The following is a 57,671-nucleotide window of genomic DNA, read 5'->3' on the forward strand; positions in this document are numbered from 1 at the left end:
GCTGCTGCCACTAACACGAGAGCGATAATAACACTAATTGAAATATAATTATCAAAAGGCAAGGGTATTCGATAAGTAGCGACAAATAGATAGAAGGGATTAGTAATCATAATAGTATCAATACTAATTACATAGCATAATCCCCTAGCTAAAAACATACCTGCAAGAGTTACAATAAAAGGCTGTATCGTAAAAAAATGAATAAAACTACCTTGCACAAGACCAAAGAGAAATCCCATAAGCAGCATTAGAGGTATGACAACCATAGCGCTAAGGTGCTGCATTTCCAGTAAATATGCTGATAGCATACATACTAACGCAATTACGGAACCCACAGAAATATCAATTCCGCCAATAATAAGTACAAAGGTCATACCAATTGCTGTAATAATCAGAAAGGCATTATCAATTAGCATATTGAGCAATACTTGTGTGGAAAAAAAGCCATTATACAAGACGGAGCCCGCTGCAAATAACGCAAAAAACAATACAACCGTAATCATCAGGTTGATGTATTTATAACTTAGCTGCATTTTTTTCACCTGGAATCCCCCTCTTTTGAGTCCATTTAGAAAATACAATTTTTCGAAAATTAGCAGATTGCAGCAGACATATGATAATGACAACAACGGATTTAACCACAAGTGTAATCTCTGGCGGTACTCCTAATGCATAAATTGTTGTTGTAATACTTTGAATAACTAATGCCCCTATCAGGCTGCCGACCAAAGAAAATCGACCACCGTCCAGAGAATTCCCTCCAAGAGAAACTGCTAAAATAGCATCGAGCTCGATAAATAATCCTGCATTATTTCCATCGGCTGAACTTACATTGGAACAGATAATAAGTCCTGCCAAGCCAGCACACAAGCCGGAGAAGGCATAGACAGAAAAGATGTATTTACTCACATTGATTCCTGCAAACCTGCTCGCAACGGCATTAATTCCTATCGATTCAATAAACAGACCTAAGGCTGTCTTTCGTACTGCATAAAAGGTAATACCGAAAACCAACCCTACAAGAAAGAGAGAAAAAGGCAATCCCAATATATATCCAGTGCCAATGAATTGGAACGGTTTATAATATACAGTAATAATTTGCCCTTGAGTAATCAGCTGGGCGATTCCCCGACCAGCAACCAGTAGAATCAGCGTGGCAACAATTGGCTGAATTCCTACTTTAGAAATTAATAATCCATTCCACATCCCTAAAAGAGTGGTAACCAAAAGAGCAGTAAATATGGCAACAGGCATGGGAACAAGTGTAACAAGTGTTTTTACGCCATCGACATATTCTAGCTCACCACCAATTAGCGAAGCTGCTACCGCTCCAGAAATAGCAATCATCGACCCTACAGATATATCAATTCCTTTTGTCGCAATGACCAAAGTCATACCAATAGCGAGCAGCATCAAAGGTGCAGCACGATTCAAAATATCAATCGTAACTCCATAGAAGTGTCCATCTTTCATTTCAATCGCGAAAAAATCTTTCGTAAAAAAGAAATTGAAAAGCAATACAATAATCAATGCCGCTAAAGGCCAACAGAGTCTAGAACTCGTAAATCGATTCCAAGTAGACTGTATTTTCTCCATCATCCTACACCCCTGCTATCGTCTGCATAATATATTTTTCTTCCATCTCTTCACCCGAAATCTCTGCTATCTTTACTCTGTCTCTTAAAACTGCCATACGGCTGGAGCACCGAACCGATTCATCCAGCTCCGAAGAAATAAATACAACGGACATGCCCGTTTCTGCCAGAGACAGTATTAATTTTTGAATCTCAACTTTAGCACCTACATCAATCCCCCGTGTAGGCTCATCCAGTATTAAAAGCTTAGGTTCTGTCAGCAGCCATCTAGCTAATATTACTTTTTGCTGATTGCCTCCGCTTAAATTTTTGATTAGTTGTTCTGGTCCAGCGGTCTTAATATTTAATAATTCAATATATTTTTTTGAAATCTCTTCTTGTCTTCTCTTCGGTATATATTTCATCCACCCTACTTTAGCCTGTAACGCCAAAACGATATTTTCTCTTACAGAAAGGTTTTCGATAATCCCTTCTGTTTTTCTATTTTCGGAACAATATGCCAGACCATATTGAATTGCATCAGCAGGGCTTTGTATGGTAACAGTTTGTCCTTCAATGGCAATTTCTCCGCTATCGGCTTTGTCAATACCAAAAATAGTGCGGGCAACTTCTGTTCGCCCTGATCCCAATAAACCTACCAGGCCAAGCACTTCACCTTTGCCAATTTCAAGATCAAAGGGATGGATCGATCCTTTGTGTCCAAGACCGCGAACTCGCAAAAAATTATTACGTTTTTCTTGAAGAATATCCAGTTTCAATGTCTTGCAGCTGCTTTCAAATCCATCAAAGGCTTTGCCAATCATTTTTGCAATCAGCTGAACACGAGGCAGATTTACAGTCTCATAGGAACCAACTAATTCACCATTACGTAATATGGTAATCTTATCGGAGATCGCATAAACTTGCTCAATAAAATGAGTCACAAAAATAATTCCTAAACCTTGCTTTTTTAATTTACGCATGAGTCCAAAGAGTTTTTCAACTTCTTGAGCATCCAGGCTCGAAGTCGGTTCATCCAATATCAAAACTTTAGCCGATATGTCAAGGGCTCTTGCAATCGCTACCATTTGCTGTATTGCAACAGAGTAACGCTCTAAAGGCTGAGTAACATCAATCGCAAGACTCAACTTCGCCAATAGCTCCTGTGATCTCCGATTCATTTCCTGCCAATCAATACTGCCAAAGCGCAATGGTTCTCTGCCAATAAAAATATTTTCAGCAACTGACAAATTGGCACAAAGATTAACCTCTTGATAAACTGTACTAATTCCTAGTTGTTGGGCATGATGAGGAGAATTCGGTGCAATGGCTTTACCGTCTAAAAAGATAGCTCCAGCATCGAGACGATCAACACCCGTCAACACTTTAATCAAAGTCGATTTACCAGCTCCATTTTCTCCCATTAAACAGTGAATCTCTCCAGGTTTCAGTTCGAATTCTACATTATTAAGAGCTTTAACCCCCGGGAAATCTTTACAAATCCCCATTGCTTTTAATAGAAAATTTGCATTATCCATTATTACTTTCACCTCCATAAATCAGTAGTTCGATAAAAGAAAAACCCACTCCATCAGGGGTCATCCATTAAGATAACCCCCGATTGTTTCTATTTTTACATAGAACTGGTGGGGTGGATCAGTTTATTTGTATGATTTTAGTATTTACGATTTGGCAATTCCTTGGCAGCAACATCTGCAGGGAATACACCTTCTTTTGTAACAATCCGTTTATCAAGGGTCTTACCTGCTACCAAATCTTTCGCAGCTGTCATCAATTGGTCTCCCAGTAGTGGGCTGCACTCAATGGTTGCATTTAATTTCCCTGCAATCATGGCCTCGAAAGCCCCTTTAACACCATCAATTGAAACAATAATTATGTCTTTTCCAGGTTTTAGCCCAGCTTCTTCAATTGCTTGAATCGCACCAATTGCCATATCATCATTATGGGCATATAATACATCGATTTTTTGTCCATCAGCCTTGGCTGATTTCAAGAATGATTCCATCACTTCTTTCCCCTTGGCACGTGTAAAGTCGCCAGTTTGCGACTTAATAACTTTATAATTCGCATGTTGTTTTAAGATTTCTTCAAAACCAGCTTTACGATCAATCGCGGGTGCGGAACCAACGGTTCCTTGCAATTCGACAATATTTACAGCCTCATTATCCTTTTTCATGAAATCGACCAGCCATTTACCAGCTCGTCTTCCTTCTTCCACAAAATCAGAACCCATAAAGGTAACATAATAATCTTCTGCATTGCCACTGCTCATTTTAATGGACCGATCTGTTAAAATCACAGGTATCTTAGCAGCTTTTGCTTCTTGCAGTACAGCATCCCAGCCTGTTTCTACAACAGGCGAAAAAGCAATTACATCAACCTTTTGCTGTATAAATGACCGTAAGGCCTTTATCTGGTTTTCTTGCTTTTGCTGAGCATCCGAAAACTTTAGTTCAATGCCAGCTGCTTGTGCCGATGCTTTTATGGATTCCGTATTTGCTGTGCGCCATTCACTTTCTGCACCGATCTGTGAGAATCCCAGAACGATTTTTTTGTCTGCAGGTTTAGCCGCCGTTTCCTGCTTGGTGCCTGAACAGCCTGCCAATGTTAACATCATAATTCCAACACTCAACGCAATCGTAACCTTTTTCCACTTGGACATGTTTCTTACCCTCCTTATTTTTTAGAACCTGTAGTACTAGTTCTATTATAGGATGGTAATGTTTGTTCGTATTTAGAATAATCAGTAATTTCTTATACTTTTCCGAACTGTTTTAACATAATGCTTAGTACCTGCGATTCAGATAATCCTGCCGCGCTGTTTCTGCAGAAAATACACCCTCAGAAGTAATAATCCTCATTGGCAGCTGCCGTCCTGCCATCAAACTTTTTACCGCCTGCATAAGCTGAGGACCAAGAAGGGGATTACACTCCACAGTACTGTTTAACTTACCTGCCATCATCGCTTTAAAGGCCGCTGCTGTAGCATCAACAGAGACAATCAGAATATCCTTGCCCGGTCTAAGTCCATATTCCTCAATCGCCTTGATAGCGCCGAGAGCCATATCATCATTATGAGCATAAACAACATGAATTTGATTGCCATATATGGCTAAAGCAGCTTTCATCATATCTTGCCCGCCAACCTCGGTAAAATCGCCAGATGCAGAATAAATCACTTGAAATTGAGGATAATTAGCAATAATTTCAGCAAATCCTTTTTTGCGGTCAATGGCTGGTGCCGAATCAATTGTTCCTTCCAATTCAATAACATTGACTGATTGACTAGCTATTTTTTTTTCTACAAGCCAGCGGGCGGCTCTGCGCCCTTCTTCCAGAAAATCGCTGCCAATAAAAGTGGCATACAACGAATTATCATCAGGTTTAATCGCTCGATCGGATAAAAGAACAGGAATTTCCGCCATTTTGGCTTCTTCCAATACTTCGTCCCAACCCCCTTCTACAACAGGAGAAAAAGCAATTACATCCACCCCTTGGGTGATGAATGATCGAATGGCTTGAATCTGCTTTTCCTGTTTTTGATCGGCCTCCAGAAAAACAAGATCAATGCCTGCCTCTAATGCCGCATTCTTTATGGATTGAGAATTTGCTCTACGCCAATCGCTCTCCGCTCCAAGCTGAGAAAATCCCAATACAATTTTTTTGCTGCGATTTTCTTTTCTAGGTTCATTCGCTGCTTTTAAATATTCCAACACATTGTAACGGGTAATTTTATTGCTCCGAGGGATGATCTTCTTTGGTATTCCTTTCTCATGATTTAAAATATCAACAGCATATAAAATAGCCTCTCGTCCACCTGTCAGACAAGTAAACGTCCCTTCTAAGATACCTTCTTCTACCAATTGCAATCCCCCATTAGGGCCCGAAAAACCGTCAACACCAACAAACTGTATCCCATCGGCTCCATGCTTCTTGGCAGCCTTATAAGCCCCCAGCGCCATGTAGTCGCTATGAGCGAAAACAACATCAATTTTAGGATACTGCTGCAGCAATTTTTCCATTTCATCTTCTGCTTTATCTCTTTGCCAATCGGCAATTACGGTTGCAACGATTTTAATATTGTTATACTGTCCCAGGACTTCCCGAAATCCAGCACTTCTTTCTCTAAGGGAAGGCAATCCTGCTGGTCCCTGAATCTCTACAACATTTCCCCCATTTCGTAAAAGATCTGCGATGTATTGCCCCGCTTCTTTGCCAAGGGATTTATTATCCGGTCCGATATATAACGTGTACGCATATCCTTCCACAGCTCGATCCAATACAATGACTGGAATCTTTTTGTAAGCCTTCGCTACAATTGGTGTCAGCTCCGCAGAATCATTGGGTGAAATAATTAATAAATCAATCCCCGCTTCTAACAATTCTTCTACATCTCGAATCTGCTTGCCACTGTTTTGCACAGCATCGGTAAAAACAATCTTAACATCTGGGTGCTTTAGTACTTCTTCTTTGATTTCCTCATTCATAATCACTCTCCAAGGCTCAATCAAATTGGCTTGGGATACACCAATTACAAACTTCACCTGATCGGAGCCTGCTGCTTGGTTTGATGGATGATAACATCCTGTAAGTATTGTCACAATCATCAGAAGAACGATCATATTCAGCTTGACTTTAAACACCCCGCTCACCGCCAGTTGCCTTTTTTGCGATATTCCGCTGGAGATAATCCAACTACTTTTTTAAATGTATTACTAAAATAATGTTGATTACTATACCCTACTTTTTCTGCCACTTCATATAGTTTCATCGTAGGATCTCCCATCATTTGAATGGCTTTTTCGATTCTCACCTGAGTTAAATATTCAATGAAAGAAACACCAATTTCATTTTTTAACAAGCGACTTAAATACGTAGGGCTAATCTTAATAATTTCTGCTAGATTCTGAAGTGAGAAATCCTCCTTGCAGTAATTAGCTTCTATGTGTTTTTGTGAAAGAAGCACTGCAGGAGTATAACTAACCTTGCGGTTTAGTTCTAAGGTCAGTTCATGATAAACAGCGGAAACACCCCTTAGCAAATCCATTAGCGGGTGCTGAGCAACAATTACGACTTGTTCTAAATGCTGCTCAATAACCTGCTGTAAAGTAGCACTCAGTTTATACCAGTCGCTTGGATTTAGGAGGGGTGTTATCGCAATCAGATTATCTGCTCTGTCATGAAACATAATATAAGGCTGCCATTGCTCTAATAATTCCACACAAATATTTTCTATGGAAAATACCAGCAATTCCCGCTCCCAATCTTTGAGAAGCTGCCCTCTGGTGTACTGGCCAGCCACTTTCAGAGCAATCATTCCAGATGCTGGCGACAAATCCAATTCCAAAAAAGCAAGCTGAGACCTTATGTATTCCTCACTTAATTGACCATTTACCCAATCTTTACAGAAAGCTTCCCTTAATAACGGCAAATGTTTTTTTGTTTCCTGATTAGTCCAATTCAGATAATGATTTTGCAGACGAGAATTCAGCAATTGCTGTGCTGCTCGTTTTAACACGGTTTCCAGTTGGTCTTCAAAGACAGGTTTTAATAAATAATCAAAGACTTGCAGCTTAATCGCTTTATGGGCATAGGAAAACTCATCATGTCCAGTAATGACAATGATGATGCAATCTTGTAATATGCTGTTTACTTGTTCTATAAACTGCAATCCATTTAAAAAAGGCATACAAATATCTACTAGCAGAATGTCTGGCAGGGTTTTTCTCGCCACTTCCAAAGCTATTTCTCCATCTTCAGCCTCCCCCACAACCTCCATATCAAGCCTTGCTTTCTCAACCAGGCTTTTGAGGCCACGACGAATTTTAGGTTCATCATCGATGATTACTACTTTCAACATTGAACCACTCCCTAATTAACGTATTGGATGCCAAACTTCTACCTTCGTACCTTCCTGATCCACGCTGGTATATTGTAAACCGTATTCTGAGCCAAAGGATAATCGAATTCGTTCATTCACATTAAAAATACCAAAGCCCGTTCTTGCTGCCTCTCCATGCTGACTGTCTAATGATTTTCTTAATTCTGCGAGTTTTTCCGCTGTCATTCCTATGCCGTCATCTGCTACGCTAAAATATAATTTCTCCTTGTCCATGCGAGCGGTGATCTTGATGGTACCGCCCCCTCTTTTTGCATTAATGCCATGGTAAATCGCATTTTCAACAAGAGGCTGCAATATGAGCTTAAGCACTCTGTAATTCAATATTTCTTCTTCATAGTTGATTTCATATATCAATTTATCTTCATAGCGAGCTTTCTGAATCATTAAATAACTGCGAACATGTTCTAATTCTTCATGAACAGGAATCATCTCTTTCCCTTTGCTTAAACCAATGCGAAATAAATTCGCAAGTGCACCCACAATACGAACGACTTCCTGTGCACCATGCTCCCCAGCCATCCACTGAATCGTATAAAGAGTATTATAAAGAAAGTGTGGTTTTATTTGGGCCTGCAAGGTTTTCAGCTCTGCTTCTCGTTTGCGTTTTTGTTCCGTATACACCATGTCCACCAAATTGCTAATTTCTTTGATCATCGTGTTAAAGCTATTACCAAGCTGTCCGATTTCATCATTATATTTACTGTTAAATCGTACGCTCAGATCGCCTTCCTCAGCCTTCTTCATCAAGCTGCGGAGTTTACCTAAAGGCTTGGCAATGGAAGCAGTAAAAAAGAAGGCGGCGATTACTGCCAGTATTAAGGTAACAAGCCCAATCAGTATGGAGTAATGACGCAGAATCGTTACCTCTTTCAGTGTCTCACTAAGGGAAAAAACACCGATAGTTTTCCATTTTGTATACGCTGAATCTTTATAGATAATCTGAAACTCACTGCCTTGAATGATTTTTACAATACTATTGGCAGAATGGTTAAGCCACTCACTTTTTACGCGATATACAATCGGATTAACTGGTGCATAAACAATGCCACCATTTGCATCCATAATATATAAAAATCCATTCTTACCTAATGTAATCGTCTCAATTACTTCTTTGAATTTAGCCAATTTCAGATCAATCAGTATGACGCCAAGATACTGGCTGTTCTTGGGATCAACAACCGCCTTAGCAATCGAAACCACTTCATCAGCGCTATAGTTAAGAGTTGTCGTTATATTACGGCCAATCGGTTTACTAAACAGCTGCATTGCATTTGGCGATGCAATCGCTCTTTTGTACCAAGTCTCATCAGTAAGGGGATCACGTGAAATACGATGCATTTCATTGCTAATATAAAGATTATTCTCATTTACAATGAGTATTCCGGCAATCTCTGGATGTACATTCGTGTAGGTTCTTAAGATTCGCCGAACCTCATTATTCAGCGATTCATCTTCATCTCCCTCTTTCATAGTTCGTAAGAACGCAATAATCTGAGGATCACCCAAAAGGTAAGACACGATATTTTCCATATCATGAATATAAAACTCAACATTGCGAGTGACTTGCTCAATCATTTGTCCAGTATGCTCATTGGCCTGTTCTTCAATCGATTTGCTATAGATGACATTACCCAATACTCCGAGTGTAACAATGGGCAATAAAATGAGAGTGAAAAAATATAATAACAATTTAGAACGAATATTTTCGGTCTTAAGTAATTTACGAAAGAATTCCAATATTGCACCATCCTAGCGCTCATTTTTTCTAATACTCCCACTTTATTATACACAATAAAACATACTAAATGGTAAATTTTTCTTGTTAATAAAACAATAATTGAACCAGAAATTTTCTTAGCAAAAAGCCCTCTATATGAGCAGTTTGTTAGGGTGTTCTATACCCCTGCCAACATAGAGAGCATTTTGTCATGTTACCGTAAATAAATCCCTTCCATTACCACATCTACAATGCCCTTTAGGGCATCTTGCCTGCCTTCTGAAGAAAACTCAATACGAGTTAAAGAATAACAGCTTGCCAAAGCCCTTTCTTTTATAACTTGCATGATTGTCTCTTCCATAAATCTTCGTCCCTTAACGATACCACCACCAATGAGTACCAGCTGGGGATTAAAAATATTAATAATATTGGCAGCACCCATACCAATATACTGAGCAATCTGCTGGAGGGTTCTGATTGAAAGCGGATCTCCCTCCTCAGCCGCAGCGTAAATATGTTTTGGTCTAATGGCATCTAGATTGCCTTTTACCATCTCCGATACTGCAGAACATTCACCATCTGTTATTGACTGAACCATATTATTTACCAACGCTGACTCAGATGCCATGGCTTCCAGACAGCCATAATTCCCGCAGCTGCATAAGGGACCATGAACATCTACAACGGTATGACCGATTTCCCCTGCACTATCACCTAAGCCGCGATATAGCTCACCATTTAAAATAATCCCCGAACCAATTCCACCCCCGACTCCTAGAAAGACCGCATTTTTAATATCCCGGTATGGACCATAATGATAGGCTCCCAATGCCATAGCCCGCATATCATTTTCGACAAAAACAGGCAGCTGAAACTGCTTTTCCACCAGATATTTCAGCGGCACATTACGCCAGCCAGCACTGGGAGAAAATAAGGAAAGCCCTTCCTTAGACATAACAGGTCCTCGTACAATTATACCAATCGCTAGAGCTAACTTACCATACTCTGAAGCATAACACTGTGCAATTGTATTTTCCAAAAAAGATAAAATCTTTTCTTCTTTTAAATGTTGAATATCATGACATATCTCTTCTTTAATCTCTAAACCTCCATTAATCAGATAGCCAATCATTTCCTTAGAACGAATATCTACAATAATCATGTTCGCTATTTCAGAATGAACCTTAAGCAGTACCGGACGTCTGCCTCCACTATATTCACCAACCATATACTCATGAATCAGTCCATTTTCAATGAGTTTACTTGATATATTTGTTACAGTTGGTGGTGTTAGGCCAGTCAACTTAGCAATATCAACACGAGATATTGGCCCCCGCCTGCGAATCGCATTAATAATCAGCGACTCATTTGCTCCTCCTCCTACAGCTTTTGAAACAATCGTATTTACACCTTCCATAAAACACCTACACTCTTGCTTTCAATATTTTATACTATACAACCTTTGAATCCATTCTCTTTTAACCATATAGACATGAAAGAATTTATTTAATCATTATATAATATTAAAAGCTAAAATGCCTAATTAAATTTTTAATTAAGTCTTATGACTGTTTTGATTTTGTATAAATATCAAAAGCTACAGCTAATAATAAAACTAAGCCTTTAATGGTTTGCTGCATATCAATGGTAACGCCAATTAAAGACATGCCGTTGTTCATAACCCCCATAACCAACCCGCCAATAATGGCCCCCATAACAACACCAATCCCTCCTGCAGTAGAGGCTCCGCCAATAAAACAGGCAGCAATGGCATCCAGCTCAAAACCCGTGCCTGCTTTCGGTGTTGCTGCATTAAGACGAGCCGCAAAAACAAGACCCGAAAGGGCTGCTAATACCCCCATATTTACGAAAACCCAAAACACAATGCGTTCGGTTTTTACACCCGACAGCTTTGCCGCCTTTTCATTACCGCCTAATGCATAAATATGACGCCCTATCACTGTTTTTGTCGTTATAAAGGTATAAAATACAATTAGAATAAATAATAATATCAACACATTAGGAATGCCTTTATACGAGGCAAGCAAATACATAAACCAGTTGATCGCCACGCCAACAAATACCAATTTCGCAGCTAAAAATTGCACCGGAATTACCTCGAAATTATACTCTTGCTTAGCTTTTCTATGATTTAATTCAAAATATATATATACCAACGTCAAAATAATTCCAACCACAAGGGTTGTAATATGGATGGATGTTCCACTCAATACATCTGGTATAAACCCATTACTCATTTTCTGAAAAACCTCTGGAAAAGGCGCTTTCGATTGCCCTTCTAAAGCAGTCATTGTTAACCCTCTAAAAATCAACATTCCTGCTAATGTAACAATAAAGCCGGGGATTTTAAAATAGGCAACCCAATACCCCTGAAACGCTCCAGCAAGACCTCCTATCAGCAAAGAAATCAATATTCCAGGTACAACACCAATATGATGATCAATCATTAAGATTGCGGAAACCGCACCAACAAAAGCAGCAATAGATCCTACAGATAAATCAATTTGAAAAGCAACGATAACTAGCAGCATGCCGATCGCCAATATGAGTATATAACTATTCTGCTGGATTAAGTTGGTTACATTTAACGGTTGCAGGAGTACACCCTTGCTGACAATTTCAAAAAAAATCACAATTGATACTAGTGCAATAACCATACCATATTCTCTGATATTATTTTTAAACATTTGCTTTAGAGTTTCCATGACGATCCCTCCTTTATTTGCTCATTACATATTTCATAATTCTTTCTTGTGATGCCTCCGCCCCTGCAAGTTCTCCTGTAATACTGCCTTCGCTCATAACATATATTCGATCACACATTCCCAGTATTTCAGGAAGTTCTGAAGAAATCAGCACAATGCCTTTTCCATCTTTAGCTAGCTCATTAATGATGTTATAAATTTCAAATTTAGCTCCTACATCAATTCCTCGAGTAGGTTCATCCAGAATCAGAATATCTGGCTCAGTAAAAATCCATTTGCTCAAAACAACTTTTTGCTGATTTCCACCACTCAAATTTACAGTGTTTTGTAAAACACTGGAGCATTTAATATTCATTTGCTGACGACTTTTCTCCGCCACTAGAATTTCTTTATTGTCATCAATTACAGAATGTTTTGCGATATTTTTTAAATTAGCCAAGGTAATATTTCGTTTAATATCATTATTTAATATTAAGCCATACTGTTTGCGATCTTCCGTTACATATGCAACACCTTGCTCAATCGCCTGGCTTACATTTTTCAAATGTACTTCTAAGCCATTCTTATAGATGTGTCCACTTATTTTTTGTCCATAGGATCTGCCAAAAATGCTCATAGCAAGCTCTGTTCTTCCTGCCCCCATGAGTCCTGCAATTCCTACAACCTCACCTTGCTTAACGTGAAAGTTAACATTATGAATCACTTTACGGCCACTATGTAGATGGTGGTAAACATTCCAATTCTTAACCTCAAAGATGATATCGCCAATAGCTGCATCTCTTTTAGGATATAGCTCTGTTAATTCTCTTCCTACCATGCCTCTGATAATTCGATCTTCTGTAATGTGGTCATTTCTTACATCCAAGGTTTCAATGGTGGCTCCATCACGCAACACGGTAATGGAATCAGCAATTCTTGAAATTTCATTTAATTTATGTGAAATAATAATTGAGGATATTCCCTGCTTTTTAAACTCCAACAATAATTTTAAGAGATTATCGCTATCATCTTCATTCAATGCCGCCGTAGGTTCATCTAGAATTAACAATTCAACTTCCTTTGATAAGGCCTTGGCAATCTCAACTAATTGTTGCTTGCCAACTCCTATATTGGTTACCAAAGTACTTGGCAATTCTTTGAGTCCTACTGTCGCTAATAACTTTTTGGTACGCATAGTAGTTGCATGCCAGTCGATAAGACCGTGTTTGCCTTGTTCGTTGCCAAGGAATATATTCTCTTCTATAGATAGATAAGGGATGAGAGCTAATTCCTGATGAATAATAACGATGCCTAATTTTTCACTTTCTTTAATATTTTTGAATTCACATCGTTTCCCTTTATAATGAATCTCCCCTGTATAAGTTCCATGAGGATATACTCCACTTAACACTTTCATCAAGGTTGATTTCCCCGCACCGTTTTCGCCAACCAATGCATGAATTTCGCCTTTTTCCACCTGCAGATTTACATGATTTAGCGCTTTAACACCTGGAAAGGTTTTAGTTATATCTATCATTTCTAGAATAATATCTTCCATATATCCTCAACTCCTTGCTATATCGCTCTTTGGTATTAAGCCATTAATAATTTAGTAATGACTTTACAGTCATCACTAAATTATTTTGGCCCTGCAATCCCGTATTATTTAAGTTGATCAGCAGTATAATATCCGCTTTCAACCAATATTTTTTCATAGTTTGATTTATCAACAGAAACTGGTACTAATAAATAGGACGGCACTACTTTAACACCATTGTTGTAGGTCTTATCATCATTGGTTGTTGCTTTTTTACCGCTAAGTACTGCATCCACCATATCAACAGCTACTTTAGCAAGATCTCTGGTATCCTTAAATACAGTCTGTGCTTGTTCGCCCTTAATAATGGATTTAATAGAAGGAGCTTCCGCATCTTGTCCCGTAACGATAGGCATTGGCTGTGATGGGGTTCCGTATCCAACAGCCTTCAAAGAAGAAATAACACCGATACTGATACCATCATAAGGAGATAGAACCGCGTCTATTTTTGTTCCCGTATAGTTCTTACTTAGCAGATTATCCATTCTTGCCTGGGCAGTAGCGCCATCCCAGCGTAAAGTAGCACAGACGCCCATATCCATTTGTCCACTTTTCACAACTAGTTTCTTCGAATCAATATAAGGTTTTAAAACTGACATCGCACCATCAAAGAACATGTATGCGTTATTGTCATCCGGTGAACCACCAAAGATCTCAATGTTAAACGGACCTTTACCATCTTTTAAGCCTAAGCTTTTTTCAATATAAGCAGCTTGAAGAACTCCGACCTGAAAATTATCAAAGGTTGCATAATAATCTACATTTGCAGTCTTTTTAATTAAGCGGTCATAAGCGATAACAGGAATATTTTTATCCTTCGCTTTTTGCAATACCGTTGTTAAGGATTCACCATCGATATTAGCGATTACCAATACATTAGCACCTTTTGTAATCATATTCTCGATTTGCGCAAGCTGGTTTTCAACATTGTCTTCGCCATACTGTAAATCAGTTTCATACCCTTTGGCTTTTAGCTGCTTAACAATATTATCACCATCTGCTATCCATCTAGATGACGACTTCGTAGGCATTGCGATACCTACTTTCTTCTTATCGCTGCTGCTGGGAGCTGTACTAGGATTTGAACCACATGCGGTCAGCATCAGTACCATAGCAAACATCAGAAATAAAGCCACTACCTTTTTCATTAAAATCTCCCCTTCTTTTTATTCTTGGCAGCCCAATCCATTACTTTTCGTTATGCCTTCATCACCTACTTTCAGTCTATTAATCATCCCATTATCTCCTTTATCATTTGCTCTTTAATGATCAAGTGTTCAAGCAACTATTTTGCCAAATGATAATATAAATCGTTCCACCGAAGTTCTTTCTTCAAATCACGAATCGTAGTCTCATGATTAATTAAAACAAATTCAATTCCAGCTATTTCGCAAAAATCTTCTAAATGTTCTTTCGTTACCGCTTGGCTAAAGCCGCTGTGATGGGCTCCACCTGCCAAAATCCATGCTTGTGTACCAACTTTAAGATCAGGTTGTGGTACCCAAAGGGCTCTGGCAACTGGCAGTTTGGGTAAATCATAGTCCGGATTCACCACATCCAGTTCATTGACTATCAGTCTGAAACGACTGCCTATATCAATAATTGTGGCATTAATGCCCTTGCCGGCAGCTACATTGAAGACCAATCGCACAGGATCATCCTTACCGCCGATAGAGAGGGGATGAATCTCCAGTGAAGGCTTTTGATCTGCAATCGATGGACATACTTCCAGCATATGAGAACCGAGTACCTTCATATTGCCGTCTTCCAAGTGGTACGTATAATCCTCCATGAAAGAAGTTCCGCCTGTAAGCCCATAAGACATTACTTTCATGGCTCTAATCAGCACCGCAGTCTTCCAATCCCCTTCACCGCCAAAACCATACCCAGCTGCCATTAAACGCTGGCATGCCAGCCCTGGCAATTGTGATAAACCATATAAATTTTCGAAATTTGAGGTAAAGCCTTTAAACTGACCCGCTTCAAGGAATTTTTTCATACCTAGCTCAAGCTTGGCAGCATCTTTTAGTGATGCACGTTTAGCCCCACCTTGAGTCAGCTCTTTATGCACTATATAGGATTCTTCATACTCAGCAACCAATGCGCGAATTTCGGCATCACTGACAGCATCCACATATGTAACAAGATCACCTAAGGCATATCCATTGACAGAGTATCCGAATTTTATCTGCCCCTCAACCTTGTCACCTTCCGTCACGGCCACATCTCGCATATTGTCACCAAAGCGGGCAAATTTGGCCCCCTGCAAATCGTTCCAAGCTAGTGCTGCACCGCACCAGATCGCCAGTTTTTGGATGACATCTTCATCCTGCCAAAAGCCGACAATCACTTTACGTGATCTTTTCATTCTAGTGCATATAAACCCAAATTCTCGGTCCCCATGGGCAGACTGGTTGGTATTCATAAAGTCCATATCAATGTCTGACCAGGGAATCTCACGATTGTATTGGGTATCAAGATGGGCCAAGGGTTTATTTAATATGTTTAGGCCGCCAATCCACATTTTTGCTGGTGAGAAGGTATGCATCCAGGCAATCAGCCCAATGCAACGATCTGCGCTGTTTGCTTCCATACAAAGATTATAGATAGCATCTGAATTGGTCAATACAGGTTTAAAAACAACTTTTACAGGTATTTTCGCATTTTCCCCCAGTGACGCAGCAATCGTTTGCGAATGCTGCGCCACTTCTTTTAGTGTATCTTCACCATAAAGATGCTGACTGCCAGTTATAAACCATACTTCTTTATCTTTTGAATTCCTAAACATGATAGTCGTCCTCCTTTTGCTAATCCTATTCTACAGTTTGTTTTGTCCATAATAGGCATTTTTGCCATGTTTTCTTAAAAAGTGCTTATCCAATAACAGTTGATCCATGACTTTGACTTCTGAATTTGTTGAACAAGTATAAAAGGCCATTTTTGCCAACTCCTCTAAGACTACTGCATGATAGACAGCATCCTGGGCATCTTTTCCCCAGGAGAAAGGACCATGATTGGCGACTAGAATTCCTGGAACGTGAAGCGGGTTTTTCTGCCCAAATTTCTCCACAATCACTTTACCCGTTTCTTCTTCATATTCCCCTTGAATTTCTTCCCTGCTTAGATTACGGGTACAAGGAATTTCACCATAAAAATAATCTGCGTGAGTGGTACCAAATGCCGGAATCGATTTTCCCGCCTGGGCCCACGCTGTAGCACAGGTAGAATGAGTATGAACAACGCCGCCAATAGCAGAGAAATTCCGGTATAAGACGATATGAGTAGGCGTATCAGAAGAAGGTCTAAGGTCTCCCTCCACCTGGTTTCCCGCCAAATCCAGCACCACCATATCTTCAGGCTGCATCGTATCGTATTCTACACCACTAGGCTTGATAACAATCAAGCCTTTTTCCCTGTCAATACCACTGGCATTACCCCAGGTAAATACGACCAATCCATGTTTTTGTAAATTCATATTTGCTTGCCATACTTGTTGTTTCAGTTCTTCTAACATAACGTTCTGAGCCTCCTTTTTTTACTTCACCATCGTTTTACGCTCTACAACTTTTTGTATTTTTCTTAATTTCTTTAAGCCGTTTCATAACATCATTAGCACCACGGCCAAAATAGTCATGTAAGATTTTATATTCTGCATACAGCTTTTTATAGCGAGCAACATTTTCTGGAATAGGTATGTATACCTGCTTTATATTAGTCATCTTCGCTGCCGCATCAAAAATAGTATCATATCCCCCAAATTCTTTGCCTGCAGCAACAGCACCAAACATTGCAGCGCCCAAAGCGGGTGTCTGCAAAGAGGCAGCAACACGAATCTCTAAGCCTGTTGCATCCGCATAAATTTGCATTAACATGTTATTTTTCTGGGACAGCCCGCCGCAAGCATACAATTGTTCAATAGGTACCCCTGCATTGGTAAATGTTTCGACAATCATATTGGTACCAAAGGCAGTAGCTTCTATAAGTGCCCGGTAAATTTCCTCTGGTTTGGTAAGCAAGGTAGCTCCGAGCAGCACCCCCGTCAGATTGGTATCAACAAGTACGGAACGATTGCCATTCCACCAATCAAGGGCCAATAAACCACTTTCTCCAGGTACCAATTTGCTAGCCTTCTCTTCTAGTAATTGATGAACATTAATATTTCTCTCACTTGCTTGGGCAAAGTAGCTGCCGGGAACGCAATTTGCTACAAACCATTCAAAAATATCTCCTACAGCAGACTGACCAGCCTCATACCCAAAATAGCCGCCAATAATACCATCCTCAACTACACCACACATACCATCCACTGTTTTTTCTTCCTCGCCTAATACTAAATGACAAATTGATGTACCCATGCTCATCACCATTTTCCCCGGCGTAACAACCCCTGCTGCTGGAACGGCAGCATGAGCATCCACATTGCCTACTGCTACAGCTGTACCTGCTTTTAATCCCATTTGCTTGGCCATACCGGAAACCAAGCCTCCAGCTTTGCTGCCAATCGCTACAATGGGGCTATTTAATTTTTCTTCCACCAAATTTTTTAATCTGGGATCTAAAGCTTTAAAAAAATCTTTTCCCGGATATCCGTCTTGCTTATGCCATATTGCTTTATAGCCAGCAGTGCAGCTATTACGTACATCTATCCCGGTCATCTGCATGGTTACCCAGTCAGTGGCCTCCATGAATCGATCAGCAGCTTCATAGATTTCAGGTGCTTCATCGAGAATTTGCCAAATTTTCGGAATTATCCATTCAGAAGAAATCTTGCCGCCGTACCGAGCTAAGAAAGTCTCACCACGATCAGCTGCAATGCGATTCAACGAATTGGCTTCATCCTGAGCAGCATGATGTTTCCACAGTTTGACCCAAGCGTGAGGATTGTTTCGGTATTCTGGAAGCTGGCATAAAGCCCTGCCATCTTTTGCCACAGGCAGCATTGTACAAGCAGTAAAGTCAATCCCGATCCCGATTACGTCTGTAGGTTCTATCTGAGAATCCCTTAAAACCTGTGGTATTGCCTTATGCAAAACCTCTAAATAATCTTCCGGATTTTGCAGTGCCCAATCATGCTCTAACTGAATAGCAGTGCCTGGTAATTGTTTATCAATTACACCATCGGCATAAGGCACTACTGCAGTAGCAATTTCCTTGCCAGTTTCCACCTCAACAAGCATTACCCTGCCAGATTGCGTCCCATAATCAATTCCAATACTATACTTTTTATTTCCCATATACTGACCTCCTTTTATTAAATAGCGATAACACAATTTTATTTTTTAAAATGATTGACATCAGGAAATAAAGGCTTTTTCTTGAAGATGACAACATATCTAATATTTAAGGAATTAAATTTATTACATTATTTAATTTTAAATTTGTTATATGGAATTATATTCCTTATAACATGTATAATTCCATAATTTTTCTAATATGCACCTCTTTATAAAATAATTAATTTAATATTAAATTAATTATTTTATAATTACGCTATATTTTTTTTGTTTTCCTTCTTTTCGTAACAAAAAATTCTTTTTTTCTTAACTATAAATAAAATACCCCCTCTATAGACAGGTACTGGTTCTAATGACCCTGTCACAGAGAGAGCATTCTTAATTTAAAATAGATTACACATTTCTTCGCTCACATTATTAAAGCACTACACTAAAGGTATATGTCGTCGTTGTGGTAGAAATTTGATTTTTCTGCAGAATGCAGGATGGAAAATGAGAATGATGAATTGCATCAGGAAGTCCTTGGGTTTCAAGACATAATCCTAAATAGGGTCTAGATTTTACCCCATGAATATCAAAATCACTTGGTATGTGATTCCCCGTATAAAGTACTACACCTACTGCATCTGTTTCGATAGTCAGAACACGTCCGCTTTCCTCATCCTGCAAGACAATCTCTCCATTATGATTACTGTCTAAAATAAAGGGATGATCATAGCCTTGTCCGGCTATCGTATTTTGGGGATTGATGGAATTGATTCCCTCTATTATTTTCCGGCCAGTTCTAAAGTCAAAAACCGTATCCGTTACATCCAGCAGCTTACCAGTTGGAAGCAGCTGCTGTGTTAGTTCCAAAAAGCGACTACTATCTATTTTCAAACTGTGTTGAGAGATATCTTGTTTAAAATTGCCGCTTAAATTAAAATAGGTATGATTTGTAGGGTTGAACAAGGTAATTTCGTCTGCTACTCCATAATAATGAATGCTGAATTCATTATTGTTATTAAGCGTATATGTTACTTTTGTTGTCAGTGTTCCTGGATATCCTTCTACCCCGTCCAAACTGGTATGAGAAAATTCAATAGTATCTTCTTGCTCTTTACTGACCACCGCTGCGTCCCATACTGCATTCTGAAAACCATTTGGTCCACTATGAAGATTATTGTGACCATCATTATTGGGCAGGGTGTAGTTTTTTCCTTCTAATTCAAACTGTGCATCTCGTATTCTGCCAGCTACTCTGCCCACAACTGCACCAGCGAATAGAGGATTTCTTTGGTAATCGGCTAACTCTTGAAATCCGATTACGATATTTTCATAATTACCTCTGCGATCCGGTACTATAACCTTAGTAATAATGCACCCATAATTCAAACAAGAAATTTCTATACCATTATCATTTTTAAACGTATATTCGCATACCTCTTGCTCATCGATCTTGCCGAATAGTCGCTTACTAATTGACATCATTTTCACTCCCTTGTGTTATAGGGTTTTTACGTTTACTAAGAGAGCATATCAGCAACTTAAAGCCGACATGCTCCATCTTTGTGATTCAAAGCCTATTTTCTTATGTTATTTCCTTTTTTGTGACTGGATCTGCTCAAATCCATAATCAAAGAGTTTAGCCGCATCATCCCAGCGGTAGTCACTATTGAGGATAACGGCTATTAATTGTATATCGCCTCGTTTGGCAGAAGCCACTAAGCAATCACCAGCATCATTGGTATAGCCTGTTTTAACACCATTGGTTCCAGGATATGTATTTAGCAATTTATTCGTATTGCGAACATGCATTACACTTCGGTTCAGAAAGTTAACATTATATTCTTGAGTGGATACGATTTTTGCAAAATCAGGATTTTTCATCCCATATGCAGTAATTAATCCAAGATCATAGGCAGTAGTATAATGATTTATTGGATCAGGCAGTCCATGAGGATTGGTAAAGTGAGTACTCGTTGCTCCGATTTTCTCTGCTTTTGCATTCATAATCTCCACGAAAGCGGGTATTGATCCAGCTACATTCTCAGCGACAGCCTCTGCTGCATCATTACCTGATATCAGCATCATACCGTACAACGCATTTTTCAATGTTAATTGATTCCCTGCTTTTAGTTCGAGACTTGACCCTTTACAAGCTGCATCACTAGAACTTACAGTAATGATATCATTAGAATTACCTTTTTCCAGTGCAGTGATCAATGTCATGATCTTAGTCGTACTGGCTGGATACATAATACCTTTTGAATTCTTTTCAAATAATACCTGATTGGTATTGGCCATCATTACGATAGCCGCTTCAGCCTCTAATTGAGGGGGAATTGGGGCGGCAAAAGCAATATTTACCCCAAAAATCATGCTTAAAAATAATAGTGTGAGCCGACGATACATATATGCTGCCTCCGATTTATTTTGACCACAAACATAGCCTTGGTCAGTATATTATTTCAAATCCACAAATCATCCGATAGATAGAAGATCTTTTCTTTAAGCCTCCTTCTCTAATTGACTATCTTCTAATAATTCTTTCATTTCATCTTGCTGTTTATATAAATAACCATGTTCCCAGTTCAAACTCATAGCTTTTTCAAAATCGGCAATCGCATTTGTTATATCATCCATATTCTGATATGCACGAGCCTTTCGTGCATATAATAACGCTCTGTTTGCATAAGCAGCATCATGTTCAGGTTCTAAAACAATAACTTGACTATAATCATGGATCGCCTCCAAAAATTCTTCTGAAACATGTGCATATGAAAGATGATCATTCTTTTCAAGAGCTTGCTTCTCTTTATGTAATGCTATTTCGTCATATAGTTCACCCCGCCCGAAATATCCAGCTGCATTATTAGGTGACAATCGAATTGCTTCGGAATAATCGGCCAACGACTTATCTTTTACCCGCAAGCTGCGGTGATAACAATTGCCGCGATGAAGATAGGCTGCAGATTCATTAGGATTTACCTCAATTGCTGCCGTAAAATCTTGCAATGCATCTACATATTGTCCTAATGTGCCGTATAACAAGCCTCTTTGTATTAACGCATCATAATGCTTAGGATTAGCGGATAGTACCTTTGTAAAAGCGTTACAGGCTCTTACCCAATCTTTCTGCTCCAATAGCGCCATCCCATATAAATAGTCCCGCTGTTCATGGTTCTTATTTAATAGCTGACCTTTGCTCTTTTTTTCCTCAAATTTCATTTTAGAGTGCTTCTCGCAATATTGCCGTATGCTCGCGATTACTTCTGGTATATTGATTTCCTCATATTTTGCCAAACTATCTTTAATATATTGAGAATCAAGAGCTGCGCTAGCGGAATCTTTGGCCAACGATTGTTTATTAAATCGATCCCCTTTTGTCAGTAAAATACGCTGTTCCAATTCCAAATGCAACTCTGTAAGACCCGTTCCTGCACTAGTCAAACTTCTATACCGAAGTAACTGTTCCTCAAATAATTGATTAAACAATCTTTCATCCACATAAAGTACAGTATGAAATTTCTCTGCTATCCATTCCCGAATCGGAAGAGCGATTTGTTTTGCAAGCTCTGGCTGCTCCTTGTCTAACCAAATTTCCACTCGATAATAGGTATAAGCAGCAATTTCAAAGATGGTAGCATCTCCTAAGTATTGCTTTGACACCTGCAAATTCTGGTCATCCTGCCCTTTTATATCAGACTTTCCCCAAGAAACAGCAGTCTGTATGAGTCCTAGAAATAGCGCGTAAACATCTGGATTTTCGATGTCCACCTTCTTCATCTCTTGTAGTATCCATTTGCGAACCATCGAATTTTTTTCCGTATTTTTTGAAAATAACCACGAAAAGATACTCAAAATCAACCCTCCTTTTATTATATAATTATCGCATAATTTGGAAAATACACAACCCTAAAGAAGCAGGATTTATTCTAATACATGATGCTGAATAAAAAAAGAGTCAAGCAGATCAATGCCTGACTCAGTGGCCTCGCAAAAACATCTCAACGGTTTTTAATGATGGCAATCCTTTTCTTCCCCCAAGAGTCTGGGTATTAAGAGCAGCTACTGCACTGGCAAACTCGGCACATTTTTTCAGGGGCATGTTATGGAGAAGTCCATATAAGAAGCCTCCGTGATAACTATCTCCGCATCCTGTGGTGTCTACCACATTGTCCATTTTAAATGCAGGTTGATGAAAGATACCAATGTCGTTGTCGAAGACCCAGCTTCCATTGATTCCATCTGTTATTACGACAAGTTTTAAGCCGGATTTTAGTAATGACTCCCCTGCACGATCCACTTTAGTTTCATCTGTATAGGTAAGAGCGAATTCCTTTGCCAAAATACAAATGTCTACCTTTGGTACAATTCGCCGCATACTTGGGTTGTATCGATTTGCACCACCATCAAATGATATTTTAACACCCGCGTGTTTTGCAATATCGATTGCCGCTAAGCTAGCGTCTAAATGCCTCCCATTCAAATGAAGAACTTTGGCTCCTTGTATGATAGGGGTATACTTTGTAATGTCTCTTATTTCTGGAACTGATCCAGGACGATAGAGAATGGCACGAATGCCAGTATCTTTCTCAACTAGTATATTGGCAATTGAAGAAGAGTGCTCCGGAAAAATTTCGAGGCAGTGAGTCTGCACATTATATTTTTTAAAATCTTCTGCAATCAGCAAGCCGCTCCAATCATCCCCTAGATTGTCAATCATTATCGTGTTGGCTCCTAATTTTGCCAGCGTCACCATCGCTGTGGCAACAGGTCCACCGCCATCAAGAACCATCCTGGATGCTTTTTGCACTTCTCTGGTCCTAGGAAAGGCGTCAACAACAGTAAACATATCCAAAGTGGATACCCCAAGTCCTACCACATCCACCTTGCTATTCACTTCATCATACACGGTCATCACTCTTTTCATTTATTTTCTAATTCACTACAAAGAGAAGCAGCGTGCTATCCTTACTTCTTAGAATGGCACGCCTTTCTCAAATTTTCAGCCTAGCCCTGCACATTGTTAATGGCATGAGCCTTGGTTTTTATATAATTTGGAATCAAAAGTACTATTACTAGAATCGCTATAAGGATATAAATCCCTGTTGGACCTACTGCCTCATATGCTTTACCTAACAAAATTCCTAAGAAACCAAAATCTGCATCACCGAAAGTTGTATTCTGGAATCCTAACTGCCCAAGGACAGGAAGCAGAAATGCAGGTAAAAAAGTAATGAGCAAACCATTTACAAACGCTCCTAATGCAGCTCCTCTTCTGCCACCAGTGGCATTTCCGTAGATTCCAGCCGTAGCGCCGCAGAAGAAATGCGGAACAAGCCCTGGTATGATGAGCACACCTCCAGCAGTTCCTAATAGTAACATGCCTATTATACCGCCAATAAAGGAACTAATAAAGCCGATTACCACAGCTGTTGGGGCATAGGTAAAAAATACAGCACAATCCACCGCAGGAATTGCGTTGGGTATGATTTTGGTTGCTATTCCTTGAAAAGCAGGGATTAAATCACCAAGGATCATTCGAACACCTGCATACACGATGGTAACACCAACAGCAAATTTCAGAGCGGACATGATGGCAAATAGGAAGGGTGACATTTCACCAGATAAAGTGGTTACATAGCTGGGTCCCGCAGCAAAAGCTGCAATTAAATAGAATATCATCATGGTCAGCGCTGTGGATATGGTAGTATCCCTGAGAAATCCCCATTGCTCGGGTACTTCCATCTTTTCTGTACTTTCTTCTGGTTTTCCAGCAAATTTTCCAACCCAGGCAGATAAATAATAACCTAGGCTGCCAAAGTGTCCCATGGCAATTTCATCACCATCCGTCACCTTTAACGTATATTTCTGACCAATTGCCGGCGAGATGGCACTCCATGCCCCAAGAATAAAACCACCAATGAGAATCAGTTCGACTCCTTTCATGCCTGAGGCACCTAGAACCGCTGAAAGAAGACACGCCATAAAGAAACTATGATGCCCTGTTAGAAACACATATTTATATTTAGTAAATCTTGCAATAAGAAGATTAATTACCAAACCAGCTACGAGAATAGACATGGTTTCAATGCCCAGTACTTTTTGTGCTACGGAAACGATAGCTTCATTATTAGGAACTACGCCAGTAATATGAAAACCTTCTTCAATCATTTTTCCCAGGGGTGTCAAATTCGCAACGATAAAATCAGCACCTGCCCCTAGCATCAAATAGCCTAGAATTGGCTTTAAAGTCCCTGTCATGACTTTGAACATAGGTCTTTTTAGAGCTACCAGCCCGATGAGTGCCATAATTCCCATTAATAATGCCGGTTGTTTCAGTACGTCCCGAAAGAATTCTAGAATAATGGTAAATGTGGACATAGATCATACCTCCTACATTTTACTTTCTTGTATTTTTTTTAGAATCTCAAGAACATCTTCTTCAATCTTTTTCTTATTAATGTAACTTCGAACCACCGCCACTTCACGACCTTCAAATTGATAGGCCAGCTCTTTTACCGTAATAATCAAGTCCGCCTTTTTCCCTTGGGCCGAATTAAAATCTGCTGATTCCACAGAAGCTTTAATATGATGGTCTTCACAAATCTCATCAATTTTCATTTTCAGCATAATACTGCTGCCAATCCCATTTCCACACACGGTTAAGATGGTAAGCATAATTAGGTCACCTCCTATCTACTTCTTTGCTATTGATATATGCTAAAATTTCGTCTTTACTGCTTGCTGTATCCGCCATTGTCTTAAATTCTTCATCATCTAATAATTGCATGAGTTCAGCTAACGCTTTTAAATGGGTAGTATTATCTACAGCACACAAGAAGACCGCTACACTAACAGGATCATTCTCCTTGCTGCCAAAGTTCACTGGATTCTTTAGAGTCATCAATGCCATTCCCACTTTTTTTGCTCCATCTTCCGGTCTTGCATGAGGCATGGCAATCCCTTTTGCAATAACAATATAGGCTCCCATTTTCTTTACCGTATTCACCATGGCATCCACATAGCGATGTTCAATCAACCCACGATCCTCTAAAAGTTTTCCGCCTGCATAAATTACCTCCTCCCAACTCTTCGCTTTTACTTTTACCTCTATCATATCTGCCGTTAATAGTTCTCTTAACAATGGTTGTACAACTCCCTTCTGCCCTACATTGTCCGTTTTTAAAATTTTCGCCAGTCCTGTTACTAATGCATCATAGTTTTTTATGTCACAATGTTCTTCAATCAGCCTTAGTGTCTGGATAAAAATATTCTTTGGCTGAAAGTGGTATTGGGTTAAATATTTTTTTAAGTTCTCAACATCTTTATCTAGAAGCATCGGATTGACCTGTACCCAAGGAACTGCATCACATTTTATAGGCAGTGTTGTTATAATAAGATCAACTTCCTGATATTTGAGAATTTGACCTATTTGACGATAAGCAATCACATCCACAATATTCACCTGAAATAATTGCTGTAATCTGGAAGAGAGCAACCTGGCAGTACCTAATCCCGTACTGCAAACCACCAGAATCCTCTTTTCCATTTCTTTTTTGTCTTTTAATTTTTCTAAAGCTGCGCCAAAATGCAAGGTAAAATACCCGATTTCTTCATCATCAAATGATTTGCCGATATAACCTTCTACCGAAGCCATGCTGTTTTTTACAATTTGAAACAAATGATGATATCTTACTTTAATTTCTTCGAGTACTGGATTTTTTAATTTCAAATCATTTTTTAGTCTGTAGATGGCAGGTCGTAGATGTTCCAGCAAACCGCTAAATAGGTGTTCATCCTGAATCAAGGACTCCTGCTGCAAGCTTTCACTTACTTCTTCCAGAATCTTTCCTGTTATGATTTGAAGAGCAGCCCACTCTTCACTGGATGAGGAATTTGCTGCATATACGTTACTGCCAAGTAAATGAATGGTGATATAGCCAATTTCATCATAGGGAACTTCAATCTGAAATTCTGCTTCCAGCCTGCTGGCGACATAAGATGCAGCGGCAAATTCTTTCGTTGTCTCATAGCTTTTAAGTTCGTTATAAGGCATTACAATATCTCTGCCTAATTTGATTCTTTTTATAGCGATCGCTATATGTATGACCAAGCCATAAAATGCCTCATCAGAAAAAGTGGTTTCTAACTGCTTTTCTGCCTCAATCACGCAGCTTTCAATAAAGGGTATATTCATATTCGTAAACATATTGGAAATTTCCGATTGAGAAAGAGTCTTTATATTTTTTAACATCGGTGACATTTCCTGGCTTAACATGCCTTGCACTTCTATGCTTTTCATTAATAATTCAATAGACGCACGCCGCAAATATTTTTCCTCTCCTATGATTTTTATCCCATGATTTGTGGAAGAAAGCAATGTTAAGTGATTACTTTTCAATACCTCTCTTACTTTATTTAAATCTTTGATTACGGTACTGCGACTCGTTTTTAACCTTTCGCCAAGATCGTCAATCGTCATATAATTTTGCTGCTGCAACAATACAGCCAAAATCATTTCGACTCGTTCCTCCTGAGAGGCTATGTAATGATGGTTTTCTCGCTCCAGCAGCTTCTGCATAATCCTCTCCACGACCTGGGGAGGGGCAGTATAGGTGATTCCCACATTAGGTTTGCGAAGAAATTGCGGAAACTTATTGTATTTTAGGAATTCATCTATTTTATCCAACTTATAGCGAATTTGCCGCGGAGTGCTGTGCAAAGCCTCTGCTAGAGCAGAAATCGTTACAGCCTGATTACTGCTTGTGATCCTTTGAAATAATTGAGCAGACATTTCATTTAGTGTAATACATATCACCTCTTTTTCATTTCCATTATATAACATAGAAAGCCACTCATAAAAGAGTAAGATTTGGCGTACTAATTGTGACAAAACTAACCTAATAGCGACTTATATTCATCATAAAAAGACAAACCTCCTATACGAATTCCAGCTGGAATTCGTATAGGAGGTTTCATGCCAGAATGGGCTACTGGGATGACCCTACTGATTGTTCTCGATAACCGAATTTCACTCTGTCTACTATAGCATAAATCAACATGCAGTATATCGGGATCAGAATCCCTTGTGTAATCAGTCTTGCTGGCAGTGTAACCCAAAAAGGAATGCCAAAATGCCATTGCAGTAAACAAGGCACTAGGAAAATGGCAACCAAAATCTGACTTACAGCAATGGCTAAATACATACGCCATCGCGAACAATCTTTGATTTTGCCGCTTCCTGCAATCAGCCCTGCAAGCAAACCATGCAAGCCGGCAGCAATCGTAAAGGTTGGCAGAAATATACCTGACGGTGCCAGGATAAACCCCAGCACATCGCCAATCAAGCCTGCAAGAAAACCTAACCTTGCACCTAACAAAATGCCACTCAGTACTAACGGCAGCGTGGCAAACCCGATTCTAATACCTTCAACACCTTCAAATGGAATATGAACGCTGCAAATCCTACTTAAAATCATGTTTAGAGCAATAAAAATGGCCATAAGCGTAATACTTCGAACCGATACCGTCATTACATCACCTAAGTTTCAATTCTACTGGTTTAACAGTCTAAAACATTTTAGCACATTCCATCATCTGATAAAATACCCCAATTTATCTACACTGCTATTTTACAGGATTTTCATTCGTTTTAATAAATCTTCAATTTGCCAACCACCGCTTCTACTTCTCGAACGATTCTGCCGCTGGCAATTAAATTGTGAAGTGTTTTAATATCCGGTGCCGGTACCCGGTCCTCATCCAAATGCGATACAACACTGCGAATGGTTTGATGAGCTTTAGCTGTGCCATCACCTGGTGTAAGAGGTGCCAAGAAGTCAACACCTTGTGCGGCAGCCAGCATTTCAATCGCTAATACGTTGCAGACATTATCCAAAATTTCTCTGGCCTGACGAGCCGCAATCGTTCCCATGCTTACATGGTCTTCCTGATTGGCAGAAGTCGGAATGGAATCGGCACTAGCTGGATGTACCAGAACCTTATTTTCCGATACCAATGCAGCTGCAACATATTGCGTAATCATAAGACCAGAATCAACCCCTGGGAAAGCTGTTAAAAAAGCTGGCAGATCGCTTAAATGCACATCTAACAGACGATTGGTACGTCGTTCAGAAATATTACCTAGTTCAGCAATTGCTAGTTTTAGATAATCCATAACCAAAGCAATCGGCTGACCATGGAAATTTCCGCCGGAAATTGCTTCACCCGTTTCCGGCATGATGAGCGGATTATCTGTTGCCGCATTAATTTCGACATTCAAGGTTTCTTCTGCACGCCTAAGGGCATCTTTAGAGGCACCATGCACTTGAGGTATACAGCGCAGTGAGTATGCATCCTGTACTTTTTTGCAGTTGATATGAGAAGCAATGATAGCGCTATGGGCGGTCAGGCGCAGCATATTTTGGGTAGTCGCAACCTGCCCCGGATGTGCTCTAACCTGACTAATCCGCGGATCAAAAGCCGCCCTGGTACCTTTTAAGGCTTCTACGCTTAAACCTGCTGCAATATCTGCTGCCTTCATCAAATTAACGGCATCATGCCAGGCAATCGTGCCAACCGCTGTCATAATTTGTGTTCCATTAATCAATGCCAGCCCTTCTTTGCCACTCAATACAACTGGTTCTAGGTCACAAGCTTTTAAAGCCTCAGCACCTGTCATCAACTGACCATTTAGATAAGCCTCACCTTCCCCCAGCATAACCAAAACCATATGTGAAAGGGGTGCTAAGTCGCCGCTGGCACCAACTGATCCTTTAGCTGGGATTGCAGGACATATGCGTTTATTGAGGAGATTTAACAACATTTCTACTGTTGACAGCCTAATCCCTGAATAACCTTTTGCCAATGAATTAGCTCTAAGCAGCATTGCCGAGCGAACAACATCTTCTGACAAATGCTCGCCAACACCGGTAGCATGGCTTAAAATCAGATTACGCTGCAGCTTTGCCCTCTCATCTTTTGAAATAAAGATGGTGCTGAAATCGCCAAACCCAGTAGAAATACCATAAACAGGTCTTTCTTCCTCTAATATCTTATCAACGATCTGTCTGCTGGCAATGATCTGCTCCCGACCTTGGCTACTGAGCCTGACTTCTTCATAGCTGCGTGCTACCTTTATCACATCTGCCAATATTAAGGAATTTCCATCTAATATTATCATGCTGAATCGCCTCCGCATTTTTCGAAAATTTCTGCTAATTTACTTGCTAATTTCTGCTGGTTTTTCTTCACGCTTGCTGTGAAGAAAAATGTAATACAAGTAAATCCCTAGGATGATTGGCAAACCTGTATAAAGGACAATCTCCTGTCCATCAATGAAAGCTAAACTTGCGATAATACAAATATTCAAGATAATTGCCACAATTGGCAGTGCCGGATATAATGGCGTTCTAAAAACCAAGTCTTTCAAATCACCGCCAATTTCCAGAAAGTGTTTGCGAAAATTAATTTGGCACCAAGCAATGACAATCCAAATCAAGCAGCCAGTCAATCCTACACTGGACATCAGCCATATATAAACCGTGTCAGCAGCATATTCACTGGTCAACAGTGATAATGCAGATAACAGCAGTGTCAAAAAGACACCGTTAATGGGCACGCCCCCCGAATTTAAATGTCCTAACCATTTTGGTGCGTGCCCGTCTTTGGACATTGACCAGAGTAAGCGCGAACAAACATATAGCGCAGAATTACTGGCTGATAAGGCTGAGGTAAGTACAACAAAACTCATAATATCTTTTGCAATGGGGATCCCGATACGACCAAAAACGTATGCAAAGGGGCTTTCTAACACACCTGCTTCTTTATAAGGAATGGTTGCTCCTAATACGATGATTGCCAGCACATAAAACACAATGATTCGAAAAACAACACCTTTAATAACTTTAGGAACATTTTTACCGGGATTTTCACATTCCCCGGCAGCCACGCCCACCAGTTCCGATCCCTGGAAGGAATATACTACCGTAATCATAGTCAAAAATAAAGCCCAGCCACCATTTGGAAATAACCCAGCCCCGGTGTTAAAATTGGAAAATCCAATAGCTCCTTCATTACCAACAGTACCAAACATCAAACCTGCACCAGCAAGAATAAAGGCAATAATAGCTGCAACTTTGATGCCGGCAAACCAAAACTCAGTTTCACCATAAACTTTTACGGAAATTAAATTCAGGGCAGTTACCAATACGGCAAATAATACACACCAGATCCAAATAGACACATCAGGAAACCACAGTGACATAATAATAGCAGACGCGGTAAAGTTAGCTGCAATACAAACCGCCCAATTAATCCAGTACAACCATCCAACTGTAAAACCTACGCCGGGGGAAATAAATTTCATGGCATAACTTTGGAATGATCCTGAAACTGGCATTGCCACGGCAAGTTCTCCTAAACATAGGAGAGCCAAATACATGACCATCCCACCAAACAGAAAAGCTAACACAGCACCAACTGGTCCTGCTTCGCTCACCACTTGCCCAGCACCTAGAAACAACCCAGTACCAATAGTGCCACCAATGGAAATCATCATCATATGCCGCGATTTCAAATCACGATGCAAACCTTTTTTTTCTGGAACCAGTGCTCCTGTATCCACCGCTTGTTTTTTGGGGTCTGTCAGCGTTGTCACAACAATCTCCTCCATATTCTTTTTTCTTTTATTGACCTATTTTTCTTGTTTTTATAAATTTACTGCACTTTATTCTTTATATTTTTTCATTTGCAGTTTTAACGAGTTGATCCATTAACACTTCCGAACGTGCTACGATATCGTCAACCCTGCTTTTCATGTCAGCAACAAAATCAGCATCTTTAATTGACCCCAGATTAATTCGTACATTATAAATAGCTGACCACATAGCAGCCTCTGCCATTCTTCCCGCTACCGCTGCATCACTTGCCGCATTGACGTTGCCAATAGAGATTATTTTTACCGATAACTCTAGTACATCCAGACAAGTCCTGGCAACGGTAAACGGTAATGTAGATGCAGCTTTTAGGAATTCTTGAATAGCTTTTATACGCACCTGTTTTTCTTCATCAGTATTCTTAGGTAATTTATAGGCTTTCATTACCTGTTTAAAGACTTCTGTATCCTCATCAATATATTTTTCCAACGAAGCTAAACGTTCTTCAAAATCCAAAGACACCCCTTTGCATTGCTCATGTACCGTTTCATATTTTGCACTACCTAGCGTTAGATTTCCTACCATAATTCCCAGCGCCGCCCCGATGGCCCCCACTAAAGCGGCTGCACTGCCGCCTCCTGGTGCCGGGGAGTCTGATTTTAGTTCTGCTAAAAAGCCTGTGATACTTTTATCAATCAGCATACGATTAATACCCCCAATTTTATCAGTATACTTTCAAAAAACGACCATAATATAGGCATAAACAATTAGCAAAAGATGAACATAACACAGAAGGTTAAACCACAGATTGTACTCATCTTTTGCTGTCCTAAATGAGACTCCAAAAAGACTACTCACATTATCCAGCAACTAAATATTTTCTTCCAGCACTTGCTTGCGATTGAAGCCTTCGAGGCGTAAGTAATAGTCCGCTGTATCAATGAGTGCCTGCATTGGTACCAACCCCACAATTTCGCTGCCAATAATGTTCACACCATAACGAGCTGCTTCATTTTTTACCGTTTCAAACACGCGGTGCAGTGGTGTACCTTCATAATTAATCATATTAATAGTAACTTGTGCTACATTGCGTTCTTCAATCATAATGCCCATTGCACGGCAGTATTTGAAACCTCCTTTGGCTTCCCGGATAGCCGTGGCAATCTTCTTAGCTATGTTGACATCACTGGTACTTAAATTAATATTATAAGCAATTAAACACTGCCTAGCCCCTACTATTGTAGCACCAGCCTTAGGATGCATTTTGGCCGGACCATAATCCGGCTTTCTTTCCGGCTGCGTAATCGCTGTTTTTAAGCCTTCATACTGCCCTTTGCGAACATCCGGCAAGTTCTTACGCTCATGCTTTTTCGCGGCTGCTTCATACATATACACTGGGATGTCTAGTTTTTCAGCAATTTCTTTCCCTAATTCATTGGCTAAATCCACGCATTCTTCAAGGCTGACTCCTCGTACAGGAATGAAGGGAATTACATCAGTAGCTCCCATACGCGGATGCTCACCATGATGTTGTTCCATGTCAATCAATTCCGCAGCCTTGGCACAAGAAGCAAATGCTGCCCGTTTAACGGCTTGGGGGTCGCCTACAAATGTCACCACCAAGCGATTGTGACTGGCATCGGATTGTACATCCAGCAGCTTGATACCTTCTATTCTCTTCACTTCATTTACGATGGCCTCAATGACTTCAGGGCGGCGTCCTTCACTAAAGTTAGGTACACATTCTACTAATTTACTCATCTTATTTATTACCTCCCAGATTACTATTTCGTTTGTCTGCAACCACTTGCCCTTTCTTAATAACCCGGTCGACGATATCCATCCCGACATGATAACTCAAGAATAAATAAGATGGATATTTCAGCATAACAATATCAGCCTGCTTTCCAGGTTCTAACGTACCGATACGATCTGCTCTTCCAACGGCAGCTGCACCATTTAGCGTCAACGCCGTCAGAATTTCTGCTGGTGACAACGCAAGCTGGATAGCGGCCAATGCAATCAGCATGGGAATCGAATGACTAAAACAGCTTCCTGGATTATAGTCGGTTGCTAGTGCAAGTGCTCCGCCATTATCAATGATCCATCTGGCTCTGGCGTATTGTTCCCTCAGACAAAATGCCGTCATTGGCAGCACTGTCGCCACTACACCTCGGGCCGCCATGTCAGCAATCCCCTTATCCGATGCCTGCAGCAAATGATCAGCAGAAACAGCCCCAAGTTCTGCTGCGAGCTCTGCTCCGCCAAAGGATACAATCTCATCAGCATGAATTTTTATTTTTAAGCCTAAATCACCTGCGGCCTGCAGAATCTTTCGCGTCTGATGGACTGAGAATACCCCTTTTTCGCAAAATACATCGCAAAACTCTGCAATTGACTGCTCTATCACTGCCGGCAGAAGCTTTTCCACAATGAATGTGACATAGTCATCTTCCCGCCCACGATATTCAGGAGGCACAGCATGGGCTCCCATAAAAGTAGGTACAACCTCAACAGCATGATCAGCATTTAATTTTCCCATGGCTTGTAATTGCATGAGTTCCGTATCAAAATCCAATCCATAACCACTCTTACCTTCCACGGTGGTAACACCCATAGCTAGCATCTCATCTAACCGCCTTGACGCAGTCTCAACCATTGCCTCATATCCCATGGACTGAGTGGCTTTGACGGTATTTAAAATACCACCGCCACGCTCTAAGATCTCCAAATAAGGCGTTCCGCTAAGGCGCCAGAAAAATTCTTCTGGACGATAGCCGCCAAACACAAAATGTGTGTGAGAATCTACAAACCCTGGAATGACACTGCACCCCGTCGCATCAATAATCGTTATATTATCATGGAAAATCTCGGGCAGATCAGCAGTTGCCCCCACCCATTCAATCATTCCATTCTTCACCAATAACGCACCATCAGTGATTCTCTCTAAACGGTTCATATCGGTTCCTTTTCTTGCTATTGTCCCTGTGCTGGTAACAATCTCTGCTGCATGTTTAATTAATAATATACTACCTTCACTATGCAAAGCATCTCCCCCTTTAGCACTTTTTCGTACGAAACTATTGAAACGCTACAGTGACAATGGTATCGATCAGTTCTTCCTTTGGGATATAAGGAATCGTCACATGAGCCTTGCCTGCATAATCGCGGTTAAATTCAATAATGGTTTCAATTGAATGTTCATTCCTTGCCCATGATCGACGGGCTACCCCCCAATGACATCCCACAACATGGCCGATCGCAAAATTTCATCCACCCGCTCACTACCATCCAACACCATACCAAAGCCGCCATTGATTGATTTACCGATTCCCACACCGCCGCCATTGTGCAATGCTACCAGGCTCATTCCTCTCGCAGCATTTCCTGCAAAACATTGTACTGCCATATCTGCCATTACGTTGCTGCCATCTTTGATATTTGACGTTTCACGAAAGGGTGAGTCCGTGCCGCTGACATCGTGATGATCGCGCCCTAACATGACCGGACCAATCTCACCGCGGCGCACCATTTCATTAAAACGTAATGCAATACTCTTACGGCCTTCTGCATCCTGATATAAAATGCGCGCCTGGGTTCCTACAACCAACTTATGTTTTTGGGCATCACGAATCCAAATATAATTATCCCGATCTTGCCAGCGCCGTTCAGGGTTAATGCATTGCATCGCCGCCTGATCGGTTTTATGTAAATCTTCTGGTTTGCCGCTTAAGCAAACCCAGCGAAACGGACCATAGCCATAATCAAACAATTGTGGTCCCATGATATCTTCCACATAAGAAGGAAAAATAAAGCCATCTTTTTCATCATGTCCGTTTTTAGCAATTTCTGTAACCCCTGCATCATAAATTGCCTTCATAAATGCATTTCCGTAATCAAAAAAGTAGGTTCCCTGTTCTACCAGTTCTTTAATTAATACAAAATGACGCTGTAAGCTCTTATTAACCAATGCATGAAATTTGCCGCGATTCTCAGTCAAAAGTGCAGTCCGCGCCTCGAAGGTCAACCCTTGTGGACAATAACCACCATCATAGGCCGCATGACAGGAGGTTTGATCAGACAACAAGTCAATATGCTTCCGATTGGCTACTGCATATTCCAGCAAATCTACAATATTGCCATGGTAGGCTATTGACAACGCTTTGCCCGCATTCTGATATTCTTCCGCCATTTTGAATACTTCCTCAATATCATCGCTGCATTTTCCAACCCATCCTTGTTCTAAACGTGTCTGAATACGGGAGAAGTCTACCTCAGCAATAATACCGACTGCACCAGCAATTTCTACTGCTTTTGGCTGTGCACCGCTCATACCGCCTAATCCAGAGGAAACAAACAACTTCCCATGCAAATCATCATGAGGTGCAACGCCCAATTTAATCCTACCTGCTGTTAGCAAGGTGTTAAAAGTTCCATGAACAATGCCTTGCGGACCAATATACATCCAGCCGCCCGCTGTCATCTGTCCATAGTTGGCAACTCCCATCTGTTCGGCAACTTCCCAGTCATCCTGATTATCAAACATCCCCACCATCAAAGCATTGGTGATAATTACCCTGGGCGCTTCAGGTTTTGAGGGGAACAATCCCAGGGGATGTCCTGATTCTACAACTAGTGTTTGATCTTGCGTCATAACTTCTAAATATTTTTTAATCAATCGATATTGCATCCAATTTTGGCATACGCTTCCTGTCTCTCCATAAGTGACCATTTCATAAGGATAGAGTGCAACATCATGATCCAGATTATTATCAATCATGACTTGAAATGCCTTACCTTCAATGCAATTACCTTTGTATTCATCTAATGGTTTACCGTAAATAGTTTCCTTCGGCATATACCGATAACCATAAATCCGCCCATATGTTTTTAGTTCTTCCATAAACTCCCTCGCCAAATGGCTATGCAACTCCTCAGGAATATACCGTAGAGCATTTTTCAATGCAACTTTACTTTGTTCAATACTTAATCGAAAACCTCTATCCGGTGCCCTGCGCACGCCCGCCTTAAATATCGGCGGCTCTGGTAATGCATCGTCCAGCTTAATCGTCATGGCACAGGTAATCTCTTTATTATCGATCTTCATCGTCATATCCCCTTCCACGAAATAGTATTAAATCATCTATAAAATAATTAATTAAATATATTTCATTATAAATAATCTTTATATTCTGATTATAATACGCCTACTGTCAAAATATCGTCAAAAGAATGCCCAGCATCGTCAAATTATACACCAAATATCTTCACTGTTACCTAGCCAACCCTTTCAGTCGGCAAAGAGTATCAACTACAGCAAAAATGATCACTTTGGCCAAACTCGCAGTTGCCCTGTCATGATCAAACCGCGGTGATACTTCTGCAATGTCAAATCCAACAACTTTCTGTGTGCGAAGTATATGCTTTAAATACTTCAGCACCATCTCCGGATGCAGCCCTAAAGGCTGTGGTGCGCTGACTCCGGGAGCAAAAGAAGAGGAAAATACATCTGCACAAATCGTTACGTAAAGATTGGGTATGGACTGCATAAAAGAATCGAGCTTTTCCAGGATATGTTCTTCATATTGCATGGAAATATCACCTGCTAATAAATAACCTGCTCCTAATTGTTGGGCCGTTTTGAATAATTCAAGTGTATTGCTGCTGCGCTGGATGCCCAGGCAAAAATAATGAAATCCTTCTCCCGATTTGCAAGCATCATCGGCAATTTGCCGAAACATCGTCCCAGAATTTCCTTCCCCAATAAATGGTCGAAGATCAAAGTGTGCATCAAAATTTAAAATACCCAGATCACATTTGCCATCTTTCTGTCGCAGAAAATCCGCTTGTCCCCGGAAATGTCCCAAAGCAGTTTCATGACCGCCTCCCATAACCAGAGGAAACAGTCCGGCTTGACGAAGATAAAGAACTGCTTGTTCCAGCGCCATCTGGCTTTTCATTAGCTCTCCATCTGCACAGGTAATGTTTCCCGCATCAAACACCAACACCTCTGAAGAAAAAGAACAGGGTAAATTAACAAGTTCACGCCGTATCCCCTCCGGCCCCGAAGAAGCACCTTGGCGTCCGTTATTCCTCCGTATGCCCTCATCGCAGCAAAATCCCAGCAAAGCAAATCCCAATTTACCCGTGAATTTGAATAATGGCTGCCTTAAATCCAGCGGTTTTATCCATTGGTGCCACCGAAAAGCATCATAATTTTCCCTGCTGTCAATCCGCCCCTGCCACATTGTAAAATCCCCTGTCTCATATCGATCCTGAAACATACTTATCCTCCTGCTCAGTCTTATCTATTGGTTTACGATTTGTATTGGCTTAAAATAATCCAGTAATTTTACCATCATTATCAATATCCATCATTTCTGCCGCAGGTTTTTTCGGAAGTCCTGGCATTGTCATAGATAATTCCACCAGACCCGCATATTCCCCATTATGATACCATGGAGTTTGATAAACCAGCTTTTTTACGCCGTTTTTTTCAATAGTATAACTATTGGCAGTTTTGGTTTCGATAATCTTAGTAATTTTTTCGCAGACACGCTCAGAATGAATATCTGCTACATTTTTCCCAATCAAAGTCTTTCCACCATATTTTTCAAAAGTTTGAACTGAGCTATCATTCATTTCAATAATATTGCCGATTTTATCTGTAACGGTAACTGCAATAGGCAATTCCTTTACCCATCCAGTAGACATATGCTTCCCCCTCCTCCCCATCTTAAAGTTGTTCTGCTTATATGAATTTTACAAAAAGCAATGTCTAACTATCGTCAAATCGTAGTGACACTTTTTATCTTACTATTACAAATAAAAAAAGTGGCAAATAGCCACCTTTTTTATTTGTCATTGGTTTTCTTTAGTTGAATAACTAGTTAATAATTCTACAAGGAAGTGTTAGAATGAAGTTTATAAATAGCAAATTACATAAAAATAAAAGCTGAATTGGTTTTTTCAGCTTTTATTCAAGATGAACTTTACCATTAATCACTTGCTATTTGTATTGAGGTTCTTGATTTTCAATGTATTTTTGCCTTCCCTTCAATGTTTCAATAGCATTGTCAAGGGTTGTTGCTAATTGCTCAAATGTTTGTTTTGCTTGCGGATCCTGAGTTTCCATAGAAAATGTTTTCATGCTGGATGCAGCAGATTGAATAGTTGCAATAGCCTGATTCATTTGTGTACCTACCGTCATTTTTCTCACCTCCTCTTCGAAAATATTTTTATCCTTTTGGTTTGCATAATAAAGCTGACAAAAATCCAAATATAATCGCTGCTGAAATACCTGAACTGGTGATTTTAAAAATACCTGTTAATACTCCAATAATACCAGTCTTTTCTGCTTCTTGAAGAGCGCCTTTTACCAATTGGTTGCCAAAGCTGCTTATTGGAACGGATGCTCCAGCTCCAGCGAATTTTACTAAATCATCATATAAACCAAATCCTCCTAAAACAGCTCCAGACACTACTAATGTAACCATTGTATGTGCAGGAGTTAGCTTTAGCCCGTCCATAAGGAGCTGTCCAATCACACATATAGCCCCACCAACGATAAACGCCAAAATAAATTTTTCCAAACCTGGTGCCTCCTGTTTACATTTCTATAGATACTGCATGGGCAACGCATGGTATAGTTTCCTTTTGCTGGTAAGACATGGGGGATAATAAAGCACCTGTGCCTATAACCAGAATTCGGTTCAGTTCTCCTTTTCGCATACGATTTAAAAGATGCCCGAAGGTTGTTGTCGCAACACAGGCACAACCACTGCCTCCTGCCAGAACTGGCTGGTTTTCTTTATACATCAAAATACCGCAATCGGTCAATTTTTCTACAGGGATATCAAGCCCATGCTGTTTAAGCAAATCTCCTGCAATTGGGTGACCTACCCTACCTAAATCTCCGGTGGCAATCAGGTCATATTGTAATGGGGATATATTTAAATCCCTAAAGTGGGCTTCAATGGTGTCAACTGCAGCAGGAGCCATAGCTGCCCCCATGTTAAAGGGGTCAGAAAGCCCCATGTCTATTACACGTCCAATTGTAGAAGCTGCGATGCGTGGTCCTTCACCTTGCTTCGCAACAACTGCAGCACCTGCTCCCGTCACAGTCCACTGTGCAGTAGGTGGCTTTTGCGCGCCATATTCCGTAGGGTAACGGTACTGTTTTTCACTAGCTGCATTATGACTAGATGTGCCAACAAGTGCATTCTGTGCGAAACCGCTATCAATCATAAGAGATGCTAAAGAAAGACCTTCCATTGAACTAGAGCATGCTCCATAAATCCCCAAAAAAGGAACAGCAAGGGTACGTGCAGTAAAGCTGCTGGGGATAATCTGGTTAATTAGATCACCGCTGAGAAAAAACTGGATATCCTCTTTCTTAAGTCCTGATTTTTTAATTGCAGTCTCACAAGCCTGTTCCAAAAATTTTTTTTCTGCTTGTTCATAACTGTCTTGTCCAAGCCATATATCGCCATGAAGCAGGTCAAAGTCCTTTGCCAGGTTGCCTTGTGCCTCAAAAGGTCCGCCTATAGCTGCAGATCCAATAATTACTGGCTTGGATTGAAAAACCCATGTTTGATGACCTTGCAACATTTACATTCCACCTAACGACTTAATCATTACACTTATAATAGCAACAACAAAAGCAGAAAAGACGCCAAAAACAATGACTGGTCCTGCGATTTTAAACATATTGCCCCCAACACCTAATACAAATCCTTCACTTTTATGATCAAGAGAAGCTGAAGTGATAGTATTTGCAAATCCTGTAACCGGAACCGAACTTCCCGCACCAGCCCATTGAGCAATATGATCATATACTCCAAAGCTTGTAAGTAACACTGATATCATAATTAGAACCGCAACGGTAGGGTCTCCAGCTGTCTTTTCATCAAAATCGAAATACTTTATAAAAAATAATTGTATTCCCTGACCTATTGTACAGATAATTCCTCCGCCAATAAAAGCTCGTACACAATTTGCTAGTATGGGACGCTGTGGCTCCCTTGCACGAGCAAAGTCTTGGTACTGCTGCTGCACGGGAGTTAGATTCTTTCTTTTGAAACTTGACAATACAATCCACCTCTATCTTAATAAATATGGCTTGAGTTTTCCCATAAGTTGTTCTAATTTTTCAGCATGCTCCGAATACATCTTTCGAGCTGCTTCATTTTTTGTCTCCAGTGAAAAGCTCATGAGATCAGCCTGACTTTTTTCAAAATTTGCATAGAGCATTTCCTTAACTTTAGGCTGGGGTATTTGTATAGAGTCGTCAAACAAATCCAGGTATAAATCCCCAGATGAATCTACTTGTCCGATGAAAACATTATCGATGGATACTCCTATGGTTTCCAATTGAATCTCTAGCCATTCTCTATTAAAGCCTAAAGAAAATAGGGATTCGTTTAGCATATTGCCATCTAGTATAACAGTCTGCGGTTCCGTCAGTGGTGCCAATTTCATTCCTAAATCATAGGAAGACACAGGCTTTTTATGGGACTTCATAAATACATTTATGTCTCCGGTATCCTCCATTACAGCAAATTCTACATCTGCTAAACTGAAAGCATTTTTGGAGCGAAGTTCTCGCAGCAGTTCCTCTGCTGTCAATCTTGTTTGTAGAAGATTTTCTTCCATGATATTCCCATGCTTAATTAGCACAGTTTCTTTTCCGTTGACAATGTCATGGATCCACTTGCTTTTTAGAGATAAATAATCCAATGCTATAGGAAATAAGACCCAAACACTAAGAGCAATAAATCCAAAGGTAAGATTTGCAATTAAATTTAAGGACATTATTGCAGCAATTACTGCAGCTACAATGTAACTTACAAATCTAAAAGGCGTCATTCGGACAATATTTCTTTTTCCCATTAATCTGACCAAAATCAACATTAAAAAGAATAATGAAACTGAGCTCAGTAATATCTGTATCCATGTTTGCATTTTCAATCTCCTGACTAATTTCCTTTATATTGTGGCTCTTGATATTCCAAAACTTTTATTCTTTCCTCAAGATCGCTGATAATTTGCGCTGTAGCCTCTAACGTCTCATTGTAAACTAATTTGCTTTCTTTATCCCTCGTCTGTAGCGCGTATAGTCTTAATGTTCCTTGATTACCTTTTAGAGTGGCTAATGTTTTTTTTATCTGAGAAGCAACTGTCATATCCATTACCTCCATCTTCCCTTTTAGTATCACTCTTATTCTAATTTTTATTCAGTAAGCTATGATTCGTGTATTGTTATAAGCAGAAAAAACTCTCCAGCATCCTTCTAGGGAAGAATGTAAAGTAAAGCGTCTGGAACAGGAAAAACCTGTTTCAGACGCCTTTTGGTGGTGGGTAGATTCCATAAAGCAGAAAGTTCTGTCAAATTCCAACGGTATATTACCTTTTGCTGCTATATTCAGCCATCATGTCTTCCAAAGATTTCAGTTCAACCTCCATACCCATTTTATAAAAAACTTTTCGGGCCTGCTGATAATAATCTACTGCAGGCAAGGGTAAATCCTCTTCAAATACTTCTGCTACTTTTGCGTCATTTCTCATCAGCAGCTTTATCTCTGCTTGGGTACGAAAGATTAGTCCATTTTGATATTGATCATTATATTTTTTCAAGAAGTCCTTCGCCTGCTCAAAATACATTCTTGCTTCATAAGGACGATGCTGCCTGACAGCAATCAATGCCAGTACACAATTGAGCGTACAATAACCACGCAAACACCAATAGCCTTTTTGATCGCCAAACCCTTCTGCCACCGACAAAGCCTTCGTAAGATATGCAATAGACTTTGCATAATTATTGAGTTGAAAAGCTGTATAACCAGCATTAATATAAAACAAAGCTACTCCTTCGCTAATATTTTTATGTCCAGCTATTCTAGCAGCTTGTTCATAGTGATGTAAAGCTGCTTGATAATCGAAACTCTCTCGTCTTAAATCACCAATATAATTTTGGGCTGCTGCAATAGTAAAAGCATAAAAACGATTGCGCGTTGCCAACTTCTTAAAGAGTGCCAATGATTGCCTGTAATAATTCTCCGCTTCTTGATATTGCCCTTTGAGCGCGCAGGCAATTCCTAAAAATCGTAAAGCTGTCGCTTTTTTATCCGGAAGTTCATCATGCTCCGTCAAATGCAATAACTTGAGGGCAAATTCCTGGATCAAATATGCCCTCCGAGTTTGAATACCGCAATAAATAATTTGCTGATACCCTTTGATTTGATACTCTCTAAGTTTTTGCATTGAAGCTAAGCGCAGCATCTGGTGAATTAGTTTCAACCCCAGCAAATGTTCCCCCCGCCAGATATGATAGCGGCCAGACATTTCCCAGTAAGCAACTTTATAAGCATTCAATCGTTCATCTGCTATTTTGGAATGGACTAATACATCCAGCAATTCCTTTATTTTCTCCAGATATGTAGTGATCTGACTCCGACTTTCCCGAAAATCAACATATCCCGTTGGGTAGTAACGATTCAGTTCCGGAAACATTTCATACTGGGGACAAAAATATTTTTCAGATAATTTAATAGTATAATCCAACATTTTCAACTTTTCATCGGCATTTGTGTAATGGTATAAAATATGTTCATATACATCTTTGCTTTGCATGCCATCTTGCAGCTGCTGTTCTAAATAGGATGCCGCTTGCTTATGAAACATCCGTTGCCTGATTGTTGACATTTGATTATATACGTAATTACGAATCTGCAAATTATAAAACGTATAGGCCGATCCGCCTCTATCTGAATCCAGATCTTCCATCAGCAGTTGTTTTTGTTGTAATTCCTCTAGCACTTCCACCAATTCAAATTCATTGATTTTAGAAATAGCCTGCAGCACCTCATAATTCACATTATTAAAGAAAACGGATGCAATCTCTAGAATTTTTCTGGCATTATCAGAAACATTGCCAGTACGTTCTTTTAATACGCTGTTCAATCGGATTGAGCCGTGGCTAATATCTCTGCCAGCTGCAATTAAATTCAGACATTCAATCAAAAACAGCGCATTGCCGCCTGTATAGTCGTATAGCCTGGACTGCATCTCCTTACTAATACCAGGCAGCCGTAAAACAGACAGTTTCATTACGTCTTGCGCACTGAACCGACCAATTTCTAAGTGTTCCAACATATTGCTGCGTTCAAATTCTTCCATGGTTTTGTCAATCTGCTGTAAATACTCCGCATGACAGGTCGCTATACAGATTATATGTTTACCATGAATGCGCAATACCTGCCATAGCAGCAGCCATCCTTGCTTATCCATCCAATGAATGTCTTCAATCAATAGTATGGTTTTCTTCAAATTAGCAGCTTTACCCAAAACCTCACACATAATTTCTTCTACCATGGTTGCACTGAATTTATACGCATCCACTGTTATTTCTTTCTGTAACAGCGTTTCACTTATTTTCGTCGTTGGAAAAACATAAGCAATTACCTGTTGCCAAAGGACTGGCAAATGAACATCCGCTTGCATTAAGCAGCTCATTGCCTGTAAAAAAATATTGTTCCATGCCTTATACACATATTCATATTCAGCCTGATAGCATTGAGTACGAAAAATATTATTATGTTTTATTGGAATGCTTGCAAAAAGTTGTTCAATAATTGCTGATTTACCAACACCTTGATCTCCCTGGAGCAATATCATCTGCTTGCTATGACCCTTTTGATAAAAGTCATCCAGCCATAGACGCAATTGCAGTAATTCTTTTTCCCTTCCGAAAAATCTCTGATTACTAACTACCTCTTCTTCAATAGTTCTGCTGCTTTTCCGGTCCTTGATCCGCCTATAGAGTTCCTGAGTCTTAGCACTGGGCAGCAAGGACAAATCCTGTGCCATCTTTCTCTCAAGATCTTGATAAATTTCCACTGCTTTATAAGAGTCTTCTTTTTCATAGATTTTCATCAATACCCGATAGGCACTTTCGTTATATGCATCCATCCCAATCAATTGCTTTAAATATTTCTTGGCTGATGTATACTCTTTTTGATTTATTAGTCTTATGATATATTTAGTCAAATAGTTTATACTATTCATCCTAAACTGCTCGCGTTTTTCGGTAACCCATTGATCAAAACTGGCTGCATCTTTACAATAAAAACCACCTAAAAATTCACCAGAATTTTTTTCTAAAAATTTTACAATATCAGTTGCCGTCAATAGCTCCAAATCTGTCGCTGACACTACATTTTGGTTTAATACAATCTTTGCCCGGGATGAAGTAATCAGTAAATCCACGGAAAACATTTTTCTCAACAGATACACTGTATTGCGTAAATTTCGTTTCGCGGCATGATCTCCCATATCTCCCCAGAGCAGTGCTGCCAAACCCTCTCGTGTAGCTTCGCCAGTAACTAAAAGATAGTACAACAAGGCTTCCATTTTTGCAAAAGGGAATATCATTTTTTGATCATTCCAATACACTGCCGGTTTTTCAAATAGTACTGCACGTAATTTAGCCACCCACTCATCCCCTTTTGAAAAAACTTGCTATACTCAACTATATTATACTGAATTTTCTTGTTATTGCCTACATGTTCCTGCAAGGTAAGCAGCTATGATACAACATAAAAGAAGTGGAAAATCAAAAAATGATTCTTCCACTTTCTTTTTCGTTACCAAATAAGTAACAATAACGTAATTACAGTTATAACTTCACTGCAAGAGCGAATTATAGATTCAGTACTTCATGTATACTGTAAGTATAATAGGCAGACAGAACAAACAAAGAAAAATACGATAACCCCATTTTAAAACGGAAGCTGCTATCTGTATCATAATAGGGATTCTCTCGATCTTTCCATACTTCCCATGCTTTTTTTATGGCCAATATAGAGATCAAAATACCAATTGGATTAAAGAAATATAGGGAGAAAAATACCATTACCGGGATACCAACTATCCAAAGTTTTAGGGATATAGCAGTAACAATCCGTCCACCATCTAGGGGATGAGCCGGAATGAGATTAAAAGCTGTTAATAAAAAACCAAAATATGCTAATGCAAGCAACAATGCGGAATTAAAGATTTCTCCAAACAAGAGACAGACGAATGCACCAAGCGCTCCGAAGATTGGACCAGCAATACCAACAATCGCCTCTGTCTTAGCATCCTTCGGTGCTTGTTTCATTTGGATGATGGCACCGATAAAGGGGATAAACATCGGCAGGCTCGTGTCAATTCCCAATCGCCTAGAAGCAGTCAGATGCCCCATTTCATGAATAAACAACAACAAAACAATGCCTATGGCATATTTCCATCCATATAGAAAGGTATACGTAATGATCATCAGCATCATTGACAAACCAGTAGTAAGAAACTTCCCAAATTTAAGAAATATAAAAGCTCCTTTAATGAGCGCCCATATCTTTCCTGCTTTAAAAAGCAGCAATAATCCACCAAAGCTCGTAAACCAACCCCATTTACTTTTCTTTTTTTCAGGAAGTTCGTTTTCCTCTGAAGGCTCGCTGCTTGCTAAAAAGATTTCATTTTCTTTGTTTTTATTCTCTTCCATAATTTAAAAGCCTCCTTTTATACGAATCTTTCTATATCTATGAACGCTGCATGCCAAGCAATACATTGTCATTTACAAACTGGTGTGATTTCATAAAGCTTCTCATCCATCTCCCTTAAGAAAAGCGAGGGTTTTCCACAATAAAAAAGACTTAAACGATGCAATGTACGTGTACACATTGTATATAAAATATGACGCTCTTCTTCACTACTAAAGTTAATTGTATCAGCATTAACGACCAATACTGCATCAAATTCCAATCCTTTTGCTAAATACGATGGAATTACAACAATTCCTTGATGGAATGAGTCCTCCTCATCAATTACAAGATTCAAATCAATATATTCTTTCAGCTCCCAAAAAACCTTTTTCGCTTGATAGGTATTCTTACAAATAATGCCGATTGAATGCCATCCTTCTTTAAGGATATTCTTAATGGTTTGAATGAGAACAGGGGTGTACTCGTGAAGATTTTCAATTTTGGTCACTGCGGGTAAAGATCCTGAACGATTGATTGCTTCTACTTTTGTTTTATCAGAAAGTATCGCCTGACAAAAAGCCTGAATTTCCTTTGTCGATCGGTAACTGCGCGTTAGTCGGAAGGCAATTGATTTTTCATTTCCGATAATTTCACTCATATCGGTAAAGCTCGCTGTATTTAAAAATGGATGCACGGCTTGCGCAGGATCTCCTACTACTGTCCATGTAGAGTTCGGAAAGAGTGTCACAAGGATTTGATATTGCATTCTGGTATAATCCTGGGCTTCATCAATGATCAAATGTTTAATATCGCGGTTTATGGGAAAACCTTGCAGCACACCTTGAAAATATATAAATCCTGGAGTATCTTCATATGGCAGTACACCATTATTTAAGTAAGAAAGAGTTTGTCTTTGAATTGACTGCCATGCTTTAGGAAAATCAGTTTTATTTGACGACCTGGCAAGCAGCCAGCCCCCTTTAAATAGTCTTCGATATTCTGCCAGCGGACTCAATTTAGTCAATCTGTCAATTTTCTCGTAAAAGGAAGCGAACTCTTCCCGGGCCGCAATTCTTGCCAGAGCTTTAATGGTATTCTCGTCAACCTCTTCAGCGCGGTTTACAATTTCGGCTTCCTTTTCCTTACGAACAGCATGAAACAGCGGGCGCATTCTGCCTTCGATCACCGCTCTTATCTTTTCTAATCGGATCTTTACTGGCATCTCGGAAAGATTGCCAAGAAAATAATGCTTCCACTCCTCTTTTTTAAAGATCACTTGACCGCGAAATTCGATATCTGGATACTCATCCACTAAGTTTGTTTGTACCCATTCTAGATATTCCCGCAGGATATTCTCAAAATTGCGAGATGATTTAAAACGTATATTTTCTGCGCGCAGGGTCTGTTGGTGGTCACTCCCATTTGACAATACCGTTTCCAGATGAAACGTACGGGTTTCAAGTTTTATGGGAAGCTGGTTTATTGCCTCGAAGACACAATCATGAAATGTTTTTTGCAGCACATTTTCTTCTCCCATTTCCGGTAAAACATTGGAAATATAGTCGCTAAATAAATGATTCGGTGAAAGAATCAGAACATTTTTCTCATTAATACTCTTTCTGTCACGATAAAGCAAAAATGCGATACGGTGCAAGGCTACAGAAGTTTTGCCACTGCCTGCTGGCCCCTCTACAAAAAGTGCTCTATGGTTTGCATCACGAATAATTTGGTTTTGCTCACGTTGAATGCTGTTAACAATAGTATGCATTTTATCATCAACACTTTTACCTAATATTTCTTGCAATACTTCATCATCGATTTTTAAATCTGCATTAAACATATACTGCATACAACCGTTTGCTATTTTATATTGACGTTTTAGTATGATCTTTCCATTGATATTTCCTTCTGAACAATGATAAGCGGCTTGGCCTAAGCCATAATCATAAAACATGCTCGAAATAGGTGCCCGCCAATCATAAATGAGAAATTCTCCAGTTTCTTCATCCATTAATGTAGAAAGACCAATATATACTTTTTCTTCCTGAAGTTCCATCCCAGTATCCTCTTCGATAAAGTCAATGCGTCCGAAGTAAGGTGAGTTTAGCATTTTTTTTAATTTAAGAGGAGTGCTGTGGGTTAAGGATGAAAGTGCCCGCTGACGATTTGCGGTTTCTACTAATTGTGCTTCATCACTGCCACATTTTTCCCAATAATTTAACAGGGTTTCTTTAAGTTCAGATTGTTTTACTACACAATTGTCTTCGCTTATTACTAGTTGTTTTTTTATTTCCTCAAGAGTTTCCTCTAGTTTTATCGCTTCTTTTTGTCTTTCTTGATCGTCCATGTCGACCTCCATCTATAGAAAAGATTCATATGAACTAAGGTACCAGCAATCTGCTGCCTGCAAAGATCATATCTAGGATTGTATCATACTCTATTTACTCTGGCTATGTGATCAAATTTAAGGATTCTAAAATACAAACCTCCTACAAAAAATTCCTTTCGAATTGGTGCAGGAGGCTCCCTTAATGAATGTGTTTGTTAACCACAATTATTTTTGCCGGGCTTCTTTGATTTGTTTACTTCTTAACTGCCCACAAGCAGCATCAATGTCGGTCCCATGCTCTAGACGCTTGCTGCAATGAATGCCATTCTTTTTCAGTATATCGTAAAAGGTTCGCATGGCTTCCAGCTCGCTTCTTTGATATTGACTATGCTCGTCTACTGGATTATAAGGGATCAAATTTACATTGACATTTTTCTTTCTATCACCAATCAACTCAGCAAGTTCAAGAGCATGCTGACTACTATCATTCATATCCTTTAGGAGAATGTATTCTAACGTAATCCTTCTATTGGTTTTTGACAGATAGTAATCAACAGCCTGCATTATTTGCTCTATCGAAAAAACACGGTTTATTTTCATGATCCGCGATCGAAGTTCATTATTTGGCGCATGTAAAGAAATTGCTAAATTAACCTGCAAATTGGTATCGGCAAATTCAACAATTCGATCTGCAAGTCCGCTGGTCGATACGGTGATCCGCCTTGCAGCAATGGCTAGACCGTTATGCTCTTTGATAATTAATAAAAAATCGATTAGATTTACAAAATTATCAAGTGGTTCGCCAATTCCCATTACTACAACATGACTGACTCTTTCTTCTTGATTCTCCTGATCTAAATACTGTTCGACTTTCATAATTTGCTCCACAATTTCGCCACTGGTCAAATCGCGTTTTTTCTTTAATAAGCCACTTGCACAAAAACTACACCCAATATTACAGCCAACTTGTGTTGTAACACAAACCGACAAACCAAATTTATTTCTCATTAGAACGGTTTCAATTAAATTGCCATCAAACAACTGAAATAAAAACTTGACCGTTCCATCTGCTGCTTCTTGCCTACAGTGTTCTTTTAATGTTGCAATGACGAAATGATCTGCTAATAATTGAACACACTCTTTATTGACATCAGTCATTTCGGAGAAATGCATTACCTTTTTCCGATAAACCCACTGCCATACTTGCACTGCACGAGATTTCTTCTGTCCACGTTCTATAAGCCACGCTTCTAGTTGATTTAATGTCAATCCATAAAAGGATGCTTTGTCCATTCGTTGTCCTCTTTTCAAACTAATAAAAATCGCTTTTATATCATTAGGTATTTGGAGCCTACCAATCTGTTTCTTATTATCCCAAATTTTTATTATTAAAACAAGAGGAGTCAAAATACGCGCTATTGCCGATAGCGCGTATAAAGTCCCTAAATCTTAAAATATACAATCACTTGTGACCATCCCCTCTATGCCACCAAAAACCACCGCCAATGATTATCACCTTTTCACCATCAGCGTATTTTAAATGCTCGCCATCTTGTCGAAGAGTAAACTCATACCTGGCGGGATGCCATCCATCTTTGCCAATAAAAATTTGTTCTGAATCAATGGATTCTCCATCTAACGATAAACTAAATTTCACATAGCTCCCATAAGAAAGCTGAAAATCAAGTCCCTCTTCGTCTTTGGCAGTCGTAAAATTATATATAATTTTATTCTGACTTTTATTAACTTCAAAATAGTCTTCATTTCCCCCCTGATATTTCCCTAAAACATTCTCAAATCTCCCATCCGTACGAATCGTTCCACTGAAAGTATGAGGGATTCCAGTAGACGTGATTCTCAGGTGTAACCCTTCTTTATCCTGCCATAAAAAATATCCCATGCTTTTACCTGGCTCAAAAGCAATCGGTCTTTCCTCAAGATTAGGAGAGTAAGACGCAAATACATAGCTGTTCAAACAAAATGCAGCTAGAAAAGCAAGAACTATGATCCTCGATCTTTTCATTTCATCCTCCTGATATTAAAATTCTACGCATCATTCGTTTAAAAATATCTCCTACAGCCCAATATTCTCCATATTTTATTGTTCCCCTTCTAAAGGGATAGCTAACTGATACTCTCAATTATAAATTTCTTACCTTTTCTTAAAAATTAGAGAATATTTCAAACTGGAATAGGGAAAAATGTCACAGGATGTAAATTTAAGGAGGTATTTTTTATGAACTATGGAATGAAACGTTCACTACAAGCACAAAAAATGGGTGAATTGGGACGAGGACACATGATGGTAGAAGCTCATCAAATGGTGCATGTTGGCGAAGCTATAACAACACTGGTCAACTGCATGAATACATTTCGTATGTACCGTCCTCAAGTTAGAGAACCCCAAATGACGTCTATGATGGATAGACAGTTGGAGCATATGATGAGCATGTGTAACAATATCCTCAAATATATGCAAACCAAAGAAATTAACCAAATCATGCCCGATCGCATTATGAACTGGCAATCCAGTATTAATCAAATGCATCAACCAGTCAATATGAATACCAGCCGATTAGATGAGCGTGATATGGTATGTTGTATGGCAAGTTCGCTTAAAGCATGCGTTATGTCTTTGAGCGTTGCAACCATGTCTTGCTCTGATGATACCATGCGGAAGATGGTCATGAATTGTTGTACCTCATGTATGAATATGGTTTATGACATGTTAATGCATATGCATCAAAGAGCGATGCACCACGTATCAACTATGCAAGCCAATACGATGCATTCCGCCATGCATGTTTATCAACCTCTGTCAGAAATGCAATATCAATAAAAATGGTAAGAAACTGCTTTTAATGCAGCTTCAATAAAGATCAAGGACTGCATCACGCAACCCTTGATCTTTATATTTTTTGTTACGTTCTATATAACTTCACTTTTAATTTTAAGCCTTTCCATTTTATAGTATAAACTACGTATCGCAATTCCTAATTGGAGTGCAGTCTGCGTTCTATTTCCCTCGTTCTTTTTTAAACAATCTTCAATAATTTTACGTTCTACTGCCTCCAGCATTTGGGTTAAACTACTGTGAGGAAAATGCGTATCCACAATATGAGCAGCCTTTATTTCTCGAAAGAATGGTGGAAGATGTCTATTTAAGATTGTCGTCTCTGAAAATTGCATGTTTATCAACGCTCGGCCAAGAACATTTTCCAGTTCTCTTACGTTGCCCGGCCACAGGTATTCACGAAATACGGCAATCGCTTCCGGGGAAACTGCCATTACATTCCTTCCGTATTCTTGATTGAGTTTTTCTAATATATGCACAATTAATTGTGGTAAATCTGCCATTCTGTGACGTAATGGCGGAATGACAATAGGGAAGACATTTAGTCTATAGTACAAATCTTCGCGAAAGGAACCTTTTTTTACTGCAATGTCCAAATTTTGATTTGTAGCAGCAATTACCCGCACATCAATACTCCTGGATTTTACCCCACCGACTTTCGTGAATTCACGCTCTTGTAAAACTCTTAAGAGCTTTGCCTGAACCATCAAAGGGATCTCACCAATCTCATCCAGAAAAATAGTCCCGCCGTTTGCTTCTTCAAATAATCCCTTCTTCCCGCCTCGTAAAGCACCGCTGAAGGCTCCTGCTTCGTAGCCAAAAAGCTCACTCTCAAATAAAGTCTCCGGCAGCGCTGCACAATTAACCCGAACAAAGGGCTTATTATTTCGGTGGCTGGCATAATGTATGCTATGAGCAAATACCTCTTTCCCAGTTCCACTTTCTCCGGATAATAGTATTGTCGCTGGTGTTGTCGCAGCGTGGCGCGATTGCTCTACGGCAAGGGACATAGCCGCATCCGTTGCTACCATAGTTTCAAAAGTATAACGTGGCTGAGATCGGTTCACCAGCATTCGTGTACGGGCCAGCTCCTTACTAAGCCGCTTTATTTCGGAAACATCATGAACGACCCCCACACTGCCACATAATTTACCTTTAATAATAATCGGCGAGACACTTGCTAAAACCTCTCGATTTCCTGGTCCCACCTTTAAAGGAATTCCACGTACCGCATCTAAAGTCTTCACCACCTGCAAGTGCATACTCTCTCCCTCTCGGATATCAACAGTAGACAACTTGCCAACTACTTCCTCCTTGGGCATCCCAATGACTTGAGTATAAGCCTGATTCACCATAATAATCTTTCCCTCTTGATCAGCCACTGAAATGGCATCCTGAGTAACATCTATAATTGTTTCTAAAAATTTCTGCATTTCATTTCTGGAGGTAAGTTCTTCCGTTAACTGCTCCACTTCGGTAAATTCTCGAAACACTGCAGCCACACCCACAATTTGATCCTTTTCATCCCGCAGTGGAACACGATTCGTAACGATGTAGGTTTCACCGATCATTTGCTTTTGATTCAGTTCAGCAACTCCTGTCTCCAATACAAAATCGAGACGGCTGCCGGTAATAACGTCTCTTGCAAGCTGTCCGTATGCATCTTGTACAGGTATGCCCAGTATCCTCTCTGCTGCTATGTTAATAAGAATAATAACACCCATTTTATTGACGACAATCATTCCATCACTCGTTGAATTAAAAAGATCTCTCATTTGACGGCTACCAAAGTCCCATGCAGTTTGAAAGGCAATTTTATCTATACATTTCATATTTTCTCCCCCGCACAAATAATATAGTACCAGAAATGAGATACATAACACTAACCCTACTATAGCGCATATTTCCATATTAACTTATAAATTCCTGTTTCATTTGTAAATTAATCTAAACAAGTACGCAATTTTATGCATTGTTATATGCAAAAAATTGCGTACTTGTTTAGTCATAAGGTCACATCTTCTTTATATCTGGGAACTATACTTTCCCTTTATTAACCAATTACATGTTTGGCCCCTGCTAATATTGCCAGCTCGTTTGGTGCAACAATGCCAGGCTTCTTTGCAAAAATTTTCTTGAATGCTTCCATAATTCGTGAAGTCCCCACTATATAACCAAGAGCTGCATTGAGTGCTCCTAAAGCAACCATATTCGCCATTCTTGCATCTCCCAAGGAATTAGCAATTTCATTCGCAGGAACACTGTAGGTTCTAATATCATCCCGTTTGCTTTGTCGATCAATTAAAGAACTATTTAACACCAGAATTCCACCAGAAGACAAAGAAGACTCAAACTTTTCGAATGAAGGTAAATTCATCGCCACTACTGCTGTAGCTTCCGTGACAATTGGGCTACCGATTGGTTCTTGGGAAATAATAACCGAACAGTTTGCTGTCCCCCCCCGCATTTCCGGACCATAAGAAGGAATCCAGGAGACATGCGCCCCCTCCAACATTCCAGCGTAGGTCAACAATTGCCCCATAACCATAACACCTTGCCCGCCAAACCCTGCTAGAATCATCTCGTGAGTCATGTTACTCTCCTCCTGCATCTTTAAATACACCCAAAGGATATTGAGGTATCATATTTGTTTCCAGCCATTTGACCGCTTCGACAGGTGTCATGCCCCAATTGGTGGGACAGGTAGATAAGACTTCTACCAAACAGAAGCCTTCTCCATTGTTTTGCAGCTGAAATGCTTTTTTGATGGCAGCTTTTGCTTTTGCCATATTCGATGGATTATTAACGGCAACCCGGGCAATGAACCGAGCGCCTTTTATCGTGGACAGCATCTCGGAAATACATAAAGGAGTTCCAACCTGATTCACATTGCGCCCGTAAGGTGAAGTCGTCGTTACTTGATCTACTAATGTGGTAGGAGCCATTTGCCCGCCAGTCATCCCATAAATGGCATTGTTTATAAAAATAGTCGTGATCCTTTCTCCCCTGGCAGCAGCATGCACCACTTCAGCACATCCAATCGAAGCAAGATCCCCATCACCTTGGTAGGTAAATACCGTGGAATCTGGACATACTCTTTTTACGCCTGTTGCAACCGCAGGCGCACGCCCGTGAGATGCTTGAACTATGTCAAAATTAAAATAATCATAAGCCAAAACTGAACAGCCTACAGGGGCAACGCCAATTGTTTGCTTACGGACTCCCAATTCATCAATAACTTCAGCAATGATTCGATGAACAATCCCATGCTGGCATCCAGGACAATAATGAAAAGGAGCATCAGTTAACGATTCTGGTCTTGCATAAAGCTTAGAGTTCATTTCACTGCCTCCTTCTTTTCTCTCACAATGAGGTTAACCTGATTATATATTTCTCTGGAGCTCGGCATCATACCACCCATGCGACCATAAAAATGGACTGGTTTCATTTGTCTTGTGGCAAGACGCACATCTTCTATCATTTGTCCGGCACTAAGCTCTGCCACTAAGAAAGCCCTTGTCTGTTTAGCCAATGTTAATAATCGTTCACTAGGAAATGGCCATAGACTTATCGGTCGAAAGAGTCCCACTTTAAGTCCATCTCGTTTAGCCATTTCAACAGCGGATCTAGCGATTCTGGAGGTAATGCCATAAGCCACTACGATTAATTCCGCATCCTCTACGCTAAATTCTTCCCAGCGGCATTCTTGTTTTATTATCTTTTGATACTTATTCTGAAGATGGATATTATGTGCTTCTAGTTGTTCTGGCTTAAGATATAAAGAGTTAATAACGTTGGGCTTCGTTCGTTCTCCCAGCCCATTAGCTGCCCAAGGTTTCTCCTGTGAAACCAAAGGTTTTTCTTCAAGGTTCACTGGTTCCATCATCTGTCCAAGAGCACCATCACCAAGCAGCATTACCGGATTGCGATATTTATCCGCTAATTCAAAGGAAAGCATTGTTAAGTCTGCCATTTCCTGCACAGAGTTGGGAGCCAGAACAATATTTCGATAATCACCGTGCCCGCCACCTTTCGTAGCCTGAAAGTAATCTGCCTGAGCCGGTTGAATACTGCCAAGTCCAGGGCCCCCCCGCATAATATTAACAATCACACAAGGAAGTTCTGCTCCGGCGCAGTATGAAATACCTTCTGCTTTCAAGCTTATACCTGGGCTAGATGACGAGGTCATGACACGCGCTCCTGCGCCAGCAGCACCATATACCATATTAATAGCCGCAATTTCACTTTCTGCTTGCAAGAATACTCCTTCAATCTGCGGCATTCTCTTTGCCATATATTCCATTAACTCGGTTTGTGGCGTAATCGGATATCCAAAATAGTATCTGCAGCCAGCAATAATGGCGGCTTCGCCGATAGCCTCATTCCCTTTCATTAGTCTTGTTTCAGACACATTCACCACTCCCCATCTATTTATGAATTTCAATTACCACATCCGGACAAGCCTTAGCACACATGATGCAGCCGATACACGCGGATTCATCGGAACAAGTTGCTGGGTGATAGCCCTTGCTGTTTAGAGAATCACTAATCACAATGATATTCTTTCTACAGGCTACAACACAAAGTCCACAGCCTTTGCATCTTTCTTGATTAAATACCGGTTTTGGCATGATTCATTCCTCCTGTTTCCCATACCGATTTTCCTCTCTGCCTTATAATATACTCTCGTAAAACAAGAACATATTGCCGTAGACAGGCAAAGAAGGAGCATAACGAAAGCGTAGATGGAGTTAGTTATGTCATCCTTTCCCCTCCTAAATGGGACGATCCGCGCGTATAATACATTAACTAATTTTGTTGGATCTACGCCAGATCCCTAGCTTCTCGGCACCTTTAATTAACTCTTCACGAAAATTAGGATGAGCAATTTCAATAATCCTTTCTGCCCTCTCCCAAGTTGATCGTCCAGCCAAATTAGCCATTCCCCACTCTGTTACAAAATAATGAGCTTGTGTACGCGGGTCTGTTACTACTGCATTTGTGGGCAGATCTACAACTATCCTCGATTTCATTAATCCAGTCTTTTTGTCAATGAAGGTAGAATTAAAACAAATAAAGCTTTTTCCCTCTTTGGACAAATAACCTCCGTTCAAAAAATCAAGCTGTCCGCCCGTACCGCTGATCTGACGAGAACCCGATGTTTCAGCTGTCACTTGTCCTAAAATGTCAACTTCAACACAACTATTAATGGTAACAAGATTATCAATATTCGCCATTACATTTGGATCATTCGTATAGTCAATTGGATAGGAGGCTAATCCGCTGTTTCTATCAACCCAATCATATAATTCTTGACTTCCGGCGCAAAAAGCCCAAGCACCTTTCCCTTTATCAACGTTTTTATATCGATTGGTAATTTTACCTGCTTTTGCCATTATCAGATAGGCATCCACTAACATTTCTGTGTGTATAGCCAAATCTTTTAGATCAGACTCAGCAATCATTTTACCCACCGCATTGGGTAACCCCCCCACACCCAATTGAATTGTAGATGCATTATTTATTTCTTTTATAATCAACTTAGCAATTTTCCTATCCGTATCTGTAGCTTCCGCAGATTGAATGACTGGTAAATCTGGATTACTACTTTCTACTATGTAGTCAATATCACTAATGTGAATACAATTTTCTTGCCCTCCCAAAGCAATCGGTAATTTTTCATTCACCTCTAGTATAATAATTTTAGCTTTCTCACAGATAGCCCTGGATGCAGAGTTCGTGAGAGAAAAATTGAAGTATCCATGTTTATCCATTGGGGCCACTGAAAACATTGCTACATCTACTTCTAAACTCTTACGATAAAATAATGGTTTATTGCGATAAATCATTGGTATATAGTTGCACAGACCTCGATCACTCAAATTTCTCTCATAGGGGCTAAAGTGCCAGCTATTATAAAAGAAATGTTCTCTTTCATGATCGGCATTAACAATTTCTAAAGGCCTTAATGAAAAGCCTCCTCTTACCTTCACATTGACTAGTTCATTTTTTCGGGCTGCCAGCGCCTTGTCTAAAGCCACGGGTTGGGCTAATGTAAAATTATAATCAACCCAATCACCAGACTGAATGACTTTAACTGCTCTTTCTGCCGTAGTTAATTTAGTACGATACTCTTGTATGAAATTCATTTGCTTCCTCCATAAAATTTATTCCAGCCTGGTTTTTTAAGAATCATCTTCTTGCGTGTGATAAAAAAGTACTGCGCACCTTTCCTAATGTATCGATCCGCCGCTCAGCTAAAATATCAGCGGCCTTATAAGTCGGTATATTATCCCGTTTTGAAATAGCAATAATTTCTTCAATATTCCGATAAATGATTTCAACAGCTCTTAAGGCTCGTTCTTTATTGTAGTCACCATTCAATTCATCTGCTATATTAATTACCCCTCCAGCATTGATAATATAATCAGGAGCATACAAGATCCCTTTACTGTGGAGTAGATCTCCATGCCGATTTTCTCCAAGTTGATTATTAGCGGCACCTGCAATAATACGACACTTAAACTGCGGTATAGTATGGTCGTTAATGATTGCTCCAAGAGCTGTTGGAG

The 57,671-nt window shown here is 39.8% G+C and carries 49 protein-coding genes and 1 pseudogene (2 of these 50 only partly in view); 1 reads left to right on the forward strand and 49 read right to left on the reverse strand.

Annotated elements, in window-relative coordinates:
- From yjfF to FR7_RS13585, 42 genes and pseudogenes are all read right to left on the reverse strand, one after another.
- Positions 1–542 carry the 5' portion of a galactofuranose ABC transporter, permease protein YjfF gene (yjfF, locus tag FR7_RS13385; protein ID WP_007935170.1) on the reverse strand. The gene continues 442 nt to the left of window position 1, outside the view, so only the first 542 of its 984 coding nucleotides appear in the window; its start codon is at positions 540–542; the stop codon falls past the left edge of the window.
- Positions 517–1,599, reverse strand: a complete 1,083-nt coding sequence (locus FR7_RS13390) for an ABC transporter permease (RefSeq protein WP_007935171.1) — start codon at positions 1,597–1,599, stop codon at positions 517–519. Before FR7_RS13390 ends, yjfF begins: the two co-directional genes overlap by 26 nt.
- A gap of 1 nt (position 1,600) precedes the next feature.
- On the reverse strand, positions 1,601–3,112 hold the full coding sequence (locus FR7_RS13395) for a sugar ABC transporter ATP-binding protein (protein ID WP_007935174.1): 1,512 nt from the start codon (positions 3,110–3,112) through the stop codon (positions 1,601–1,603).
- A 137-nt stretch (positions 3,113–3,249) separates the two neighbouring features.
- Positions 3,250–4,257 carry an ABC transporter substrate-binding protein gene (locus tag FR7_RS13400; protein ID WP_007935176.1) on the reverse strand — a complete coding sequence of 336 codons (1,008 nt, stop codon included), beginning with the start codon at positions 4,255–4,257 and terminating at the stop codon, positions 3,250–3,252.
- A gap of 124 nt (positions 4,258–4,381) precedes the next feature.
- Positions 4,382–6,238 carry a substrate-binding domain-containing protein gene (locus tag FR7_RS13405; RefSeq protein WP_007935178.1) on the reverse strand — a complete coding sequence of 619 codons (1,857 nt, stop codon included), beginning with the start codon at positions 6,236–6,238 and terminating at the stop codon, positions 4,382–4,384.
- A 5-nt stretch (positions 6,239–6,243) separates the two neighbouring features.
- The gene (locus tag FR7_RS13410) at positions 6,244–7,455 is read right to left on the reverse strand and encodes a response regulator transcription factor (protein ID WP_007935179.1); all 1,212 of its coding nucleotides are present in this window, start codon (positions 7,453–7,455) and stop codon (positions 6,244–6,246) included.
- Between the two features lie 15 nt (positions 7,456–7,470).
- Positions 7,471–9,234 carry a cache domain-containing sensor histidine kinase gene (locus FR7_RS13415; RefSeq protein ID WP_007935181.1) on the reverse strand — a complete coding sequence of 588 codons (1,764 nt, stop codon included), beginning with the start codon at positions 9,232–9,234 and terminating at the stop codon, positions 7,471–7,473.
- Between the two features lie 194 nt (positions 9,235–9,428).
- On the reverse strand, positions 9,429–10,631 hold the full coding sequence (locus tag FR7_RS13420) for an ROK family transcriptional regulator (protein WP_007935183.1): 1,203 nt from the start codon (positions 10,629–10,631) through the stop codon (positions 9,429–9,431).
- A gap of 145 nt (positions 10,632–10,776) precedes the next feature.
- Entirely contained in the window at positions 10,777–11,940 is a 1,164-nt protein-coding gene (gene mmsB, locus FR7_RS13425; protein WP_007935184.1) for a multiple monosaccharide ABC transporter permease, read from the reverse strand.
- 13 nt (positions 11,941–11,953) lie between these two features.
- On the reverse strand, positions 11,954–13,477 hold the full coding sequence (gene mmsA / locus FR7_RS13430; protein WP_007935185.1) for a multiple monosaccharide ABC transporter ATP-binding protein: 1,524 nt from the start codon (positions 13,475–13,477) through the stop codon (positions 11,954–11,956).
- Positions 13,478–13,581: 104 nt separating this feature from the next.
- The gene (gene chvE, locus FR7_RS13435) at positions 13,582–14,664 is read right to left on the reverse strand and encodes a multiple monosaccharide ABC transporter substrate-binding protein (RefSeq protein ID WP_007935186.1); all 1,083 of its coding nucleotides are present in this window, start codon (positions 14,662–14,664) and stop codon (positions 13,582–13,584) included.
- Positions 14,665–14,801: 137 nt separating this feature from the next.
- The gene (gene araA, locus FR7_RS13440) at positions 14,802–16,304 is read right to left on the reverse strand and encodes an L-arabinose isomerase (protein WP_007935195.1); all 1,503 of its coding nucleotides are present in this window, start codon (positions 16,302–16,304) and stop codon (positions 14,802–14,804) included.
- Between the two features lie 30 nt (positions 16,305–16,334).
- Positions 16,335–17,030: an L-ribulose-5-phosphate 4-epimerase gene (locus FR7_RS13445; RefSeq protein ID WP_007935196.1), complete on the reverse strand. Its 696-nt coding sequence runs from the start codon at positions 17,028–17,030 to the stop codon at positions 16,335–16,337.
- 37 nt (positions 17,031–17,067) lie between these two features.
- Positions 17,068–18,750, reverse strand: a complete 1,683-nt coding sequence (locus tag FR7_RS13450) for a ribulokinase (RefSeq protein WP_007935197.1) — start codon at positions 18,748–18,750, stop codon at positions 17,068–17,070.
- A gap of 417 nt (positions 18,751–19,167) precedes the next feature.
- Positions 19,168–20,217, reverse strand: a complete 1,050-nt coding sequence (locus FR7_RS13455) for an aldose epimerase family protein (protein WP_017531348.1) — start codon at positions 20,215–20,217, stop codon at positions 19,168–19,170.
- A 108-nt stretch (positions 20,218–20,325) separates the two neighbouring features.
- The gene (locus tag FR7_RS13460; protein ID WP_007935199.1) at positions 20,326–21,144 is read right to left on the reverse strand and encodes a D-alanyl-D-alanine carboxypeptidase family protein; all 819 of its coding nucleotides are present in this window, start codon (positions 21,142–21,144) and stop codon (positions 20,326–20,328) included.
- A 96-nt stretch (positions 21,145–21,240) separates the two neighbouring features.
- Positions 21,241–22,593, reverse strand: coding sequence for a tetratricopeptide repeat protein (locus FR7_RS13465; RefSeq protein WP_007935200.1), 1,353 nt, complete (start codon positions 22,591–22,593; stop codon positions 21,241–21,243).
- Between the two features lie 124 nt (positions 22,594–22,717).
- A complete protein-coding gene (locus tag FR7_RS13470; RefSeq protein WP_237715572.1) occupies positions 22,718–23,665 on the reverse strand; it encodes a carbohydrate kinase family protein in 948 nt (315 codons plus the stop codon).
- An 80-nt stretch (positions 23,666–23,745) separates the two neighbouring features.
- On the reverse strand, positions 23,746–25,119 hold the full coding sequence (locus FR7_RS13475) for a PTS ascorbate transporter subunit IIC (protein ID WP_007935203.1): 1,374 nt from the start codon (positions 25,117–25,119) through the stop codon (positions 23,746–23,748).
- 12 nt (positions 25,120–25,131) lie between these two features.
- Entirely contained in the window at positions 25,132–25,416 is a 285-nt protein-coding gene (locus tag FR7_RS13480) for a PTS sugar transporter subunit IIB (RefSeq protein ID WP_007935205.1), read from the reverse strand.
- 7 nt (positions 25,417–25,423) lie between these two features.
- A complete protein-coding gene (locus FR7_RS13485; RefSeq protein ID WP_017531347.1) occupies positions 25,424–27,583 on the reverse strand; it encodes a BglG family transcription antiterminator in 2,160 nt (719 codons plus the stop codon).
- A gap of 145 nt (positions 27,584–27,728) precedes the next feature.
- Positions 27,729–28,271, reverse strand: coding sequence for a folate family ECF transporter S component (locus FR7_RS13490; protein ID WP_007935209.1), 543 nt, complete (start codon positions 28,269–28,271; stop codon positions 27,729–27,731).
- Between the two features lie 119 nt (positions 28,272–28,390).
- Positions 28,391–29,920 carry a histidine ammonia-lyase gene (gene hutH, locus FR7_RS13495; protein WP_007935211.1) on the reverse strand — a complete coding sequence of 510 codons (1,530 nt, stop codon included), beginning with the start codon at positions 29,918–29,920 and terminating at the stop codon, positions 28,391–28,393.
- Positions 29,921–29,959: 39 nt separating this feature from the next.
- The gene (locus FR7_RS13500; RefSeq protein ID WP_007935213.1) at positions 29,960–31,396 is read right to left on the reverse strand and encodes an amino acid permease; all 1,437 of its coding nucleotides are present in this window, start codon (positions 31,394–31,396) and stop codon (positions 29,960–29,962) included.
- 76 nt (positions 31,397–31,472) lie between these two features.
- The gene (locus FR7_RS13505) at positions 31,473–32,096 is read right to left on the reverse strand and encodes a cyclodeaminase/cyclohydrolase family protein (RefSeq protein WP_007935215.1); all 624 of its coding nucleotides are present in this window, start codon (positions 32,094–32,096) and stop codon (positions 31,473–31,475) included.
- A gap of 168 nt (positions 32,097–32,264) precedes the next feature.
- Complete coding sequence (gene ftcD / locus FR7_RS13510) at positions 32,265–33,155, reverse strand: glutamate formimidoyltransferase (RefSeq protein ID WP_007935217.1); 891 nt, start codon at positions 33,153–33,155, stop codon at positions 32,265–32,267.
- 1 nt (position 33,156) lies between these two features.
- Entirely contained in the window at positions 33,157–34,440 is a 1,284-nt protein-coding gene (gene hutI, locus FR7_RS13515) for an imidazolonepropionase (protein ID WP_007935219.1), read from the reverse strand.
- A 34-nt stretch (positions 34,441–34,474) separates the two neighbouring features.
- Entirely contained in the window at positions 34,475–34,642 is a 168-nt protein-coding gene (locus tag FR7_RS24205) for a hypothetical protein (RefSeq protein ID WP_237769524.1), read from the reverse strand.
- The gene (locus FR7_RS13520) at positions 34,621–36,501 is read right to left on the reverse strand and encodes a urocanate hydratase (RefSeq protein ID WP_237769525.1); all 1,881 of its coding nucleotides are present in this window, start codon (positions 36,499–36,501) and stop codon (positions 34,621–34,623) included. Before FR7_RS13520 ends, FR7_RS24205 begins: the two co-directional genes overlap by 22 nt.
- A 166-nt stretch (positions 36,502–36,667) precedes the next feature.
- Positions 36,668–37,678, reverse strand: a complete 1,011-nt coding sequence (gene hutG / locus FR7_RS13525; RefSeq protein WP_007935226.1) for a formimidoylglutamase — start codon at positions 37,676–37,678, stop codon at positions 36,668–36,670.
- A 49-nt stretch (positions 37,679–37,727) separates the two neighbouring features.
- A pseudogene (locus FR7_RS24630) lies at positions 37,728–37,811 on the reverse strand (formate--tetrahydrofolate ligase); the annotation flags it as partial.
- A 592-nt stretch (positions 37,812–38,403) separates the two neighbouring features.
- Entirely contained in the window at positions 38,404–38,604 is a 201-nt protein-coding gene (locus FR7_RS13535; protein WP_007935230.1) for a DUF1657 domain-containing protein, read from the reverse strand.
- 28 nt (positions 38,605–38,632) lie between these two features.
- Positions 38,633–38,986 carry a stage V sporulation protein AE gene (gene spoVAE, locus FR7_RS13540; RefSeq protein ID WP_007935233.1) on the reverse strand — a complete coding sequence of 118 codons (354 nt, stop codon included), beginning with the start codon at positions 38,984–38,986 and terminating at the stop codon, positions 38,633–38,635.
- A gap of 16 nt (positions 38,987–39,002) precedes the next feature.
- Positions 39,003–40,004 (reverse strand): stage V sporulation protein AD, encoded by a 1,002-nt coding sequence (spoVAD, locus tag FR7_RS13545; RefSeq protein ID WP_007935235.1) that lies wholly within the window; start codon positions 40,002–40,004, stop codon positions 39,003–39,005.
- Positions 40,005–40,484 (reverse strand): stage V sporulation protein AC, encoded by a 480-nt coding sequence (gene spoVAC / locus FR7_RS13550; protein WP_007935241.1) that lies wholly within the window; start codon positions 40,482–40,484, stop codon positions 40,005–40,007.
- A 12-nt stretch (positions 40,485–40,496) separates the two neighbouring features.
- Positions 40,497–41,357, reverse strand: coding sequence for a DUF421 domain-containing protein (locus tag FR7_RS13555; protein ID WP_007935242.1), 861 nt, complete (start codon positions 41,355–41,357; stop codon positions 40,497–40,499).
- A 14-nt stretch (positions 41,358–41,371) separates the two neighbouring features.
- The gene (locus FR7_RS13560) at positions 41,372–41,578 is read right to left on the reverse strand and encodes a DUF1657 domain-containing protein (RefSeq protein ID WP_007935243.1); all 207 of its coding nucleotides are present in this window, start codon (positions 41,576–41,578) and stop codon (positions 41,372–41,374) included.
- A gap of 220 nt (positions 41,579–41,798) precedes the next feature.
- Positions 41,799–44,885, reverse strand: coding sequence for an AAA family ATPase (locus tag FR7_RS13565; protein WP_007935244.1), 3,087 nt, complete (start codon positions 44,883–44,885; stop codon positions 41,799–41,801).
- Between the two features lie 208 nt (positions 44,886–45,093).
- Positions 45,094–45,936 carry a site-2 protease family protein gene (locus FR7_RS13570; protein ID WP_007935245.1) on the reverse strand — a complete coding sequence of 281 codons (843 nt, stop codon included), beginning with the start codon at positions 45,934–45,936 and terminating at the stop codon, positions 45,094–45,096.
- 68 nt (positions 45,937–46,004) lie between these two features.
- Positions 46,005–48,263 carry an RNA polymerase recycling motor HelD gene (gene helD, locus FR7_RS13575; RefSeq protein ID WP_007935247.1) on the reverse strand — a complete coding sequence of 753 codons (2,259 nt, stop codon included), beginning with the start codon at positions 48,261–48,263 and terminating at the stop codon, positions 46,005–46,007.
- 207 nt (positions 48,264–48,470) lie between these two features.
- On the reverse strand, positions 48,471–49,538 hold the full coding sequence (rlmN, locus tag FR7_RS13580) for a dual-specificity RNA methyltransferase RlmN (protein WP_007935248.1): 1,068 nt from the start codon (positions 49,536–49,538) through the stop codon (positions 48,471–48,473).
- 169 nt (positions 49,539–49,707) lie between these two features.
- On the reverse strand, positions 49,708–50,268 hold the full coding sequence (locus FR7_RS13585; RefSeq protein WP_007935250.1) for a hypothetical protein: 561 nt from the start codon (positions 50,266–50,268) through the stop codon (positions 49,708–49,710).
- Between the two features lie 225 nt (positions 50,269–50,493).
- On the opposite strand from FR7_RS13585, the gene FR7_RS13590 reads away from it, so the two are divergent.
- Complete coding sequence (locus tag FR7_RS13590; RefSeq protein ID WP_237715573.1) at positions 50,494–51,084, forward strand: spore coat protein; 591 nt, start codon at positions 50,494–50,496, stop codon at positions 51,082–51,084.
- An 89-nt stretch (positions 51,085–51,173) separates the two neighbouring features.
- Here the strand turns inward: FR7_RS13590 and FR7_RS13595 are convergent, their stop codons facing one another.
- The 7 genes from FR7_RS13595 to FR7_RS13625 form a co-directional block, all read right to left on the reverse strand.
- A complete protein-coding gene (locus tag FR7_RS13595; RefSeq protein ID WP_017531416.1) occupies positions 51,174–52,931 on the reverse strand; it encodes a sigma-54 interaction domain-containing protein in 1,758 nt (585 codons plus the stop codon).
- A gap of 221 nt (positions 52,932–53,152) precedes the next feature.
- Positions 53,153–53,692: a 2-oxoacid:acceptor oxidoreductase family protein gene (locus FR7_RS13600; RefSeq protein ID WP_007935256.1), complete on the reverse strand. Its 540-nt coding sequence runs from the start codon at positions 53,690–53,692 to the stop codon at positions 53,153–53,155.
- 1 nt (position 53,693) lies between these two features.
- Complete coding sequence (locus FR7_RS13605) at positions 53,694–54,440, reverse strand: thiamine pyrophosphate-dependent enzyme (protein WP_007935258.1); 747 nt, start codon at positions 54,438–54,440, stop codon at positions 53,694–53,696.
- Entirely contained in the window at positions 54,437–55,510 is a 1,074-nt protein-coding gene (locus FR7_RS13610) for a 3-methyl-2-oxobutanoate dehydrogenase subunit VorB (protein WP_007935260.1), read from the reverse strand. Before FR7_RS13610 ends, FR7_RS13605 begins: the two co-directional genes overlap by 4 nt.
- A gap of 16 nt (positions 55,511–55,526) precedes the next feature.
- Positions 55,527–55,730, reverse strand: a complete 204-nt coding sequence (locus tag FR7_RS13615) for a 4Fe-4S binding protein (RefSeq protein WP_007935261.1) — start codon at positions 55,728–55,730, stop codon at positions 55,527–55,529.
- Between the two features lie 174 nt (positions 55,731–55,904).
- Positions 55,905–57,248: an acetyl-CoA hydrolase/transferase family protein gene (locus FR7_RS13620; RefSeq protein ID WP_007935263.1), complete on the reverse strand. Its 1,344-nt coding sequence runs from the start codon at positions 57,246–57,248 to the stop codon at positions 55,905–55,907.
- A 43-nt stretch (positions 57,249–57,291) separates the two neighbouring features.
- On the reverse strand, positions 57,292–57,671 hold the final stretch of the coding sequence (locus tag FR7_RS13625) for a Glu/Leu/Phe/Val family dehydrogenase (protein WP_007935266.1). Its footprint extends 703 nt past the window's final position; the window shows 380 of its 1,083 coding nt (coding positions 704–1,083); the start codon falls outside the window, past its right edge — the gene reads right to left on this strand; it ends in the stop codon at positions 57,292–57,294.

The organism is Pelosinus fermentans DSM 17108 (assembly GCF_000271485.2).
GTDB classification, from domain to species: Bacteria; Bacillota; Negativicutes; order DSM-13327; family DSM-13327; genus Pelosinus; species Pelosinus fermentans.

What these genes read in the sequence shown, in the direction of transcription:
- mmsA (WP_007935185.1), bottom strand. Translation starts at nt 13,477, where the DNA reads ATGGAAGATATTATTCTAGAAATGATAGATATAACTAAAACCTTTCCA.
- hutH (WP_007935211.1), bottom strand. Translation starts at nt 29,920, where the DNA reads ATGATAATATTAGATGGAAATTCCTTAATATTGGCAGATGTGATAAAG.
- FR7_RS13570 (WP_007935245.1), bottom strand. Translation starts at nt 45,936, where the DNA reads ATGGAAGAGAATAAAAACAAAGAAAATGAAATCTTTTTAGCAAGCAGC.
- chvE (WP_007935186.1), bottom strand. Translation starts at nt 14,664, where the DNA reads ATGAAAAAGGTAGTGGCTTTATTTCTGATGTTTGCTATGGTACTGATG.
- FR7_RS13470 (WP_237715572.1), bottom strand. Translation starts at nt 23,665, where the DNA reads ATGAAAAGAGTGATGACCGTGTATGATGAAGTGAATAGCAAGGTGGAT.
- FR7_RS13620 (WP_007935263.1), bottom strand. Translation starts at nt 57,248, where the DNA reads ATGAATTTCATACAAGAGTATCGTACTAAATTAACTACGGCAGAAAGA.
- FR7_RS13595 (WP_017531416.1), bottom strand. Translation starts at nt 52,931, where the DNA reads ATGAAATGTATAGATAAAATTGCCTTTCAAACTGCATGGGACTTTGGT.
- FR7_RS13600 (WP_007935256.1), bottom strand. Translation starts at nt 53,692, where the DNA reads ATGACTCACGAGATGATTCTAGCAGGGTTTGGCGGGCAAGGTGTTATG.
- FR7_RS13450 (WP_007935197.1), bottom strand. Translation starts at nt 18,750, where the DNA reads ATGGGAAATAAAAAGTATAGTATTGGAATTGATTATGGGACGCAATCT.
- FR7_RS13585 (WP_007935250.1), bottom strand. Translation starts at nt 50,268, where the DNA reads ATGAAAAGATCGAGGATCATAGTTCTTGCTTTTCTAGCTGCATTTTGT.
- FR7_RS13455 (WP_017531348.1), bottom strand. Translation starts at nt 20,217, where the DNA reads ATGTCAATTAGTAAGCGACTATTCGGCAAGATCGATGAGCAAGAGGTA.
- araA (WP_007935195.1), bottom strand. Translation starts at nt 16,304, where the DNA reads ATGTTTAGGAATTCAAAAGATAAAGAAGTATGGTTTATAACTGGCAGT.
- FR7_RS13590 (WP_237715573.1), top strand. Translation starts at nt 50,494, where the DNA reads ATGAAACGTTCACTACAAGCACAAAAAATGGGTGAATTGGGACGAGGA.
- helD (WP_007935247.1), bottom strand. Translation starts at nt 48,263, where the DNA reads ATGGACGATCAAGAAAGACAAAAAGAAGCGATAAAACTAGAGGAAACT.
- FR7_RS13490 (WP_007935209.1), bottom strand. Translation starts at nt 28,271, where the DNA reads ATGACGGTATCGGTTCGAAGTATTACGCTTATGGCCATTTTTATTGCT.
- FR7_RS13445 (WP_007935196.1), bottom strand. Translation starts at nt 17,030, where the DNA reads ATGTTAGAAGAACTGAAACAACAAGTATGGCAAGCAAATATGAATTTA.
- FR7_RS13420 (WP_007935183.1), bottom strand. Translation starts at nt 10,631, where the DNA reads ATGGAAGGTGTAAATACGATTGTTTCAAAAGCTGTAGGAGGAGGAGCA.
- FR7_RS13390 (WP_007935171.1), bottom strand. Translation starts at nt 1,599, where the DNA reads ATGATGGAGAAAATACAGTCTACTTGGAATCGATTTACGAGTTCTAGA.
- FR7_RS13605 (WP_007935258.1), bottom strand. Translation starts at nt 54,440, where the DNA reads ATGAACTCTAAGCTTTATGCAAGACCAGAATCGTTAACTGATGCTCCT.
- spoVAD (WP_007935235.1), bottom strand. Translation starts at nt 40,004, where the DNA reads ATGTTGCAAGGTCATCAAACATGGGTTTTTCAATCCAAGCCAGTAATT.
- FR7_RS13535 (WP_007935230.1), bottom strand. Translation starts at nt 38,604, where the DNA reads ATGACGGTAGGTACACAAATGAATCAGGCTATTGCAACTATTCAATCT.
- FR7_RS13485 (WP_017531347.1), bottom strand. Translation starts at nt 27,583, where the DNA reads ATGTTATATAATGGAAATGAAAAAGAGGTGATATGTATTACACTAAAT.
- ftcD (WP_007935217.1), bottom strand. Translation starts at nt 33,155, where the DNA reads ATGAGTAAATTAGTAGAATGTGTACCTAACTTTAGTGAAGGACGCCGC.
- FR7_RS13555 (WP_007935242.1), bottom strand. Translation starts at nt 41,357, where the DNA reads ATGCAAACATGGATACAGATATTACTGAGCTCAGTTTCATTATTCTTT.
- FR7_RS13395 (WP_007935174.1), bottom strand. Translation starts at nt 3,112, where the DNA reads ATGGATAATGCAAATTTTCTATTAAAAGCAATGGGGATTTGTAAAGAT.
- FR7_RS13460 (WP_007935199.1), bottom strand. Translation starts at nt 21,144, where the DNA reads ATGTATCGTCGGCTCACACTATTATTTTTAAGCATGATTTTTGGGGTA.
- rlmN (WP_007935248.1), bottom strand. Translation starts at nt 49,538, where the DNA reads ATGGACAAAGCATCCTTTTATGGATTGACATTAAATCAACTAGAAGCG.
- FR7_RS13560 (WP_007935243.1), bottom strand. Translation starts at nt 41,578, where the DNA reads ATGACAGTTGCTTCTCAGATAAAAAAAACATTAGCCACTCTAAAAGGT.
- FR7_RS13505 (WP_007935215.1), bottom strand. Translation starts at nt 32,096, where the DNA reads ATGCTGATTGATAAAAGTATCACAGGCTTTTTAGCAGAACTAAAATCA.
- FR7_RS13520 (WP_237769525.1), bottom strand. Translation starts at nt 36,501, where the DNA reads ATGAAGATCGATAATAAAGAGATTACCTGTGCCATGACGATTAAGCTG.
- FR7_RS13410 (WP_007935179.1), bottom strand. Translation starts at nt 7,455, where the DNA reads ATGTTGAAAGTAGTAATCATCGATGATGAACCTAAAATTCGTCGTGGC.
- FR7_RS13475 (WP_007935203.1), bottom strand. Translation starts at nt 25,119, where the DNA reads ATGTCCACATTTACCATTATTCTAGAATTCTTTCGGGACGTACTGAAA.
- hutG (WP_007935226.1), bottom strand. Translation starts at nt 37,678, where the DNA reads ATGTTTCAGGATCGATATGAGACAGGGGATTTTACAATGTGGCAGGGG.
- FR7_RS13400 (WP_007935176.1), bottom strand. Translation starts at nt 4,257, where the DNA reads ATGTCCAAGTGGAAAAAGGTTACGATTGCGTTGAGTGTTGGAATTATG.
- mmsB (WP_007935184.1), bottom strand. Translation starts at nt 11,940, where the DNA reads ATGGAAACTCTAAAGCAAATGTTTAAAAATAATATCAGAGAATATGGT.
- FR7_RS13615 (WP_007935261.1), bottom strand. Translation starts at nt 55,730, where the DNA reads ATGCCAAAACCGGTATTTAATCAAGAAAGATGCAAAGGCTGTGGACTT.
- FR7_RS13480 (WP_007935205.1), bottom strand. Translation starts at nt 25,416, where the DNA reads ATGCTTACCATCTTAACCGTGTGTGGAAATGGGATTGGCAGCAGTATT.